Source organism: Burkholderia sp. BCC0398 (assembly GCF_902833245.1).
GTDB lineage: Bacteria > Pseudomonadota > Gammaproteobacteria > Burkholderiales > Burkholderiaceae > Burkholderia > Burkholderia sola.
On record NZ_CADFEM010000020.1, the window covers coordinates 1 to 56,410 of the forward strand.

General features: G+C 67.9%; 51 protein-coding genes. 23 read left to right on the forward strand and 28 right to left on the reverse strand.

What is annotated here, in order from left to right; genetic code table 11:
- Positions 1-261: 261 nt before the first annotated feature.
- From HWX76_RS32015 to HWX76_RS32045, 7 genes are all read right to left on the reverse strand, one after another.
- Entirely contained in the window at positions 262-681 is a 420-nt protein-coding gene (locus tag HWX76_RS32015) for a cupin domain-containing protein (RefSeq protein WP_124630287.1), read from the reverse strand.
- A gap of 10 nt (positions 682-691) precedes the next feature.
- Positions 692-1,129, reverse strand: coding sequence for a carboxymuconolactone decarboxylase family protein (locus tag HWX76_RS32020; RefSeq protein WP_050010931.1), 438 nt, complete (start codon positions 1,127-1,129; stop codon positions 692-694).
- 95 nt (positions 1,130-1,224) lie between these two features.
- Positions 1,225-2,709 (reverse strand): PLP-dependent aminotransferase family protein, encoded by a 1,485-nt coding sequence (locus HWX76_RS32025; protein ID WP_050010932.1) that lies wholly within the window; start codon positions 2,707-2,709, stop codon positions 1,225-1,227.
- 103 nt (positions 2,710-2,812) lie between these two features.
- Complete coding sequence (locus HWX76_RS32030) at positions 2,813-4,090, reverse strand: MFS transporter (RefSeq protein ID WP_050010933.1); 1,278 nt, start codon at positions 4,088-4,090, stop codon at positions 2,813-2,815.
- 28 nt (positions 4,091-4,118) lie between these two features.
- Positions 4,119-6,941, reverse strand: coding sequence for a molybdopterin cofactor-binding domain-containing protein (locus HWX76_RS32035; RefSeq protein ID WP_089489319.1), 2,823 nt, complete (start codon positions 6,939-6,941; stop codon positions 4,119-4,121).
- Positions 6,922-7,776, reverse strand: coding sequence for an FAD binding domain-containing protein (locus HWX76_RS32040; protein ID WP_176016871.1), 855 nt, complete (start codon positions 7,774-7,776; stop codon positions 6,922-6,924). Before HWX76_RS32040 ends, HWX76_RS32035 begins: the two co-directional genes overlap by 20 nt.
- A gap of 56 nt (positions 7,777-7,832) precedes the next feature.
- Positions 7,833-8,510 (reverse strand): TetR family transcriptional regulator, encoded by a 678-nt coding sequence (locus tag HWX76_RS32045; protein ID WP_050010936.1) that lies wholly within the window; start codon positions 8,508-8,510, stop codon positions 7,833-7,835.
- Positions 8,511-8,842: 332 nt separating this feature from the next.
- Between HWX76_RS32045 and HWX76_RS32050 the strand changes: the two genes are divergently transcribed.
- From HWX76_RS32050 to HWX76_RS32060, 3 genes are all read left to right on the forward strand, one after another.
- A complete protein-coding gene (locus tag HWX76_RS32050; RefSeq protein ID WP_050010937.1) occupies positions 8,843-10,225 on the forward strand; it encodes an ATP-binding protein in 1,383 nt (460 codons plus the stop codon).
- A 339-nt stretch (positions 10,226-10,564) separates the two neighbouring features.
- The gene (locus HWX76_RS32055; protein WP_050010938.1) at positions 10,565-10,954 is read left to right on the forward strand and encodes a BON domain-containing protein; all 390 of its coding nucleotides are present in this window, start codon (positions 10,565-10,567) and stop codon (positions 10,952-10,954) included.
- Between the two features lie 90 nt (positions 10,955-11,044).
- Entirely contained in the window at positions 11,045-11,503 is a 459-nt protein-coding gene (locus HWX76_RS32060) for a DUF3331 domain-containing protein (RefSeq protein ID WP_050010939.1), read from the forward strand.
- A gap of 23 nt (positions 11,504-11,526) precedes the next feature.
- On the opposite strand, the gene HWX76_RS32065 is transcribed toward HWX76_RS32060, so the two are convergent.
- The 3 genes from HWX76_RS32065 to HWX76_RS32075 all read right to left on the reverse strand — a co-directional run bounded on the left by HWX76_RS32065 (position 11,527) and on the right by HWX76_RS32075 (position 13,030).
- Positions 11,527-11,958 (reverse strand): universal stress protein, encoded by a 432-nt coding sequence (locus tag HWX76_RS32065; RefSeq protein WP_050010940.1) that lies wholly within the window; start codon positions 11,956-11,958, stop codon positions 11,527-11,529.
- Between the two features lie 185 nt (positions 11,959-12,143).
- Positions 12,144-12,689, reverse strand: a complete 546-nt coding sequence (locus tag HWX76_RS32070; RefSeq protein ID WP_050010941.1) for an RNA polymerase sigma factor — start codon at positions 12,687-12,689, stop codon at positions 12,144-12,146.
- Positions 12,690-12,799: 110 nt separating this feature from the next.
- On the reverse strand, positions 12,800-13,030 hold the full coding sequence (locus tag HWX76_RS32075; RefSeq protein WP_050010942.1) for a DUF4148 domain-containing protein: 231 nt from the start codon (positions 13,028-13,030) through the stop codon (positions 12,800-12,802).
- A 584-nt stretch (positions 13,031-13,614) separates the two neighbouring features.
- On the opposite strand from HWX76_RS32075, the gene HWX76_RS32080 reads away from it, so the two are divergent.
- From HWX76_RS32080 to HWX76_RS32095, 4 genes are all read left to right on the forward strand, one after another.
- Positions 13,615-14,283, forward strand: coding sequence for a response regulator (locus HWX76_RS32080; RefSeq protein WP_050010943.1), 669 nt, complete (start codon positions 13,615-13,617; stop codon positions 14,281-14,283).
- Positions 14,284-14,411: 128 nt separating this feature from the next.
- Positions 14,412-14,795 (forward strand): response regulator, encoded by a 384-nt coding sequence (locus tag HWX76_RS32085; protein ID WP_050010944.1) that lies wholly within the window; start codon positions 14,412-14,414, stop codon positions 14,793-14,795.
- 142 nt (positions 14,796-14,937) lie between these two features.
- Entirely contained in the window at positions 14,938-16,014 is a 1,077-nt protein-coding gene (locus HWX76_RS32090) for a HAMP domain-containing sensor histidine kinase (protein WP_089489321.1), read from the forward strand.
- 172 nt (positions 16,015-16,186) lie between these two features.
- Positions 16,187-17,377, forward strand: a complete 1,191-nt coding sequence (locus tag HWX76_RS32095; RefSeq protein WP_089489322.1) for an MFS transporter — start codon at positions 16,187-16,189, stop codon at positions 17,375-17,377.
- Positions 17,378-17,408: 31 nt separating this feature from the next.
- On the opposite strand, the gene HWX76_RS32100 is transcribed toward HWX76_RS32095, so the two are convergent.
- Positions 17,409-18,674 carry a condensation domain-containing protein gene (locus HWX76_RS32100; RefSeq protein ID WP_244138049.1) on the reverse strand — a complete coding sequence of 422 codons (1,266 nt, stop codon included), beginning with the start codon at positions 18,672-18,674 and terminating at the stop codon, positions 17,409-17,411.
- 252 nt (positions 18,675-18,926) lie between these two features.
- Between HWX76_RS32100 and HWX76_RS32105 the strand changes: the two genes are divergently transcribed.
- The 4 genes from HWX76_RS32105 (at position 18,927) to HWX76_RS32120 (ending at position 22,645) form a co-directional block, all read left to right on the forward strand.
- Entirely contained in the window at positions 18,927-19,343 is a 417-nt protein-coding gene (locus HWX76_RS32105; RefSeq protein WP_124554201.1) for an organic hydroperoxide resistance protein, read from the forward strand.
- A gap of 216 nt (positions 19,344-19,559) precedes the next feature.
- On the forward strand, positions 19,560-20,108 hold the full coding sequence (locus tag HWX76_RS32110; protein ID WP_176016872.1) for an RNA polymerase sigma factor: 549 nt from the start codon (positions 19,560-19,562) through the stop codon (positions 20,106-20,108).
- 20 nt (positions 20,109-20,128) lie between these two features.
- Positions 20,129-20,971, forward strand: coding sequence for an anti-sigma factor (locus HWX76_RS32115; protein WP_235356117.1), 843 nt, complete (start codon positions 20,129-20,131; stop codon positions 20,969-20,971).
- Positions 20,972-21,181: 210 nt separating this feature from the next.
- On the forward strand, positions 21,182-22,645 hold the full coding sequence (locus tag HWX76_RS32120) for a catalase (RefSeq protein WP_050010950.1): 1,464 nt from the start codon (positions 21,182-21,184) through the stop codon (positions 22,643-22,645).
- Positions 22,646-22,814: 169 nt separating this feature from the next.
- Here HWX76_RS32120 and HWX76_RS32125 read toward each other — a convergent pair whose 3' ends face one another.
- A complete protein-coding gene (locus HWX76_RS32125) occupies positions 22,815-23,720 on the reverse strand; it encodes a ketopantoate reductase family protein (protein ID WP_050010951.1) in 906 nt (301 codons plus the stop codon).
- A 308-nt stretch (positions 23,721-24,028) separates the two neighbouring features.
- On the opposite strand from HWX76_RS32125, the gene HWX76_RS32130 reads away from it, so the two are divergent.
- The 3 genes from HWX76_RS32130 to HWX76_RS32140 all read left to right on the forward strand — a co-directional run bounded on the left by HWX76_RS32130 (position 24,029) and on the right by HWX76_RS32140 (position 27,255).
- Positions 24,029-25,321, forward strand: a complete 1,293-nt coding sequence (locus HWX76_RS32130) for an MFS transporter (RefSeq protein ID WP_124630280.1) — start codon at positions 24,029-24,031, stop codon at positions 25,319-25,321.
- Between the two features lie 144 nt (positions 25,322-25,465).
- On the forward strand, positions 25,466-26,383 hold the full coding sequence (locus tag HWX76_RS32135; protein ID WP_089489325.1) for a LysR family transcriptional regulator: 918 nt from the start codon (positions 25,466-25,468) through the stop codon (positions 26,381-26,383).
- Between the two features lie 122 nt (positions 26,384-26,505).
- The gene (locus HWX76_RS32140) at positions 26,506-27,255 is read left to right on the forward strand and encodes an SDR family oxidoreductase (protein WP_050010954.1); all 750 of its coding nucleotides are present in this window, start codon (positions 26,506-26,508) and stop codon (positions 27,253-27,255) included.
- A 45-nt stretch (positions 27,256-27,300) separates the two neighbouring features.
- On the opposite strand, the gene HWX76_RS32145 is transcribed toward HWX76_RS32140, so the two are convergent.
- On the reverse strand, positions 27,301-28,938 hold the full coding sequence (locus HWX76_RS32145; protein ID WP_050010955.1) for a glycoside hydrolase family 32 protein: 1,638 nt from the start codon (positions 28,936-28,938) through the stop codon (positions 27,301-27,303).
- Positions 28,939-29,115: 177 nt separating this feature from the next.
- A complete protein-coding gene (locus HWX76_RS32150; protein WP_176016873.1) occupies positions 29,116-30,699 on the reverse strand; it encodes a glycoside hydrolase family 68 protein in 1,584 nt (527 codons plus the stop codon).
- A 187-nt stretch (positions 30,700-30,886) separates the two neighbouring features.
- On the opposite strand from HWX76_RS32150, the gene HWX76_RS32155 reads away from it, so the two are divergent.
- From HWX76_RS32155 to HWX76_RS32180, 6 genes are all read left to right on the forward strand, one after another.
- Positions 30,887-31,915, forward strand: coding sequence for a substrate-binding domain-containing protein (locus HWX76_RS32155; protein WP_176016874.1), 1,029 nt, complete (start codon positions 30,887-30,889; stop codon positions 31,913-31,915).
- Positions 31,916-32,289: 374 nt separating this feature from the next.
- Positions 32,290-32,976 carry a type 1 glutamine amidotransferase domain-containing protein gene (locus HWX76_RS32160; protein WP_089489327.1) on the forward strand — a complete coding sequence of 229 codons (687 nt, stop codon included), beginning with the start codon at positions 32,290-32,292 and terminating at the stop codon, positions 32,974-32,976.
- 138 nt (positions 32,977-33,114) lie between these two features.
- The gene (locus HWX76_RS32165; RefSeq protein ID WP_050010959.1) at positions 33,115-34,224 is read left to right on the forward strand and encodes an NADH:flavin oxidoreductase/NADH oxidase; all 1,110 of its coding nucleotides are present in this window, start codon (positions 33,115-33,117) and stop codon (positions 34,222-34,224) included.
- A gap of 139 nt (positions 34,225-34,363) precedes the next feature.
- Positions 34,364-35,434: an AI-2E family transporter gene (locus tag HWX76_RS32170; RefSeq protein ID WP_089489328.1), complete on the forward strand. Its 1,071-nt coding sequence runs from the start codon at positions 34,364-34,366 to the stop codon at positions 35,432-35,434.
- A complete protein-coding gene (locus HWX76_RS32175) occupies positions 35,422-35,607 on the forward strand; it encodes a hypothetical protein (protein ID WP_176016875.1) in 186 nt (61 codons plus the stop codon). The genes HWX76_RS32170 and HWX76_RS32175 overlap by 13 nt, the downstream gene beginning before the upstream one ends.
- A 47-nt stretch (positions 35,608-35,654) precedes the next feature.
- Positions 35,655-36,029 carry a hypothetical protein gene (locus HWX76_RS32180; RefSeq protein WP_089489329.1) on the forward strand — a complete coding sequence of 125 codons (375 nt, stop codon included), beginning with the start codon at positions 35,655-35,657 and terminating at the stop codon, positions 36,027-36,029.
- A gap of 39 nt (positions 36,030-36,068) precedes the next feature.
- On the opposite strand, the gene HWX76_RS32185 is transcribed toward HWX76_RS32180, so the two are convergent.
- A complete protein-coding gene (locus HWX76_RS32185) occupies positions 36,069-36,863 on the reverse strand; it encodes an SDR family oxidoreductase (RefSeq protein WP_050010962.1) in 795 nt (264 codons plus the stop codon).
- 160 nt (positions 36,864-37,023) lie between these two features.
- Here HWX76_RS32185 and HWX76_RS32190 point away from each other — a divergent pair, with 160 nt between their 5' ends.
- A complete protein-coding gene (locus HWX76_RS32190) occupies positions 37,024-37,869 on the forward strand; it encodes an AraC family transcriptional regulator (protein ID WP_176016876.1) in 846 nt (281 codons plus the stop codon).
- Between the two features lie 128 nt (positions 37,870-37,997).
- On the opposite strand, the gene HWX76_RS32195 is transcribed toward HWX76_RS32190, so the two are convergent.
- The 9 genes from HWX76_RS32195 to HWX76_RS32235 all read right to left on the reverse strand — a co-directional run bounded on the left by HWX76_RS32195 (position 37,998) and on the right by HWX76_RS32235 (position 49,721).
- A complete protein-coding gene (locus tag HWX76_RS32195) occupies positions 37,998-39,230 on the reverse strand; it encodes a cytochrome P450 (protein WP_176016877.1) in 1,233 nt (410 codons plus the stop codon).
- Positions 39,217-39,636, reverse strand: coding sequence for a VOC family protein (locus HWX76_RS32200; RefSeq protein WP_176016878.1), 420 nt, complete (start codon positions 39,634-39,636; stop codon positions 39,217-39,219). The genes HWX76_RS32195 and HWX76_RS32200 overlap by 14 nt, the downstream gene beginning before the upstream one ends.
- Before the next feature lie 234 nt (positions 39,637-39,870).
- On the reverse strand, positions 39,871-40,458 hold the full coding sequence (locus HWX76_RS32205) for a LysE family translocator (protein ID WP_050010964.1): 588 nt from the start codon (positions 40,456-40,458) through the stop codon (positions 39,871-39,873).
- 98 nt (positions 40,459-40,556) lie between these two features.
- The gene (locus tag HWX76_RS32210; RefSeq protein ID WP_176016879.1) at positions 40,557-42,044 is read right to left on the reverse strand and encodes a heavy metal sensor histidine kinase; all 1,488 of its coding nucleotides are present in this window, start codon (positions 42,042-42,044) and stop codon (positions 40,557-40,559) included.
- Positions 42,041-42,736, reverse strand: coding sequence for a heavy metal response regulator transcription factor (locus HWX76_RS32215; protein ID WP_050010973.1), 696 nt, complete (start codon positions 42,734-42,736; stop codon positions 42,041-42,043). Before HWX76_RS32215 ends, HWX76_RS32210 begins: the two co-directional genes overlap by 4 nt.
- Positions 42,737-42,769: 33 nt before the next feature.
- A complete protein-coding gene (locus tag HWX76_RS32220; protein WP_176016898.1) occupies positions 42,770-44,281 on the reverse strand; it encodes an efflux transporter outer membrane subunit in 1,512 nt (503 codons plus the stop codon).
- A 5-nt stretch (positions 44,282-44,286) separates the two neighbouring features.
- Complete coding sequence (locus tag HWX76_RS32225) at positions 44,287-45,507, reverse strand: efflux RND transporter periplasmic adaptor subunit (protein ID WP_176016880.1); 1,221 nt, start codon at positions 45,505-45,507, stop codon at positions 44,287-44,289.
- A gap of 36 nt (positions 45,508-45,543) precedes the next feature.
- Positions 45,544-48,792, reverse strand: a complete 3,249-nt coding sequence (locus HWX76_RS32230; protein ID WP_176016881.1) for an efflux RND transporter permease subunit — start codon at positions 48,790-48,792, stop codon at positions 45,544-45,546.
- A gap of 185 nt (positions 48,793-48,977) precedes the next feature.
- Positions 48,978-49,721, reverse strand: coding sequence for a Crp/Fnr family transcriptional regulator (locus tag HWX76_RS32235; RefSeq protein WP_050010976.1), 744 nt, complete (start codon positions 49,719-49,721; stop codon positions 48,978-48,980).
- Between the two features lie 168 nt (positions 49,722-49,889).
- Here HWX76_RS32235 and HWX76_RS32240 point away from each other — a divergent pair, with 168 nt between their 5' ends.
- Entirely contained in the window at positions 49,890-51,542 is a 1,653-nt protein-coding gene (locus HWX76_RS32240) for an acyl-CoA synthetase (protein WP_050010977.1), read from the forward strand.
- A gap of 37 nt (positions 51,543-51,579) precedes the next feature.
- On the opposite strand, the gene HWX76_RS32245 is transcribed toward HWX76_RS32240, so the two are convergent.
- From HWX76_RS32245 to HWX76_RS32255, 3 genes are all read right to left on the reverse strand, one after another.
- Positions 51,580-53,568, reverse strand: coding sequence for a methyl-accepting chemotaxis protein (locus tag HWX76_RS32245; protein WP_176016882.1), 1,989 nt, complete (start codon positions 53,566-53,568; stop codon positions 51,580-51,582).
- A 138-nt stretch (positions 53,569-53,706) separates the two neighbouring features.
- Positions 53,707-54,138 carry a YqaA family protein gene (locus HWX76_RS32250; protein WP_050010979.1) on the reverse strand — a complete coding sequence of 144 codons (432 nt, stop codon included), beginning with the start codon at positions 54,136-54,138 and terminating at the stop codon, positions 53,707-53,709.
- A gap of 82 nt (positions 54,139-54,220) precedes the next feature.
- Entirely contained in the window at positions 54,221-54,886 is a 666-nt protein-coding gene (locus HWX76_RS32255; RefSeq protein ID WP_124650839.1) for a LysE family translocator, read from the reverse strand.
- Between the two features lie 285 nt (positions 54,887-55,171).
- On the opposite strand from HWX76_RS32255, the gene HWX76_RS32260 reads away from it, so the two are divergent.
- Positions 55,172-55,654, forward strand: coding sequence for an Lrp/AsnC family transcriptional regulator (locus HWX76_RS32260; protein WP_006479115.1), 483 nt, complete (start codon positions 55,172-55,174; stop codon positions 55,652-55,654).
- A gap of 424 nt (positions 55,655-56,078) precedes the next feature.
- Here HWX76_RS32260 and HWX76_RS32265 read toward each other — a convergent pair whose 3' ends face one another.
- A complete protein-coding gene (locus tag HWX76_RS32265; protein WP_226134863.1) occupies positions 56,079-56,222 on the reverse strand; it encodes a hypothetical protein in 144 nt (47 codons plus the stop codon).
- Between the last annotated feature and the right edge of the window lie 188 nt (positions 56,223-56,410).

Sequence of the window (56,410 nt, forward strand, 5' to 3'; positions counted from 1 at the left end):
CCCCCGGATCATGACTGCGACTGGGGGCGAGAATCATGCCGGGCCTGGCTGGCCAAAGCCCCGATTATCGGGACGTGAAGATAGTAACGGGGGCGACGCGACGGCGGGCAGGGCACCCGCGCCGGAATGTAGGAAGCGGCTAACGAGAAAGGGCGGGAAAACAGGCGGAAAACAGCCGGACAGCGAACGCAGGCGGAAAACCGGCGGGCGAGCGCGCGGCACACGGGCGCGGGCCCTGTCGCGCCCGCGCCCGTTCCGGCATCACTGATCGATCGGCGACTTCAGCGGCTGATGCTCGCCCGTCAGCCCGAACACGACGAGTTGCGCGGGCTCGGTCGCGCTCGCGTTGCGCGACACCTGATGGCGCGAGCCGGGCGGTTCGTACCAGCCTTCGCCGGCGCGATAGCGGCGCAGCGGGCCGTCGTTCACCTGCGACAGCACTTCGCCTTTCGACACGACGGCGAACACCGAGCCGAGATGCCGGTGCGGTTCGGACACCTGACCGGGCGCATAGTCGACCGTCGCGACGACAGCGAGCTTGCCGGGCGCTTCGGGCACGGCCTGCTGCATGATCGCGTGCACGGTGTCGTCGGCGTCGTGCGCGTGAGCGGCGGCCGGCAGCGCCGCGGCGAGCACGAGCCCGGCGCACAGCGCGACGCGATGGAGCGGGGAACGGATCATCGTCGGCGCCTTACTCGGGCATCTTGCGGAACGCGATCGCGAAGCGGTTCCACGCGTTGATCGTCGCGATCAGCATCGACAGGTCGAACAGCTCCTCGTCGGTGAAGTGCGGCTTCACGGCTTCCCAGACGGCGTCGGGCACGTGGTTGCTGGCCACCAGCGTCAGCGCCTCGGTCCATTCCAGTGCAGCGCGTTCGCGCTCGGTGAAGAACGGCGTTTCGCGCCACGTGACGACGGTCGCGAGACGGCGGTCGGTTTCGCCGCCCTTGCGCGCGTCGGTCGTGTGCATGTCGACGCAGAACGCGCAGCCGTTGATCTGCGACGCGCGCAGGCGGACGAGTTCGGCGAGCGGCTTCTCGATCGAGCTTTTCGCGAGGAATTCCTCGGCGTTGCGCATCACCTTGATCGCATTCGGGCTGGCGGCATAGAAGTTCAGGCGCGGTTGCATGGCAGGTCCTTTTCGGTTGGGTGCGCCGGAGTGGCGCGACAGGACCCACTTTAAGAGCCGTACTGGCCTGCTTGAATACCCAATTCCACGGAAATTCAGGTAACCAGTGGCGGGCCGCCCGCGATGCCGGCATCGAGCAAGCCGGCCAGCTTCGCGAGCGCCGTGTCGATGCGCAGCGCGTCGATCCCGCCATAGCCGAACAGCAGCCCCGGGCGCACCGGCCCGCCCACGTGAAACGCCGAGATCCCGTACAGGCCGATGTCCTGCGCGCGCGCCGCGCGGACCAGCGCCGCTTCGTCGAGCCCCGGTTTCAGGTGCGCGGCGAGATGGATGCCGGCGGTCGGCACGATCGCGTCGAACCACGGCGCGAGTTCGCCGCGCAGGTGCGCGATCAGCATCTTGCGACGCGCGTCGTAGTGCTTCTGCACGCGCTTCAGGTGCCGCGCGAAATCGCCTTCGAGCATGAAGCGCGCGAGCGCCGCCTGCGTCAGCGTGCACGTGTGCCAGTCGACGATCTGCTTCGCCTTGGCCAGCGCGCCGCGCAGCGCGCGCGGCGGAATCGCGTAGCCGATCCGCAGCTCGGGAAAGATGGTCTTCGAGAACGTGCCGACGTACGCGACGAGGCCCGTGCGGTCGAGGCTCTTCAGCGATTCGACCGGCCGGCCTTCGAAGCGGAATTCGCCGTCGTAGTCGTCCTCGATGATCACCGCGCGGCGGCGCTGCGCCCATTCGAGCAGCGCGACGCGGCGATCGAGCGTCATCGGCATGCCGAGCGGGAACTGATGCGACGGCGTCACGTAGACGAGCCGTGCGTCGTCGGGCAGCCGTTCCGTGACGAGGCCCTGCGCGTCGACCGGCACGCCGATCACCGTCGCGCCGAGCGACGCGAACGCGGCGCGCGCGGGCGGATAGCCGGGATCCTCGACCGCGACGACGTCGCCCGGCCGCACGACGACGCGCGCGAGCAGGTCGAGCGCCTGTTGCGCGCCTTGCGTGACGAGCACGTCGTCCCAGCTGCAGGCGACCGCGCGGCTGAATCCGACGTAGCGCGCGATCGCGCCGCGCAACTGCGGATCGCCGGCCGGGTCGTGGTACTGGCCGGGCCCGCGCGCCTGCTGGCGCAGCGCGTGATGCAGGCAGCGCCGCCAGGCGTCGAACGGGAACAGCGTCTTGTCGGTCACGCCGCCGCGAAAGTCGAAGCCGGGCGCGTCCTGCGGCGCGGGCATCGCGAGCGCGTCGGGCAGGTCGTTCCACAGCGCGCGTGCATCGACCGCGTCGATGCGCGGCATCTCGTCGACGATCGACGGCGCCGACGTCGCCGCGGCATGCGGCACGCGCGCCAAGCCGCGGGCGACGAACGTGCCGTCGCCCGCGCGCGTCGTCAGGTAGCCCTCGGCGACGAGGCGCTCGAACGCGTCGAGCGTCGTCTTGCGCGACACGCCGAGCTGTTTCGCGAGGTCGCGCGTCGACGGCAGCCGCGCGCCGCCTTCGAGCCGCCCGTCGACGATCGCCGTGCGCAGTTGCCGGAAGATTTGCCCCGTCAGGTCGTGACGGCCTTCGATGCGGATCGCGATGTCCATCGCAGTGGTTACCTTGATTCCCGGGATTTCGCGTGGATCAGCATACCGGAAGTCGACCGCGCGGCGGCTGTTCGCGGCTAGCGGCCGCAGCCGCGTCCGGCATTCAAAGCGACGTCGCCTTCGTCTCCGGCAGCAGCAGGACGGCGAGCAGCACCACGCCATAGGCTGCGCCGGAAAAGATCGCGATGGCCAGCGCGAGGCCGAGCGAATGGCTCAGCATCCCGACGAGACTCGGGAACAGCGCGCCGATGCCGCGTCCGAAGTTGTAGGTGAAGCTTTGCGCATTGGCGCGGAAAGTCGACGGATACAGTTCCGTCAGGTACGCGCCGACGCCGCTGAAGATGCCGCATGACGAAAAGCCGAGCGGAAAGCCGAGCCACAGCATCTGTGCATTCGACAGCGGGACGGTCAGGTACGCGCACACCGACACGAGGGAGAGCGCGGAGAACAGCATGAAGTTGCGTCGGCGTCCCCACCAGTCGGAAAGATACGCGCCGACGACATAGCCGCAAAACGACCCGACGATGATCACGAACAGATAGGCGCCCGTATCGAGCACCGACAGGTGTCGCTCGATCTTGAGAAAGGCCGGCAGCCACGTCGACATCGCATAGAAGCCGCCCTGGATGCCGGTGCAGAGCAGCGCGGCCAGCACCGTGCGCCGTGCGTGCGCGCGCGAGAAGATCGCCCACACCGACGGCTGGCCTGCGCCTTGTTTGCGGGCGGCGTCCGCCTGCACGAACACTTCCGGTTCGGGTACGTGCTTGCGTACGTACAGGACGAGCAGGGCGGGCACGATACCCACCCAGAACAGGCTGCGCCAGGCCAGCGACTCGGGAAGGACCGAAAACGCGATGCTGTAGAGAATCGCCGCGCCGCCCCAGCCGATGGCCCAGCCGCTCTGCACGAGGCCGACCGCTTTGCCGCGATGGGCGGGTGCGACGATCTCGCCGATCAGCACGGCGCCGACGGCCCATTCGCCGCCGAAGCCGAGCCCTTGCAGCGCGCGCAGCACGAAGATCTGCTCGAAGTTCTGCGCGAAACCGATTGCCAGCGTGCAGACGGAGAACCACAGGATCGTCCCCTGCAATACCTTGACCCGTCCGTATCGATCCGCGAGGATGCCCGCGATCCAGCCGCCCACGGACGAGAAAATCAGCGTCACGGTGCTCAACAGGCCGGCCTTGCCGCGATCGAGGCCCCACAGGTCGATCAGCGAAGCCAGCACGAAGCTGAACACCATGAAGTCGAACGCATCGGTCGCCCAGCCGGCGAACGCCGCCTTGAACGCGCGCTTGCCCGCGGAATCGAGTTCGGCGTACCACGACGCGCGCGGCACGATTCGCAGCGCGGCTTCGTCGGCATCTCTCGTTGTCGTCATTGTTGTTGTTCGTGAAGTAGGGATGGCGCTATCGAAGTGCGGAAGGGCGTTTGCCGGTCGCGAGTGCGCGCCGCACGACGTCCGGCGTGGCCGGCGCTTCGCGGATGCGTACGCCGGTCGCGTGATGGATCGCGTTCAGGATGGCCGCGGCCGTCGGCACGAGCGCCGGCTCGCCGATGCCTTTCGCGCCGTACGGGCCGACGGCCGTCGGCGCCTCGACGAAGATCGACTGCACGTCGGGCATGTCGTGCACGGTCGGAATCACGTAGTCGTGCAGATTGTTGTATCGGCCGGGGTGGTACTTCTCCATCAGCGCCATGCCGATGCCTTGCGCGACCGCGCCTTCGACCTGTCCTTCGAGCAGCGTCGGATTGACCATCCTGCCGACGTCGTGCGCGGCCACGACCTTGAGTACGCGCACGCGCCCGCTTTCGCGGTCCACCGCGACCTCCGCCATCTGCGCGCCGAACGCGTAGGTTGCATAAGGCGTGCCTTGCCCCGACGCATCGAGCGACGTGGTCGGCGGATCGAAGCGCTCCTCGGCCGCGATCACGTAGCCGTGCGCATCGACGGGCAGCGTCCGCAGATCCACCGGATGGCCGTCGACGGCGATGCCGCGCGCATCGGACGAAATCCGCGCATCGGACGCCGCGCCGGCGAACGCGAGCAGCCGGTGGCGCAGCGCGGAGCCGGCAAGGAAGGCCGCGCGACCGGTGATGAAGGTCTGCCGCGACGCCGACGTGCGGCCGCAATCGGGCGACAGCGCGGTATCCGGGCCGACGAATCGCAGCCGGTCGACCGGTACGCCCAGCGCGTCGGCCGCGATTTGCGGAATGACCGTGTTCGCGCCCTGGCCGGCATCCACCGCACCCTGGTGCAGGACGATCGTGCCGTCGCGCCGGATGCCGAAGCGGACCGTCGACGGATTCGGCAATGCGGTGTTGCCGCAGCCGTAAAAGAACGCCGCGACGCCGACGCCATGACGAATGTGGCCGGGCGCCGCCGCATTCAGCGTCGCGATCCGCGCATGCGCGTCACGCCACGCCGGACGCAGCGCATCGAGGCATGCGACGAGGCCGACGCTGTCGTCGAGCACTTGTCCGGTCGGCAGCGTATCGCCGGGGCGCAACGCATTCAGCGCGCGGAACTCGAGTGGATCGATGCCCGCCGCGAACGCCAGCTCGTCGATCAGCTGTTCCTGCGACATCGTCGTCTGCGGCACGCCGAAGCCGCGGAAAGCGCCGGCCGGCGTGACGTGCGTATGAATCGCGCGCGTGTGCGCCGCGTAGTGCGGAATCACGTACGGGCCGCCCGCATGCACCGGTACGCGATTCGCGACGGCCGTCCCCCAGGACGCGAACGCGCCGGTGTTGTAGTCGCCTTCGAACGTCACCGCGCGCAGCCGCCCATCGGCATCGGCGGCGATGCTGGACGTCATGCGGCCGGGATGGCGCTTGGTCGACGTGGCCATCGATTCCTCGCGCGAGAACGCCATCGCGACGGGCCGGTCGAGATGCCAGGCCGCGATCGCGAGCAGCGGCTGGACCGTCATGTCGAGCTTGCCGCCGAAGCCGCCGCCGACCGCGGTCGCCACGACGCGCACCTGTTCCGGCGCCACGCCGAGAATGCGCGCGAGGTCGGCGCGATGCGGATGCGGCGCCTGCGTCGACGAATGGATTTCGATCACGTTGCCCACGCGTCGCGCCCAGCCGGCTTCCGGCTCGAGGTACGCATGCTCGACGAAACTGGACTGGAACGTTGCGCTGACGACGTGACGGGCATCCTGTATCGCGCGCTCCGGGTCGCCGCGGCGCACCACGCCCTCGATCAGCACGTTGCCGGGGCGATCGGCGTGCAGCTGCGGACTGTCGTCCAGCACGGCGTCGGCGATCGCGAGAACCGGCGTCAGCGGCGCCCACCGCACCGGAAAGCGGTCGAAATCGAGCGCCGCGAGCGCGGCGCGCTCGCCGACCACCAGCGCGACCGCCTCGAGATGGTGGCGTGTCTCGGTATCCGGAAGGACCGGCTGGTCCGCGTACGGCGTCGCGACGCCGTGCAGATTCATGCCCGGCACGTCGGCGTGGGTGAGGACGCGATGCACGCCCGGATGCGCGTCGACGAATGCGGCGAGGTCGCCGAACGCGAAACGTGCGCGGTGATGCGGGCAACGCACCGCGCGCACGAACAGGCTGTCGGCCGGGTAGTCGTCGGCGCCGAATCGCTGGCTGCCGTCGACTTTTTCGGGGCCGTCGAGACGCGTGAGCGGGACGCCGACGGACGGCCCTTCGGCCGGCGCGGGCGTGCGGCACCGTGCGGCGGCGCCGCATCCGACTTCGGTCACCGCGTCGACGATCTTCTGATAGCCGGTGCAGCGACACAGCACGCCGTCGATCGCGGCCCGCGCACCGGCGCGGTCGCTGACTTCGCCGGCGTCGATGGCCGCCGCCGCCGCGGTGAGCATGCCGGGCGTGCAGAAACCGCATTGCACCGCCTGATGGGCGAGAAACGCCTGCTGCAGGCGGCTGCCGCATCGCGTGCCGTCGGCAAGACCTTCGACGGTGACGACACGGCGCCCCGCGATCTGCCCGACCGGGATCAGGCATGCATAGCGTGCGTCGCCGTCGACGATCACCGTGCAACTGCCGCAATCGCCCTGGCGGCAGCCTTCCTTGGTGCCGAACTGGCGCAGGTCCGCACGCAGATGGTCGACGAGGCGCTGCGAGCGGTCCGCCGGCAGGGGGCGCCGCGTGCCGTTGAGGTCGAACCAGTCCGGTTCCGGCGAAATCGCCGGGCCGCCGCCCGCGATCGTTTCGCGAACGTCGGCAAGCGGGTCAGGCTGCGGATGCGCCACGTGCGTTCTCCTCGATGCAGCATGTGAAAGCGCGCGAGATGGCCAGCCGCGCGAGATGAAGGCGATGCAGGGCGGTCGCCCGGCAGTCGTCGGCCGGGGACAGCTCGTCCAGCGGCGACGTTGCAAGCACGTCGGCCAGTTCGTCGCGCCGCCGGCCCGTCAGTGCATTTTCGAGCACCTGCATCCGGCGCGCAACGTCGGAGGCGCCGCCGACGGCAACGGCGGCCGCCTCGATCGTCCCCGCGGCGCACACGCGCAACTGCGCGGCGGCCGACACCACGGCGATCGCCGCGCCGTCGCGATTCGTGCACTTGATGAACGACGTACGCGCGTGCGCGCGGGGTTGCGCAAACCGCAGCGCCACCAGCAATTCGTCGGCGTCCAGCGCGGTCCGGCGGTTGCCCAGCAGGAATTCGGCCAACGGCAAGCGGCGCATGCCGCGCACGCTGGCCAGTTCGACGCTCGCATCGAGCGCCAGCAGCGCGGGGATGCCGTCCGCGACGGCGGACGCATGGCACACGTTCCCGCCGATCGTGCCCTGCACGCGAATCTGCCGGGGGCCGATCGACGCGGCTGCGTCCGTGAGCGCCACGGGCAGCCATGTCGTGCGGGCGATGGCGTCCCACGTGGCGGCCGCACCGATACGGGCGACGCCGTCGTTCAGCTCGATGCCGCGCAGCGCGTCGACGCGGCTGATATCCAGCCATGCCGAGCGCGCCGGCACGAGCCCGATATCGGCAAATGCGTCGGTGGCCCCGCACACGATGCGCGGCCGCGGCTGCGCCGCGAGCGTACCGAGCGCTTCGTCGAGGGTAGTGGCGCGAACGTAGTTCATTTCAAGGTGTCTGCATCGTCATGGTCACGCGGGGCGACATCGGCGCCGGCACACGCTCAATCGCCGATCGGCGGATCCTTGCGAACGACCCGCAGCACGCTGTCGATGACGAACGCTTCCCATCGGCGCACGGCCTCCGGCGCATTCAGTTCCTCGCCGAGGAACGCGGACAACGTGTGGCGGTTCGACGTATAAAAATACGCTGCCGAAATGATCAGCAGGAAAACGTCGCGCGCGTTCAGTTCCGTGCGGAACAATCCTTGTTCGGCGCCGTTTTCGAGAATCCTGGCCACGATCTGCACCGCATGCGACGAATATTCGCCCCGGCGTTCGAGCCTGGCCAAATGCTTGCCCTGGTGCAGGTTCTCGGTGTTGAGCAGCGTGATGAAATCGGGATTGCGCCAATAGTAGTCCAGCTTGAAGCGAATCACGGTCTTGAGCGCTTCCACGGGATTCGACGGATCCGGCGCCATCTTGAGCTCCGCCTCGTCCATGCGCCGATAGATGCCTTCCAGCACCGCGACGAACAGGCCCTCCTTGCTCCCGTAGTAGTAATAGATCATCCGGTCATAGGATTTCGCCAGCCTGGAGATCCGCTCCACGCTGCCGCCTTCGTAGCCGTAGCGCGCGAAGACCTTGGTCGCCGCGCGCAGGATCTTGTCGCGGGTTTCCTGTGCCGCTGCCTCCCGGACACCGGTTCCGCGCACCGTCTTGGCTTTTGTTGCTTGAGTCATACCGCTCCTATGGCGGCCGGCAACCTCGTCCTGCCGCCTGAAAGAAACCTGGAACAGCGGCATTCCTCGAACTTTCGTACAGGGAACGCTACATGAATTCGGGATTCTACGGAACTCTCGACGGGTTCGCAACAAATCATAAATAGGTAATTGATTCAAGGGGTTGTGGGAGTCGTGTCCGACGTATCGGCACGCATGGAGGAGGCGTGAACGCTATCTTCACATTTTTATTTTGAGAAACTGCTGCTACCATTCGTTTGTGGAGTACTCACTACATGAAATGTTGATTTCAGGTTGGCAGAGGCCGATGCCGGCAAGCAGGAGATAGACCCATGAACAACGAACTCGACGATGTCTGCAGCGCGCTCGCTGCGCGGACGCCATGGAAATCGCGCGTCGATCCGGGTGGCGCCGAAGCGGGCCCGGCCTTCGACGAACTCATGCCTCGATCGCTGCTGTCGATCGACGTGCACGTGTTGCACGACGTCTCGCGCGCAATGGCGCACGAGGCTTCGCCCGCGACGCGCGTCGCGACACTGCTCGAGTCGGCGCTGCGGGGGGCGGGGGCAACGTGGGGCGTGATCGCGGTGCTGCGCGACGGCGGCTGGGAGGCAGCCGCCGTCGCGACGGCCGCGAACGGACCGCACACCGAGCGGCGGTCGGTCGACCGGCTGCCCGTGCCGATCATTGCCGCCGCCGTGCACCTGCGCAACGGCCTGGTGCTGCGCGATGCGTGCGCCGCCGACCATTGGCGAACGGACGACTATGTGCGCCGCCGCAAGCCGCGCTCGGTGATCTGCGTGCCGATACGGTGCAATGGTGAACTGATCGGTGCGCTGTATCTCGAGCATGGCGACCTGCCGGGCATGTTTACGCCGGCGAAGGCCGCACTGGTCGAGATCATTGCGCCGCATGCCGGATGCGTGCTGGAGAATCTTCGGCTGCGCGACGAGCTGGACGCGCAGCGCGCACGCGTGGGCAGCGTCGAAGCCGCGATGCGCGAAACCCAGTCCGAAATGGACCGCACCAGTCGGCTGACCGCGTACGGAGAGCTTGCGGCGTCGATCGTGCACGAGGTCGCCCAGCCCGTCACGGCGATCGACACGTCCGCGCGTGCCGGGCTGAAATGGCTCGACCGCGGCGCGCCGAACATCGAAGCCGCCCGCGAGATGCTTGCGCACATCTGTGCGTGCACGGTGCGGGCGCGGACCATCATCGGTGCGCTGCGCGCCAGGGCACGGCGCACGGCGCCCGTGTTCGCCGTGTTCGACCTCGCCGATGCGCTGCGCGAGGCGGCGGAGATACTCGAAAGCACGCTGGACGCGATGAAGGTGAACCTGCGCGTCGACGGATGTGCGTCGGCGATACCGATGCGCGGCGAACGCGTGCCGCTGCAGCAGGCCATCATCAGCCTGCTGATGAACGGCGCGGAATCGATGATTGGTACACCTGAAGGAAAGCGTGTCATCGTGCTGACATGCGAATTGGAGCGGAACCTCGTGCGCATCCGGATCGACGACAACGGCGACGGCTTCGATCCGCAGGTGGCCGCGCGCCTGTTCGAACCGCTGTTCACCACCAAGCCGCACGGAATGGGCATGGGGCTGTCCATCTGCAAGTCCATCGTTGAAGCGCACAACGGGCAGCTGGAACTTGCGCCGCGCGAGCACGGCGGCACGCGGGCCACGGTGACACTGCCGGTTTCTTCGATGTGAGCGGGCACGGGCGCGATGTGTCGGGGCGTGAATCGGTGCGCGACCGGTGCACGTCGCGGGAAGGGGCAGGGGGGAAACGGACCGGCTGCCTATACGAACGTATGCGGCGACTCATGCCGACGCGTCAGGCGGCTAGCTGCAGATGCTATGGAGCACGCCGACGCGTCACCTTATGCTCGCTTCACCGGTACACGATTCACGTTGACGACGGCTCGACCGACCCGTCAGCGAGTCGGAATCGCGACGCGGCGCGGACGTGATGCGTGCGCATCGTGACGACGCAGGTCGCCGGAACACACGTGCTTGTCGATCCGATACCAGACATCCAAGGAACCCATCATGAAACTCCGACACATCGTCGTCACCGGCGGCCTCGCCGTCGCCCTGATCGCCGGCATGAACCTGCGCGCGTTCGCGGACGAACGACCCGATACGGCCGGCGCGGATGCCGCGCTCACGACGACGCCGGCGGCCGGCACGTCGAAGAAGGCGGTCCGTGCGGCCAATCGCACGTTCTCGCGGTCGGTGCAGAAGGCACTGTCCCATACGAAGGGGCTTGAAGGGAAGCCGATCGTCGTGTTCGGCAACGCGTCGACCGGACGCGTGACGCTGACGGGCCAGGTCGAAAGCGAAGACCTCGATCATCTGGCGGTCGAGGCGGCGCGGAAGGTACGCGGCGTCACGGCGGTGAACAGCCGGATCACGCTGCGCTCGGAAGGCGGCGCCTGAGCGACGGCCGGACGCACCGCCGTGGCCGCTTGCGTGCGTCCGCTTTCACACGACCGATACGACCGACACGACCGGATGGGAGAAACGATGATGGCGACCCTGCCTGAAGCGGACATCATGATTCGCACGTTGATCAATGTCCTCGATCCTTCGCTGGAGCAACGCGATGTTTGCCGGCAAGCGCAGCGCACGCGATACAAGTCGCGCCGCTTCGGCCGGCGCCGGTGCGACGACGACGACACGCGCGCACGTGAAGCCCCGCTTGACGCGATCGAGGTGATCGAGTGCCTGTCGTCGTCCATGATCACCGTTTCATGGAGCGACTCGCGTTCGGGACGGTATACCGAGCAGATCTGGTGCCGCAGCCGCGCACGCGAACCGGCGGTCTGCGCGTTGACGGGAAGCGCGATCGCGCGCGGCGATCGCGTGTTCCGTCCGCGCTCGAGCGACGTTTGCCTGCCCGCCAACCGGCAACGCATGATTCTCGCGGCGACCATTCAGTCATGCACCGGCGTATCGGTGCCCGACGCGACCGAGCCGGACGCGTGATGCGCGCGGCGCGAGCGGCGGCCCTACGCGGACGGCACCGTCACGACGATCAGCGCCGCACCGCGAAGGCGCTCGGCGAGATCGAAGTGAACCGGGCGCTCGCGCCACCAGCGCGCGAACCCGCTGCTCGCGCGATGGCCGACGACGATCATGTCCGGACGGGTGGTCAGCGCGTGGGCGGCGACGGCGTCGGCCGCGCGTCCGAATCGCACGAAGCCGCGCGCGTCGATGCCGTCGTCCGCGAGTTTGACGATCGCGCGCTGAAGTGCGTCGCGCGCGAATTCCTCGAGGCGGTGGTGGGCGAGACCGGTGAGCAGTCCGGCCGTCTGCGCGTTCGCGGTCACGGGATCCACGACGGTGACGACGTCGACCGCCGCGGACAGCGCGTGCGACAGCGCCGCACATCGCGCGAGCGCGGCCTGTGCCTCGTCGGTTCCGTCATAGACGAGTAGCATTCTGGAAAGTGCTGACATATTTCGTGTCGAGTAGTAGGTGCCTGGTCGCATCCCCCGCGGCGGATGCGATTGCCTACACTGAACACGCCACGCACGGCGTTTATTCCGTCGCCGTTCGTGCATGGCCGCGACGCGCCGCGAGCGAGGCGGACCCGCGGCGATCGACTTGCCCGCGGCAACGTGCATCAGCCGCCGGCCGCCGAACCCGTGAAGTTGTCCCGCGACGTGCGCGCTGCGCCGCCGCCGAGCGCGATGCGGATTGCCTTGCGCGCACGCGATATCCGGCTCATGACGGTGCCGATCGGGATGTCGAGTGTGTACGCGGCTTCCCTGTAGCTCAGCCCGTCGACGCTGACGAGCAGCAACGCGATGCGCTGCGGTTCGGGCAACCGTTCGACGGCGTCGACGATCTGGCGGACGGCCACGGCGGTCTCCGACGCTGCGCGCGGATCGGCGACCGTTTCCAGCAGCGCGTCGCTGCACTCGAGCAGCAGGCGGTCGCGCCGATTGCGTCGCCGCAACTCGTTGAGCCAGATCGAATGGACGATCGAGAAGACCCAGCTGACCGGCGCCGTATCGGACCGCAGTTGATGAACCCGCTCGAGCGCGCGAATGCATGCGCGCTGCACGAGCTCGTCGGCGTCGTGTCGATTCCCGCTCAGACGCAGCGCGAACGACCGCAGACGCGGCAGCATGTCGGGAAGCATCGTTGAAAATTCGGTTGGCTTCATGGGCGGACGGGCGTGCCCCCTACCTGGGGCGAAATGCAGTGACGGCCCGGGCGCAGGCGAGGACGCCGGCGGTGTCCCGCCCGTGCCGGGCTCGACACGAGGGCTGCCGTTCAATGCCCGGAATAGAGTTTCCTCAGCGCGTCGAGCTCGCCGTTCTGTCGCGCCGCCACGAGCTCCTGGCGGACTTCCGAGCGGGTCTTCGCCATCGGTGCGAGCGGCGCCCACTGGGTGGCGGCCTGCACGTCGGAATGTCCGGCGACCGTGTCGGCCGGGGACGCCGCGTAGGCCGATGCAGTCAGCGCGAGCGCGGCGAATGCGAGCGTGATTTTCGAAGTGTTCATGCGGGGCTCCTGAAGAAGGATGGATCGGAACGTATTCGCGTCACCTGATGGCGTCGGGAGCCTGCATGGGCCCGCGGCGTCGTGTTCGTATCAGGTTCCGCCGTGTGTGTATTGAGCCTCCGGGAGGTATCGCGCATGTGTCCGGCGCGCAGCGTTTTGCAATGTCATGTATCCGCCCCGAAGCCCGATACATTCGGATACCCATGGGTGCGTCGGCGCGTAGCGGCAACCGACGGACGCGGTCGGCGCGGTCGATATGCAGCGTCGTTTCCGCGCGGACGCCGATGCACGACCGGCGGTCATGCGCTGTGACGAGGCCGCGCAAGCCGATGAACTGCCGAGCGCGATGCGCACGCAGTTGCATCGGTGAATTGCGACTGGAATAATTGGCGCGTTCGCGTGTTTTCATTGATGCCGGCAGAGTGGGCGATCGTTGGGGCATCGTCCGCATGCGTCGCGGCAACGTGCCCGGCCGCACCATGCGAACGGGGCATCCCGCTTCGAGCGACGGCCGCACCGCATGCGTCGAGATGCCTTCGCGCCGTCACGCGGCCGTCCCAGCAAATTCACCAGCGAATATTTCAATGCCCGAGATCAGAATGCCGAACGTGGCGACTTCATCCGACGATCGGAGCGGCCGTGTCGTCTACGTCGTCGACGACGACGAATTCGTGCGTGCCGCGCTCGTCAGCCTGTTGCGCTCGATCGATCTGGCGGTATGCGCGTTTGCGTCGACCGAAGCGTTTCTCGCGGCGCCGAAGGGGACGGGGCCGTCTTGCCTCGTGCTCGACGTGCGATTGCGCGGGCAGAGCGGGATCGCGTTCCAGAAGTCGCTGGTCGAGAATGGCGGCCCGCAGATGCCGATCATCTTCATGACCGGGCACGGCGACATCGCGATGACGGTGAAGGCGATGAAGGCCGGCGCGATGGATTTCCTGACGAAGCCGTTTCATGACCAGGAAATGATCGATGCGGTCGTCGCGGCGCTCGACCGCGACGCGCAGCGGCTGGAGGCCAGCCAGTCGCTGCTCGATCTGCGCGAATGCTGGGAATCGCTGACGCCGCGGGAGCGGGAGGTGCTGCAACACGTCGCGACGGGCCTGATGAACAAGCAGGTCGCCGGCAACATGGGCATCGCCGAGATCACGGCCAAGATCCATCGCGGCCAGGCGATGCGAAAGATGAAGTGTCGTTCCGTCGCGGAACTGGTGCGCAAGATGACCGCGCTCGGCATCGAATTGCCGTCGCGGTAGCGATGGCGCCGTCGGGAGCAAGCCGACCCATACGTAGATATGGTGGCGGTTCGGCGGCGTGACGGTATGCTGGCGACTTGTGTAGCAGTATGGGGCGAGCGTGCTCGTTCCCCAGGCCATAAGCGCGGATGTCTCTTTCACTCTCAGTCACCGATCTCGTAGCGATTGTCGACGACGATCCGTTCGTGCGCGCCGCCGTGAGAAGCTTCGTGCGCGCGCTGGGCGGCGACGCGTGCGAGTTCGCGTCGGCGCCGGCATTCCTCGTGTCCGACCGGGTGGCGCGCACGCGCTGCCTGATCTGCGACATCCAGATGCCCGGGATGGACGGCATCGACGTGCTGTCGCGGATCGAAGCCGCCGGCGCGCGCATTCCGACCATATTCGTCACGGCGTTCGCCACCGTCCGCCAGCGCGAGCGCGTGCGCGCGAGCGCCGCGCTGTGTCTCCTCGAAAAACCGATCGACGCGCGGGAACTCGAAGGGTGGCTCGCCCGCGCGCTCCGGCGCGGCTGACCGTCTGGCGGTTTAGGTTGCCGCGGCGGCAACCTAAACCTTCGTAGGGGGTGAATGGCCGCTCGTTTGATGGTGCACGCCCCCGTGCGCGTGTTTTCATCTGTCCTGTACCGTCCGCCGCGACGGCGACAGGAGAACGAAGATGGCGCACATTCCTACCTTATCGTCAGCGACTGTGTTTGAATCGCGGGCCACGCGCAGCTTGCGCGGCGTCGCCCGCGCAGTGTTCCCGCATCCACGCGAATTCGTCGTGTGGTCGGTGCGCCTCCTGCTCGTCGCTGGCGTGCCACTGGTCGCGGCCGGCATATACGACGCACGCGCGACGTTCGCGAACGCATTGCGCGCGGTGGCCAGCGAGGGTCTGCTGATCGCCGCCGTCGTGGCGATCCTGTTCGCGCTGGTCGCGACCGTGCTGTGGTCGTGGCTGCGGATGCTCAGGCTGGATGCGACCGTGCGCGAGCTTGCCGATGCCATCGACAAGCAAGGTATCGAGGCGCTCCCCGATACGTGGGCCGAACGCGGCGCGCTATCGATCTCGACGCTCGCACGCGCGATCAACGGCGCGCACCGCCAGCATGCGGAACGCATGACGGAATTGCTGCACGTGCTGGCCGCCTATGCGCACGACCTGCGCACGCCGCTCACGCGAATGATGCTGCGCAGCGAGATGCTGGATGACGGTGCGCTGCGCGATGCGATCGAGCGCGATCTTGCCGAGATGAGCGAACTGGTCGACGCGAGCCTGGCGTGCGCCCGGCTTCAATGCAGTGTGCCGGAGCCGCCGCGCCGTGTCGACGCGGACGAGATGCTCGGTGTGCTGGTCGACAGCTATCGCGACGCGGGCCTCACCGTCGATCTCGACGGACGGGTCGGGCATCCTCTCGTGACGTTCCCGCACGCGCTGCGCCGCGTGCTTGTCAACCTGATCGACAATGCGTTGCGTTACGGAGGCGACGTCCGCCTGTGTGTATGCGTCGACGCGCGGCACGTGATGCTGACCGTGCTGGATTCGGGGCCGGGTATCGTGCCGACGGAGCTCGAGGCGGTGTTCAAGCCCTGGTACCGCGCGCCGCAGACGGCGGCGCGCGCGCCGGGGTCGGGGCTGGGGCTCGCGATCGCCCGCCGGCTCACGCGGGCGATGCAGGGGGACCTGCAACTGAACAATCGCAGCACCGGCGGCCTCGAGGCGACGGTGATACTGCCGCTCGCGCCTGCATGAACGCATCGCCGCGGGCCGTTCATTTCCTCCGATACATTTCGATACGCGAGCGACATACGCCGGATACATGGCGGGCGCCCAATGGGGAAGGCGGGCGCGGCATTCCGCTGGATGGCGCGGTCAACTGAAGGACCGGCAGGCCGGCCGGAATTTCGAGACGACAGGAGGCACGATGGCCGATCCCCACACGATGTCCGCGCGCGGCGCATCGTTCGTGCTGCTGGGCGCGCTGTTGACGGCATGCGGATACGGCGCGACGTTCCTGTTGTCGATGCATTTTCGTTCGGCGGGCGGAGGCGACGTCGATACCGGCGTCGCGCTGGTCGAAGCGATGGTCGGCGCGTTGATCGGCCTGCCGCTGGTCGCATGGCTGGCCCATTCGATCGGCACAGCCCGTACCGCTGCGCTGGCCGCACTCGTCGTCGGCGCGGGCGTCGTCGGGTTTGCGCTGATCGACCGCACCGGCTCACTGAGCGTCGTGCCCGGACTGCTGGTCGGCGTCGGCTGGGGCGCGTTCTACCTCGCGGCGCCGATGATGCTAGCCGAGCGCACCGCGGATACCGAACGCGAGCGCTGGTTCCTGCGGTTCGGGTCGTTTCAGATGGCGGGCGTCGGCGGCGGCCCGGCCGTCGCGTCGCTCGCGATACGCAACTGGCACTGGACGACGGGGACGGTGTTCTGCACCGTCGGCGGATTGTGCGCGATGGCCGCCGTCATGCTGGAATGCTTCGGCCGGCTGTCGCCGGCGTCGCTGCCCGCCGCGCGGCCGATGCGGCCACGATGGGGCCGCGAGATGGCGGCGATCGCCCGCACGCACGCGATCTATCCGATCGCGATCATCGCGCTCGGCTCGAGCGTCTTCTCGGGGCTGATGACGTTCCAGATGTCGATGGCGCAGGAAACCGGCGTGAAGGCCGGAACGTTCTTCGGGCTGTATTCGGCCACGGTGGTCGTCATCCGCTGGCTGCTCGGCGCGCTCGTGATCCGGATGCGCGTCGATGCGACCACGCAGATCCTGCTCGGCTTCATGATCCTGAGCGTCGCGGTGACGTTCGCCGTGCCGCACCATGCGCTCCTTCATTCGGCCAGCGCCGTGCTGCTCGGCACGGGCTACGGCCTCATCTATCCGATCGTCCAGGCGCAGGCCGTCAACAGCGCCGATGCGCGGCATCGGCACGCGGTGCTCACGTGGTTCGTCGCATCGTACTTCGTCGGCGCGTTCGGATTCCCGGCGCTCGGCAGCCTGGTGCTGGTCACCCTGGGCAGGACGATGCTGCTGACGCTCATCGCCGCATGCGGGCTGGCGGCGCTGCTGCTGTCGGTCGTCGAGCACCGCAAGCGAGTGTCGCTCGCGGCGTTCTGAAATCGGCGCAACCGGCGCGCCGCGCCGCCGTTCAGCCGGCGGCGTGCTCGAGAATCGTGCGGACCTCGCCGAGCAGTCCCGGGATCGCGCGATGGCTCGTATGCACGAGCCGCAGGACGCCGTCGATCGTGCAGGCACCGATGACCTGATCGTCGGCGAATCCGGATGTCACGAACGGACCCCACAGCGCGTCGAGCGATACGCCGTCGTACGTGGCGGCGATGGGTTGATTGCCGAGATTCGACAGCAGGACGTCGAAGGCCAGCACGTTCGACAGGAAGCCGGCCGCGTGTTCGACGCTCGGTCGCGCCGCCATCGCGGTATCCAGCGCCTTCAGCTCCGCCGCGACGCTCGCGCGCGTTTGCGACGGCGCGAGGTCCTGCTTGATCTTGCGGGCCGCTGCCCACAAGTCGACCCCGCGCGGGTGATCGTCGATCGTGACGGTCTGCGTGATGTACACGCCGTTGGCGACACCGGCTTCGCTGGCGAGCGCGCGTACGTCGATCGGCGTGACGGTCCTCAACGCGCGCGCGGCCCAGTCGCTCGACAGGCGCCGGCCCGCTTCATGAACGGCTGCGGCAATCGCGCCATGCACGGTCGTGCACGCTTGCCGGGCGCGCGCGGCGAGGCGGCGCGTGGCTTCGGCTGAAAGCGCGACGGCGTCGATGTGCGGCAGCGCCGTCGTATTCGCACGGAACGGCTTCGGCTCCGGCGCCGGAACGGGCGCGGGCAGGGTGGCCGCGTCGTTCAGGTCGGCCGCGAGCAGCGTCTCGAGCGACTGCACGAGCGGCAGCGGCGCCGCGGGCTTGCCCGTCAGCGTGCGCAGCAGTTCGTCGATCAGATACGCGGCGCCCATGCCGTCGAGTACGGAGTGATGCGCGACCAGGATCAGCGTCGACGTCGATTCGCGCTGCAACAGTGTCGCGCGCACCAGCGGCGCGGTCGCCCAGTCGAAGCGCGTCGCGATTTCGCGGGCCGTTTCGGTTTGCCACGACGTCGCGTGGTGCTCGATCACGTGCAACGGCACCACGGCACCGGGTACCGAATGGAACGCCGAATTGTGCTGCGCGTCGGTGGCGATACAGGTGGACAGCAGCGGATGTCTGCGCTGCAGCGCCTGAAAGGCAGCGTGCCATGCGCTGGGCGCAAAGCGCAGGTCGATCTCCGCGACCATCGCGAAATGCGTCGGCCGATTCTGGTCCAGCAACCAGAACAGATGTTCCGTGCTGCCGAGTGCCCGCACGCGCGTGTGCGCGGGCGCCGGACGATCGTCGATTTCCTGCTGCGGGTTCTGCACCGTTTCACTCCCGAAAGGTTGTCTGCCTCAACAGAACACCGCAGGGCGAAGCGTTATTCCCGCTTCGTTTCGGCAATGGCTTTGCCCGGAGCGGCGGATGTGTTTCTCAATGTGTACGCGTCGCGAATGGATACATGACGTTGCAATAGCCCGGCGTCGGGACACATGACCGATACGTGGGCGCGCTCTAATGCATCCCGGCGACGCAATACGTTCTCCGTTCATTCACCCCCATCCAGCACGGTACCGATCATGAGCCAGCAAACCAAAGTCCTGTACACCGGCAAGACTCGCACCACCGGCGGGCGCGACGGCGCGGCCCGCAGTGCCGACGGTCGCCTCGACGTGAAGCTCGCCGGGCCCGGCTCGGCCGCGCCCGGCACGAATCCCGAGCAACTGCTGGCGGCGGGCTGGTCGGCATGCTTCATCGGTGCGATGGGGCTGGCCGCGCAACGGCTGAAGGTTGCGCTGCCGCGCGATACGCACGTCGATGCGGAAATCGATCTGGCCATGGCCGACGGCGCGTACTTCCTGCAGGCCCGGCTGAACGTCAGCGTGCCGGGCGTCGACGCGGACGTCGCGCAGGCGCTGGTCGATGCCGCGCACCAGACGTGCCCGTATTCGAAGGCGACGCGCGGCAACGTCGACGTGGTCGTCACGGTGATCTGACGCGCATCGCGCGCCACGCCGCCGACGCACGGCCGGCGCCCCGTGATCCGGCCTGTCGGGCGACACGCGACCGCGGATGGAATATCTGCGCCGTCCAGCTGTTTACGTGGGCTGTAGGGGTGTTGCCCGTTCAATTTCGCCTAAACCCATGGATACACATCAGATACGGCCGTTCGTCCGCGTCGGCCGGCTTGCACGTTGCGGAGATCGACGTCGATGACCGCGGCCGAACTGTCCGCCATGCTGCCCGCGATGCTTCCGCGCCTGTGGACGTTCGCGCTGCGCCTCTCCGGCGATCGGCACGACGCGGAGGATCTCGTGCAGTGCGCGTGCGTGCGTGCACTCGAACGCGCGCATCAGTTGCGGCCCGGAACGGCACCGCTCAGCTGGATGTTCTCGATCGTGCAGTCCACCTGGCTCAACGAGCTTCGCGCGCGCAGCGTGCGCCGGCGCTCGAGCATGGACTGGGACGACGACCTGCTCGAAACCATCTCCGATCCCGCCGCGCCGACACTGGAGCAGCAGGCGCTGGATGCGCAGATCGTCAGGGCCGTGCAGCAACTGCCCGAAGCGCAGCGCGCGGTGATGTTGCTGGTGAGCGTGGAAGGACTCAGTTATAGCGAAGCGGCCGACGTGCTCGACGTGCCCATCGGTACGATCATGAGCCGGCTGTCGCGTGCTCGCCAGGCGATCGGTGCGCTGTTCGCCGATCGACACGAACGACCCGTGAAAAGCGCGGCGAACAGTGAGGATCAGGGGGCTTGAAAATGGACGACGTCCTGCTCATGGCATACGTGGACGGAGCGCTCACGTCGCACCAGCGCGCGGAAGTCGACCGGGCGATCCGAACGTCGGTCGAGATCGCGACGCGGGTGGCCTTGCTCGAAGCATCGGTGTTGCCCTATCAGCGCGCGTTTCAGCGTCACCCATGGCTGCCGGTGCCGCAGAGTCTGATCCGGACGGTCGCCGACATCGCGCACGCGCATGCGCCGCCGTCGGCGCGGCCGGTCGGCGGCGGCGATCATCGGCAAATCTCGGGTCCAGCGCAGCCCGGCATACGTGGGCGGCCGTCCACGCCGGTTCGCTCGCGCGTTCGCATGATGGCGCCGTGGCTCGCGGTCGCATTCGTCGCGGGCGCGTTCTGCAGCGCCGCCGTACTGCGCTTCGCGCCGCCACCCGCATCGGTGGTCGCGCAGGCGCGGATGTCGCCGTGGATCATGGCGGCCGTCAATTATCAGCGGCTCTATACGCGCGACACCGTTGCATTCGATTCGGCGAACTTCGCGGCCGCCGCGCAGACGATCGACACGATTCGCCGGGACGACGGACTGGGGATTCGGATTCCGGACCTGCGCTCGGCCGGGCTGACGTTCAAGCGCATCCAGCGCCTGAATTTCAATCGCAAACCACTGGTGCAGATCGTCTATCTGCCCGACCAAGGCGCGCCCGTCGCGCTATGCGTGATGAAGGACGAGCGGCCGGACACCGTGCCCGACCGTCAGCAGGTCGGCAACATGGACGTCGTGACGTGGCGGCGCTCGGGAGTCGCGTATGCGCTGATCGCCGCCCCCGGCGACGCGGACCTCGGCGCGCTCGGCGACCGGATCGCCGACAGCGAACCATCGTGACGGCCGGCGCGACGCGCGTGGTGCAACCGGCTGCCGACGGAGCCCGGTACAAACCGATACAAACCGGACAAACGCCGGATACGTCGTCCATTTCCAATCTATCCGTGGACGGCCTGACGGATGGCCGTCTGCACGACGCGCGATGCCCGCACCGACGGCGGATCGCGCGACCCATGAACTGAAATCACATACCGTTGGGGGAACCAGGACATGTCAGAGGATTCGATTCCGCGCGAAATTGCCCATGCGAACGGCGCGCCGGTCAGCAACAACGTCAACATCCAGACGGCCGGCGCGCGCGGTCCCGCGCTGCTGCAGGACGTGTGGCTGATCGAAAAGCTCGCGCATTTCGATCGCGAGGTGATCCCGGAGCGCCGCATGCATGCGAAGGGCGCCGGCGCATACGGGACCTTCACCGTGACGCACGACATTTCGCGGTACACGAAGGCGAAGCTCTTCTCCGAAATCGGCAAGCAGACGCCGATGTTCGTGCGCTTCTCGACGGTGGCCGGCGAGCGCGGCGCGGCCGATGCGGAGCGCGACATCCGCGGCTTCGCGCTGAAGTTCTATACCGAGGAAGGGAACTGGGATCTGGTCGGCAACAATACGCCGGTGTTCTTCTTTCGCGATCCATTGCGCTTTCCCGACCTCAATCATGCGGTCAAGCGCGACCCGCGCACCGGCATGCGCAGCGCGGAAAACAACTGGGATTTCTGGTCGCTGCTGCCCGAGGCGCTGCACCAGGTGACGATCGTCATGAGCGAGCGCGGCATTCCGCGATCGTACCGGCACATGCACGGGTTCGGCAGCCATACGTACAGCATGATCAATGCGCAGAACGAGCGGACCTGGGTGAAGTTCCATTACCGCTCGCAACAGGGCATCGAGAACCTGACCGACGCGCAGGCGCAAGCGCTGATCGCCCGGGACCGCGAAACCCATCAGCGTGACCTGTTCGACAGCATCGAGGCCGGCAATTTTCCGCGCTGGACGCTGTACATTCAGGTGATGACCGACGCGCAGGCGAAAGCGTTTCGGTTCAACCCGTTCGATCTCACGAAGGTCTGGCCGAAGGCTGAATTTCCGCTGATCGAAGTCGGCGAATTCGAGCTCAACCGCAATCCCGACAATTTCTTCGCCGAGACGGAGCAGGCCGCGTTTTCGCCGGCGAACGTCGTGCCGGGCATCGGCTACTCGCCGGACCGGATGTTGCAGGCGCGCCTGTTTTCCTACGGCGATGCGCAGCGATATCGGCTGGGCGTCAACTTCGCCCAGATCCCGGTGAACGCGCCGCAGTGCCCGTTCCACAGTTATCACCGCGATGGTGCGATGCGCACCGACGGCAATCTCGGCGCGGCGCCGTCGTACTGGCCCAACAGCAAGGGCGCGTGGTCGGACCGGCCGCAGCTCGACGAACCGCCGCTCGAGCTGAACGGCGCGGCCGCGCATTGGGATCATCGCGTCGACGATGATCACTATCAGCAGCCGGGCGACCTGTTCCGGCTGATGGATGCGCGGCAACGCCAGTGCCTGTTCGATACCACCGCACGGCAGCTTGCCGGCGTGTCGGCGGACATCCGGCAGCGCCACATCGACAACTGCTCGCGGGCCGACCCGGCCTATGGCGCGGGGATCGCCGCGGCGCTCGCTCGACTGGCTGGCGAACGCGAATAGCGGCGGGGATCGGCGCTGCGCGTTCGGCCGCGGCCGGCGCGCGGCAGCGCGGCTGGCGGGCCGGTTCGACGCCCCGACAGCCGACGTCATGTCGCCGGTGGGCGCGCCGGCCGCGCGGCGCCGCTCGACCCGCCGCGGCGGTCGGCGACGCACGCGCGAGCGCCGCCCGTCACGAACGCGCGGCCGTCTTTGCTTCCAGCATCTTCACGAGCAGATGGAGCGTCCGATTGACCGGCGTGTCGATGCCTGCCGCGCGCCCGCGCCGCACGACCGCGCCGTTCAGGTGATCGATCTCGCCGGGTCTGCCGCGCGCCAGATCCTGCGCCGTCGACGAATACTGGCCGGGCGGAATCGTCGCTTCGATGCGCTCGACGATCGCGGCCGGCCCGTCGGCGAAATGGATGCCTTCGGCCGCCGCGACCGCGATGCACTCGGCGACGGCCGCACGCATCGTTTCGCGCAACGCATCGCGATGCGACATCTCGCCCAAGGGCAACTGGACGATCGCGGAAATCGCGTTGTACGCGCAATTGAGGATGAACTTGTGCCAGAGCGCCGCGCGCACGTCGTCGGCGATCCGGGTCGGAATGGCCGCTGTCCGCAGCACCTGCGCCAGCCGTTCGCTCGACGGCGACGCTTCGATCGCGAGATCGCCGCGGCCATGGTGCAGCAGATGCCCTGGGCCCGCCATCTCGCTGGCGACATAGACCGCCGCGCAAATGACCGGGCCGGCGATCTCCGCGCGCAGCACGGCCGCGTTGTCGACGCCGTTCTGCAGACTGACCACGAGCGCTTGCGGCGCCAGCACGCGGCTCAACGTGCGCGCGGCTTGCGCGGTATCGCCGGACTTCACGCACACGAACACCACGTCGGCCGATGCCGCGGCGTCGATATCGGTCGACGCGTCGGCCGGCACGCGACGGTCGAACGTGCGCGTCTGGACGCGCAGACCCCGGTCGCGAATCGCGTCGACGTGCAACGGACGGCCAATGAAAACCACCTCGTGGCCGTGCAGCGCCAGCATGCCGCCGAAGTAGCAGCCGACCGCGCCGGCGCCCAGAACCGCAAAACGCATGATTGCTCCAGGAGAAGGCGTGAACGTGTCACGCACGGGCGAGGCGCGCGCAAGCGGCAGGCTCGTGCGCCCTCCATCCTCATGGAACACGCGACGGCGGCCGTTTATTCCCGGCGTCGCACCGGATTCGCGACACGGCGTGCCGACATTGCTCCGCCTGCAGTCCAAATGGAGGTTGCCGAGCGCGGCCTTGAACAGTCGCCGCGGAAAATCGACGCGCAATGGAATGACATGGGGTGCCCGGGTGTTGTCCATCCGTAGCGCGTCATCGGGTTGGCGCGCGGTTCCCGATTCCTGACTTTTTCGAGATGAACTTTCCAGACTCGCTTCAGATTCCGGCTGTATCCCATCGCCCGCTGACCGGCCGCGATCACCGGACGCTCGCGCTCGCCGCGCTCGGTGGCGCGCTCGAATTTTACGATTTCGTGATTTACGTGTTTTTCGCGACGGTCATCGGTCAATTGTTCTTTCCGCCATCGATTCCCGACTGGCTGCGGCAGTTGCAGACGTTCGGCATTTTCGCGGCGGGTTATCTCGCGCGCCCGCTCGGCGGCGTGGTGCTCGCGCATTTCGGCGATCTCGTCGGCCGCAAACGCATGTTCACGTTGAGCGTGATGATGATGGCGCTGCCGACGTTGGCGATGGGGCTGCTGCCGACCTATGCGTCCATCGGCATTGCCGCGCCCGTGCTGCTGCTCCTGTGCCGGTTGTTGCAAGGGGCGGCGGTAGGCGGCGAGGTGCCGGGCGCGTGGGTGTTCGTGGCCGAACACGTGCCGCCGCGCCATGTCGGCTATGCGTGCGGCCTGCTGACCGGCGGCCTGACGCTCGGCATCCTGCTTGGCTCGCTGATCGCGTCGACGATCAATCGTCATTATTCGCCGGCGGAGATCGGCGCGTATGCGTGGCGACTGCCTTTCGTCGTCGGCGGCCTGTTCGGGATCGTGTCGGCGTTGCTGCGACGCTGGCTCGACGAGACGCCCGTATTCGTCGAAATGAAGCGGAGCCGGTCGCTGACCCGCGAAGTGCCGCTGAAAGCCGTGCTGCGCGATCACGGGCGAGCCGTGCTGGTATCGATGATCCTCACGTGGACGCTCACCGCCGCGATCGTCGTCGTGATCCTGATGACGCCGACCCTCGTCGCCAGGCAATTTCACATCGCGCCCGCGCTTGCGTTGCAGGCCAATTCGGCCGCGACGTTCTGCCTGACGATCGGATGCATCGTCGCCGGTTCGATCGCGGGACGGTTCGGCACCGGCCGCACGATCTTCGTCGGCTGCCTGATGCTCGGTGCGTCGTACTGGCTGATGGCGTCGCGACTCGCCGTCGATCCGTCGCTGCTGTTGCCGCTTTACGCGCTATGCGGCTTCTGCGTCGGGGCGGTCGCGGCGATTCCGGTCGCGATGGTCCACGCGTTTCCGGCGGCCGTGCGCTTTTCCGGGATCTCGTTCTCGTACAACGTCGCCTATGCGGTGTTCGGCGGTCTCACGCCGGTGTTCGTCTCGGTACTGCTGAAGTCGCATCCGCACGCGCCGGAACTGTACGTGGGCGCGCTGTGCGTGGCGGGTGCGCTGACGGGCATCATGCTGCGGCCTGCACGGTAAGCGGTGCGCTGAAGCCATAGGGACAGGGAGATCCGGCGGTGACGACCGTTCGCGGCAAGCGGGCGGCGCAGCCGCGATCGCCCGATTGGACCGCGGCGCGCCAGTACCTTACGATCCACGACATCCTCACCGTGGAGCGACCTCATGCTGTCCGAAGACGAACTGGCGCTGCTCGACGCGATCCGCGCCACCGGCAGCCTGTCGCGGGCCGCCGCGCAGCTCGGCAAGGCGCCGTCGACGGTGTCGCACGCGGCGCGCCAGCTCGAAACGCGCTTCGACGCGCTGCTGTTCGACCGCCGCGGCTACCGGCTGCAGCTCACGCCGGCCGGACAATTGCTGGCCGACGAGGCGGCGCGGCTGGCGCTCGACGTCGCCCGGCTGACGCAGCGCGTGCGGCAGGTCGCGAGCGGCTGGGAGGACCGGCTGTGGATCGTCAGCGACGAGGTGCTGGAGTTCGATACGCTGCTGCCGGTCGTCCGCGCGTTCGATGCGCTCGATTCGGGCGTGTCGCTGCGCTTCACGCACGAGGTGCTCGGCGGCACCTGGGAAGCGTTGCGCGACGGCCGCGCGGATCTGGTCGTCGGCGCGACGAACGAGCCGCCGGCGATTCCGGGCCTCAAGTGGTTCGAACTCGGCGCGATGGAGTGGGTGTTCGCGGTGTCGCCGCGCCATCCGCTGGCGTCCGTGGGCGGGGTGCTGACGCGCGACGCGATCGGTGCGCACCGATCGGTCGTCGTCGCCGATTCGTCGCGGCGCGCGGCCGGCCGCGCGTACGGGCTGCTCGGCGGGCAGGCGGTGCTCGCGGTGCCGTCGATGCGCGCGAAGATCCTCGCGCAGCGCGATGCGCTCGGCGTCGGCTGGGTGCCGCGCCGGCGCGTCGCGTCGCTGCTCGCGCGCGGCGAACTGGTCGAGAAGCAGACAGCCGACCCGCGGGAGCCGAACCTGCTGTATGTCGCATGGCACGACGACCGCGACGGCCGCGCGCTGCAATGGTGGCTGGAGCAATTGCGCGAGCCGCGGCTCGCGCAGCGGCTGCTCGACGGGATCGACGTCGTCGGCTGAACCTGCTCGCGCCAACATGTTCGACGTTTTCGAACATGTTCGTCGCGCCGGTCGTACGGCAAGGCCCGGCGCCGCGCGCATCCTGTGTTCACGGTCAACTCACCGGTTCACAGGAGAACATCATGCAACGCTTCGAAGGAAAGACGGTCCTCGTCACGGGCGGCAACAGCGGCATCGGCCTGGCGGCCGCCCGCGCATTCGCGGCCGAAGGCGCGCGGGTCATCATCACCGGGCGCGACGCCGACACGCTGGAAGCGGCCCGCCAAACGCTCGGCGAAGGCGCGCTCGCGATTCGCAACGAAGCCGGCAGCGTCGCGTCGGCCCGCGCGCTGGCCGACGCGCTCGCCGCCGCCGGCGTGCGGCTCGACGCCGTGTTCGTCAACGCGGGCGTCGCGAAACTCGCGCCGTTCGCCGACAGCGACGAAGCGATGTGGGATCTCGTGTTCGACACCAACGTGAAGGGCGCGTATTTCCAGATCCAGTCGCTGGTGCCGCTGCTGAACCGCGGTGCATCGATCGTGATCAACGGCTCGATCAACGCGCACATCGGGATGCCCGGCTCGTCGGTGTACGCGGCCAGCAAGGCGGCCGTCAATTCGTTCGCGAAGACGCTGTCGACGGAACTGCTGCCGCACGGCGTGCGCGTGAACGTGGTGAGCCCCGGGCCGGTGCAGACGCCGCTGTACGGCAAGCTCGGGCTCGATGCGGCGACGCTCGACGCGACGGCCGACAAGATCAAGGGCCTCGTGCCGATCGGCCGGTTCGGCACGCCGGACGAAATCGCGTCGACGGTGCTGCACCTGAGCGCGCCGGAATCCGCGTTCATCGTCGGCGCGGAAATCATCGCGTCGGGCGGGATGGGGTTGCTCTGAGCGGTGAGGCGGGCGGGGACCGTAACCGGCCCCCGTCACCTGCACCTATCGGGACGCACAGGCGCCGCGTGTATCGTCGCCGGTTCCCAGTTGCGTCACCGTCAACCCCGAAAACGTCGCGCGGCCCTGTTCGGCAAACACGGCCACGCGATCCGCGTCGAGCGGCGGAAAGACCAGGTCCGTCAGCGCGACGCGGCCGCCGTTCGCGAACACTTCGACCGAGCCGCGATCGACGACGATGTCGAGCCGCAGTTGCCCGCGTTCGAGCGGCAGATCGACGATATGCTCGCGGCTGAACGTGCCGGCGAAATTCGCTTCGCCGGATCGCGAGCGGTCGAGCGTCAGCGTGCGCTTCGCGGTGTCGTACACGATCCGGGTGCCGATCGACCCGTCGGCCGAACGCCGCACGATCAGCCCCGCGCGCGCGGCACGCTGCGGCGAGAGCGTCACCGTGATGCGCTGGACGATGCCGCGTGTGGCGGCCGACAGCGGGCGGGTAGCGGAGTCGACCGTGACGTCGCCTTCATGCACGGCCGGCCGGCCGTCGGCCCATGCGTCGAACGCGGCGGCCGGCGCGACGATCAGGGTCGGCTCGCCGTCGATCGCCTTCAGCGACAGTTCGCGCGGCAGCGTGGTCGCGCCACGCCACGGGGTGGTCGGCACTTTTGCCGCGTAATCCCAGTTGCTCATCCAGGCGATCGCGACCGGCCGGGCGCCGGGTGCGCCGGAGAACGTGCCGGCCGCGTAGAAGTCGGCGCCGTGATCGACCCAGCGGAAGTGCGCGGGATCGGAGCCGGCGGGCGCGACGCGGTCCGGCGTGAACGTGCGGCCGTCGAAATCGCCGACGAAATACATGGCCCCGGAGCCGCCCGCGATCGACCACGGATTCACGTTGACGATCATTACCCATTTGATTCGCTTCGGATCGCCGTCGAGCGGTAGCGGTATGAGGTCCGGCATTTCCCACAGCGCGCCCGCATGCGGCACGTCCGGCAGCGTGAAGTCGCTGAGGAACGACCAGTGGATCAGGTCGTCGGAACGATAGAGCTTCACGACGTGCGCATCGGCGACGACCGTCGTCATCAACCAGTAGCCGCCCGCCGCATACCACGACACTTTCGGGTCGCGAAATTGCTTCGATTCCGGATCGAGCGTCAGCACCGGGTTGTGCGCATACGGCTGCCAGGTCGTGCCCTGGTCGAGGCTGTACGCGAGCGACTGCGCCTGTATGCCCGGTGCGTGACCCGAGCCGGGCTTGTAGACGCTCGTATAGAGCGCGACGAGCGGCGTGTGGCCCGGTGTGCCGAGACCGGACGTGTTCAGCGTATCGGCGACGATCGAGCCGGAGAAGATTTCCTCGGTGGCGTTCGCGCGCATCGCGACCGGCTGCTCGCGCCAGTGGACGAGGTCGGTGCTGGTTGCGTGGCCCCACGACATGTTGCCCCAGTCGTTGCCGAGCGGGTTGTACTGATAGAACAGGTGATAGCGGCCGTTCGCGTAGACGAGCCCGTTCGGGTCGTTCATCCAGTTGCGCTGCGGCGTGTAGTGGAGGGCGGGCCGCCACTGCGGCGTGCCGTTGTCGGCCGGCGTATGGCAGGACGCGGCGACGGCCTGCGTGGACGCCATGCAGACGAGCAGCAGCCGGATGAGGCGGACGGAAAAGCGGAAAGACGTCGATTTCATGCGGTGCCGGAGGCGCTTCGTCGGACGAAGCGGGAAAGGAGGGCGCAGGCCGCCTGCAACGGCGGCATGCGCAACGGTCAAAAGAAAGTCGAAAAAAAGCGGAGGCGCGCACGCGGCACGCGCGATACGCGACTCCTGAACCTCGTGCCTTTGTCGACGATGGTTATTTTCGGTTGCTTAATTGGCTTGGCCGTTCCCGTCGTTGTGGCCGGCCCCCGTCGCCGGCAGGTTCGACGGGATGTCGCCGTAGCCGCCGAGGCCGCCGCGTCCATACGTGCGGTCGACCGCCGTCGACGTGCCGTTGATGTTCACCTTCACCGTCGGCGCGAGCGTGCCGCCGCGGCGCGGGCCGATCGCGTCGATGAACGACTCGACGAGCCCGCCCGGCATCACGTAGTGCGAATACGACTGGAATTCGCGCGGGTTCTGGTTCGGGTCCTGCGCATACGGTGCGCCGGCCGGTGCGGAGAAGTCGGTCGGGTTGCCCAGCACGAGGCCGCTGCCGCCGTTCAGCGGCAGGTAATCGCTGCGGATGCCGTTGCCGACGAAGCCGTACACGCCGTCCGGGCCGTCGACGCCGGCCGCCATCGTCGTGCGGTGGCTGATCGTGAACAGGTAGTACTTGCCGTCCTTCAGGTAGATCTGCGGGCGCTCGGTCTGGTCGTCGACGCAGTTCGCCGACAGGATCGGCGGCAGGAACTTCCACTCGGTCAGTTGCGGGTTCGTCGCGACCGCGAGGCCGACGTTGGCCTTTTGATACACTGCGCCCGAATTCATCACCGCGTTGAGATCTTCGCGGTTCGGATCGTTCGGCGCATAGCCGAGATCGGCCTCGGTGCAGGTGCGTGCGCCGCGCGGGCCGCCGGTGTTGCCTTCGAACACCATGTAGGTCTTGCCCGGATGCGCGGGGTCGGTGAACACGAACGGATCGCGGAACGAGAAGTAGGTGTTCTGCTGGCCGGTCTGGTAGTAGTTGCCGTCCGGCTGCAGCAGCGCCTTGTGATCGCCGAAGCCGGTGAACCACACATGCTTGTCGTCGGCGTGGATGTTGCCGTCGGCGCGCGTGATGATCGCCTGCGGCGGCGTGATGTCGGCGCCGCCGGGGGCCGAGCGGTTGAACGACGTCGCGGTGTAGTACAGGCTGACGTTGCTGCCGTTCGTGAGGCGCGCGGAGCCCGACCATTCGGCGTTGTTGGTCATCGGCGCGGTGCCGAACACCCGGGCGCTCGCGCCGTCCGGGAACAGGTGGCCACCCCAGGTCCAGCCGCCGTTCGCGGGGCGTTGCGACGCGGGGATGCCGGCGCGGCGATAGAAGAAGCCGATGCGGGCGTGGACGTGACGGTCGTCGAACGTGTAGCCCGCGTGCGGATCGGCGGTGAGCGAGAAGATCACCTCCCAGCCCTTGTAGCTGAGCTGGTTCGCACGCAGGTCGGCCAGCGGCCACGTGTCCCACACCCACACGTTCGAGTTGATCAGCGGGAAGTCCTGCGGGATGTCCGGCATCGTCAGCGCTTGCGGCAGCGAGTTCTTGTCGGCGCCGGCGGTGTGCGACTGGGCGACGATCTGGCGGATGTCCGCGCGCGTCCAGCGCATCGTGAAGTTGCCTTCGGGATCGTAGGCTTGCTGCGTATGGGGCGTGGGCACGGGCGCGCCCGTGCCGCCGGACTGCGCGTCCGCGACGGACGCGAAGGCGGCGAGTGCGCCGCCAGCGAGCAGCAAACGTTTGGCCGCGATCGGGCGGAAAAGGGGAAAGTATGTCATCTCGTCGTTGTTTCCTTGGCAGGTGAAAATGAACGGCTGAGTGGGCATCGATGTCCAAACCGGTTTGGATGCTATTTCAAACCGGTTTGGAACGCAAAAGATATTTATTTGACGGTAATGATTACTCAATGGAAATAATTACCCGGTCGGCGCATCCCGGACCTCGGGCGGCCGGGCGGATCGGCGAATGCGAGGAATGACGGTGAAGGTGAATCTGAAGGCGCTGTCGGACGCGCTGGGTCTGTCGCGGACGACGGTCAGCCGCGCGTTGAACGGTTACGACGACGTCAGCGAGGCGACGCGCGAGCGCGTGGCGAAGGCCGCGCGCGAAATGGGCTACGTGGCCGATCCGACCGCGCGCCGGCTGGCGACCGGCCGGGCCGACATGATCGGCATCGTCTATCCGTTCGGCGCCGGCGATCTCGGCGATCCGCGTTTCGGCGAGGTCGTCGCGGGCATCACCGAGCGGCTCGCCGAGCGCAATCTCGATTTCATCATCGCGTCGGCGCGACCGAACGCGGAACTGGACACCTATCGGCGGATCGTCGACGGCAAGCTCGTCGACGGGCTGATCGTCGCGCGCACGCAGGTGGACGATCCGCGTCTCGCGTACCTGCAAGCGAGCGCGTTTCCGTATGTCGCGTACGGTCGCACGCAGGCGGCCGGCCCGTATGCGTGGTTCGACTTCGACAACGAGGCGGGCGCGCGCGACGCGGCGCGCCGGCTGATCGGCTTCGGGCATCGGCGCATCGCGATGATCAGCGCGCCGCTGACGCTGAATTTCGCCGCGCAGCGGCGCGCCGGTTATCTGTCTGCATTGCGCGAAGCCGGTATCCAGGCCGATCCGGCGCTGCTCGTCGAGTGCGCGTTTACGCACGACGGCGGCCAGCAGGCGGCGCGGGCGCTGCTTGAGCGCGCCGAGCCGCCGACCGCGCTGCTGGTCGACAACAACATCGCGGGCGGCGGCGCGTTTCGCGCGCTGGTCGACAGCGGGCTGCGCCTGGGCGCCGATATGTCGCTGATCGTCTACGACGGCGTGCCGCCCGATATCGCGCACCCGTATCGTGTCACGGCGGTCGTGCAGCCGACCGGGCACACCTCGGGCCGCGCGCTGGCGGAGCTGATGCTGCGGCTGCTGGACGACGGCGTGCGCGATCACCGGCTCGAAGCGCCAGTCATCGAAGCGGGGGACACGGACGGGCCTGTGCGCGGGTAGCCGTCGGGAGCCGGCGCGGCTGCAGCGGCCGGCTGCTGCGGGCAAACGGCGAAGGGCGGCGACGGCGATGCCGGACTCCGCCCCCCGTCGAAAAGGCCATGACGACGGCAGGGGCGAATACGCGTTCCTCTAGACGACCGGTCTAATTCGAGGCTATCATCCGTCCTTGTGAATGCGGCGACGTCCCCGGCAGCTTCATGTCGCGAGACGCCGTCGTTTTATTTCGGCTACTTCTAGACGACTGGTCTAATAGGTGTATATCGCATGCGGATGAATGAATCGCACGTTGCCGCGCGCGGGCGGACTAACCATCAGGCGCGCCGCGCCGACGTGCGGCTCCGTTCCCCCGTTCATTTTCGAAGGAGTGTCCGATCATGAAGATTCTGGTTGTCCTGACCTCGCACGACACGCTCGGCGACACCGGCAAGAAAACCGGCTTCTGGCTCGAGGAACTGGCCGCGCCGTACTACGCGTTCAAGGATGCGGGCGTCGAGCTGACGCTCGCGTCGCCGAAGGGCGGCCAGCCGCCGCTCGACCCGAAGAGCAGCGACCCGACGGCCCAGACCGACGCGACGCGCCGCTTCGACGCCGATGCGGCGGCCCAGGCCGAACTCGCGTCGACGCGCAAGCTGGCCGACGTGTCGGCGGACGACTACGACGCGGTGTTCTACCCGGGCGGCCATGGCCCGCTGTGGGATCTCGCCGAGGATCTGCATTCGATCGGCCTGATCGAGCGCACGCTCGCGGCCGGCAAGCCGGTCGCGGCGGTCTGCCACGCGCCGGGCGTGCTGCGCCATGTGAAGAACCCGCAGACCGGCGAGTCGGTCGTGCGCGGCAAGCGCGCGACGGGTTTCACCAATAGCGAGGAAGCGGCGGTCGAGCTGACCGAAGTCGTGCCGTTCCTCGTCGAGGACATGCTGAAGACCAACGGCGCTGAATTCGAGCGCAGCGCCGACTGGGCGCCGCATGTCGTCACCGACGGGCTGCTGATCACCGGGCAGAACCCGGCGTCGTCGGCGCCCGCGGCCGAGGCGCTGCTCGCGAAGCTCGGCCACCGCTGAACACATGGCGCCGGCCCGGCCGGCGCCGCGTCCTCGCCGTCGCCGGGCGCAGCCGGCCCGCCGACGGCCCGCATCGTTGCGCCGTGCGCCCCGCACGACGCATTCCCCGTTTTGCAGGACCCAATAAAGGAGTCGTGGATGTCTGCCCTGTTCGAACCGTTCAAACTCAAGGATGTCACGCTGCGCAACCGCATCGCGGTGCCGCCGATGTGCCAGTACGTCGCCGAAGACGGCGTCGTCAACGACTGGCATCACGTGCATCTGGCCGGCATCGCGCGCGGCGGCGCGGGCCTCGTGATCGCGGAGGCGACGGCCGTGTCGCCGGAAGGCCGCATCACGCCGGGCTGCGCGGGGTTGTGGAACGACGCGCAGGCCGAAGCCTTCGCGCCGTCGGTCGCGGCGATCAAGGCGGCCGGCGCGGTGCCCGGCATCCAGATCGCGCACGCGGGCCGCAAGGCCAGCGCGAACCGCCCGTGGGAAGGCGACGACCATATCGCCGACGGCGATCCGCGCGGCTGGCAGACCATCGCCCCGTCGGCCGTGCCGTTCGGCGCGCACCTGCCGAAGGTGCCGCGCGAAATGACGCACGACGACATCGCCCGCGTGCAGGCCGATTTCGTCGCGTCCGCGCAGCGTGCGCGCGACCTCGGTTTCGAATGGCTGGAACTGCACTTCGCGCACGGCTATCTCGGCCAGAGCTTCTTCTCGGTGCACTCGAACCGGCGCACCGACGAATACGGCGGTTCGGCCGACAACCGCGGCCGCTTCCTCGTCGACACGCTCGCGGCCGTTCGCAAGGTCTGGCCCGAGCATTTGCCGCTGACCGCGCGCCTCGGCGTGATCGAATACGACGGCCGCGACGAAGAGACGCTCGCCGAGTCGATCGCGCTCACGCAGCGGATGAAGCTCGAAGGGCTCGACATGCTGAGCGTGTCGGTCGGCTTCTCGACGCCCGACGCGCAGATTCCGTGGGGGCCGGCGTTCCTGGCGCCGGTCGCCGAACGCGTGCGCCGCGAGGCCGGCTTGCCGGTGTCGTCCGCATGGGGAATCGATACGCCGCAACTGGCGAACCGCGTGGTGGCGCAGGAACAGCTCGATCTCGTGATGGTCGGCCGCGCGCACCTGGCCGACCCGCACTGGCCGTACTACGCGGCCAAGCAGCTCGGCGTCGAGCGTCCGTCGTGGACGCTGCCCGCGCCGTACGCGCACTGGCTCGAGCGCTACCGGATCGCCGACAAGGTGGCCTGAGCGGCGCGCGTCCGCGCGGCGCCGGGTGGTCCGCGCATCGAGCGCGCGTGCCGCCGATCCGGCGCCGATGGATAGAATGGCGGTTCGTCCGGGCGATTGCCTGGGCGAGCCGCCATTTTTTCATTTCGACAGAGGTGCCATGGGCGCACATGTCCCGTCGTCTTCCGATTCCGCCGCGCGGCCGCGTGCCCAGCAGGTCGCCCGCATCGCGCTGTATGCGGCGCTGCTGGTGCTCGCGCTGTGGGTGATCCGCGACTTCCTTCCCGCCATCGCATGGGCGTGCGTGATCGCCATCGCGATGTGGCCGCTGCTGAAGTGCTTCGAATCGCACCGGCTGTTCCGCAATCGGCCGACGCTGATCGCGACCGTCATCACGGCGGCGATCTCGCTGCTCGTCGTGCTGCCGGTGGCGGTCGCGACGACCCAGGCGATCGCGCAGGCGCACGACCTGCGCGAGTGGCTGCACACGATCCAGGACAACGGCATCCCGCTGCCGGACGTGATCGGCCGGTTGCCGTACGGCGCCGCGCAGATCACCGAATGGTGGCAGGCCAATCTCGGCCATCCGCTGCATGCGGCCACCGCGATGCACGGCGTCAATAGCGAGAAATTCATCGCGTTCGGCCGGCAATTCGGCACGAAGCTCGCGCACGTGCTGCTCGAATTCGGTTTCATGCTCGTCACGCTGTTCGTGATCCTGCGCGCCGGCCACAAGCTGTCGGGCGCGTTGCTGCAGGGCGCGCGACGTGCGTTCGGGCGTAACGGTGCGGAACTGATCGAGCGCATGGTCGCGGCCGTGTACGGCACGGTGACGGGGCTCGTCGTCGTCGGGCTCGGCGAGGGCGCGCTGCTCGGCATCGCCTACGCGCTCGCGGGCGTGCCGCACGCGGCGCTGCTCGGGCTCGTCACGGCCGTCGCCGCGATGCTGCCGTTCTGCGCGCCGGTCGTGTTCTGCGGCGCGGCGCTCTGGCTGTTCGTGCAGGGGGCGACCATGTGGGCCGTCGCGATCGCGGCGCTCGGGTTCATCGTCGTGTTCGTCGCCGAGCATTTCGTGCGGCCGGTGCTGATCGGCGGTTCGACGCGGCTACCGTTCCTGCTCGTGCTGTTCGGCATCCTCGGCGGCGCCGAGACGTTCGGCCTGATCGGGCTGTTCGTCGGCCCCGCGCTGATGACGGTGCTGACGATGCTGTGGGCCGAATGGATCGCCTGATCGCGCATGCCGTTGCACCGGTTCGATACGACGGTGCGGCGGTGCGGATGCGCATGCGCGCGCGCTGGCTGCAACGATTGATGACGATTCAGCCGGCACGAAGGCCCGCAAACGCGGGGATTCGGATAAAGATCTCTACATTTCTTTTCGATCCGGACCCAAAGGTCGCGTAGCATGGGGTTTTCGATCACGCCGGTATGGCGCAGCAGATTTCCCGAGCATGCGATTGATTCCGATGGCCCGTCCCGCAGCGACGCTGTCCCTGGCCGCCAGTTGCCTGATGTTGCATGGCTGTGCGTGGTTCGACTCGTGGCTGCCGTTCTCGTATTCGCGCACGCCGCTTGCACGGGCCGCGTCGCGGCACGGCGCGACGCGCGCCGACGTCGTCCGCGTCGCCGGCAACCCGCGCAGCGTCTGGATGGTCCGTAACGGCGGTGGCGTCTGCTACAACTACTTTATCGAGCACGGCAACGATCACCGCGCGTACTTCGTCGTGTTCGACAAGGCCGGCGTCGTCACGCAGTCCGGCTTCGATACCTGCATGGACGCCGATCGCAAGGGCACGCTCCAGTCCGGCAAGCGCGCGTCGCGCTAGGGCGGCGGCCACGCGCGGCGCGAGCGCGTCATCCGGCCGTCACGCTATCGTGTCGACCACGCCGCCGTCGACGCGCAATGCCGCGCCGGTCGTGGCCGACGCCTGCGGCGAGCATACGTACACGACCAGGTTCGCGACTTCCTCCGTCGTCGCCGGCCGCTGGATGATCGAGCTCGCGCGTTCGCTGCGCACGAACTCCACGGCAATGTCGTCGATGCTGCGGCCCGTTTCGTCGGCCTGCGCCTTCAGCATCTCGCGCACGCCTTCCGACATCGTCGGCCCCGGCAGCACCGAATTGACGGTCACGCGGGTGCCGGCCGCGAGCTTCGCGAGGCCGCGCGCGATCGACAACTGCGCGGTTTTCGTGAACCCGTAATGAATCATGTCGACGGGGATGTTCAGGCCCGATTCCGACGAAATGAACACGATGCGCCCGGCATTGCGTTCGATCATCCCTTTGAGGTAATGCCGCGCGAGCCGCACGCCGGACATCACGTTGATCTGGAAAAAATGTTCCCATTCGGCGTCGTCGATGTCGAAGAACGCCTTCAGGCCGTAGATGCCCGCGTTGTTGACGAGGATGTCGGCGTTCGGCGTGTGCTGCGTGACGCGCGCGACGCCGGCCGCGTCGGACAGGTCGGCGGCGACGCCGTCGAAGCTTGCGCCGGGCACGGCGTCGCGCAGTTTCCCGAGCGCGGACTGCACCGACGTGTCGCTGCGGCCGTTGACGACGACGTGCGCGCCGGCGCGCGCGAGGCCTTCGGCGATCGCGAAGCCGATGCCGGCGGTGGAAGCGGTGACGACCGCGGTCTTGCCTTTCAGATCGATCTGCATGTGTGTACCGGTGGGAAGAGGACGCGGAACCCGCCGCGTCTGCCGCGGCGGCCGAATTCAAAGCTTAGGCGATCCAGCCGCGAAGCGTCGGCTCGCTGTTGCGCGGCGCCGCACAGTCTTGTACGGTGAGCGTTCACCGTTCGAACCGGGAGCCCGCCGCGTGAGCCGTACCGCCAACCGATCCGCCGTACCGTCGCCGTTCTGGCGCGATACCGCGCTGCCGTTCATCGAGGCGCGTACCGTCGAAGACGGGCGCGCGATCTGCTACGCGAAGCACACGCACGACACGTTTTCGGTGGGCGCGATCGTCGGCGGCACGAGCACGTACGTGAACGGCGCGACGCACGCACACGTCGGGCGCGGCGTGCTCGTGATCATCGATCCGGAGCAGGTGCACGCATGCAATCCGTACGGTGCCGATGCGTGGGCGTACCGGATGGTCTATGTCGACGTGCCGTGGCTCGCGCGGCTGCAACATTCGCTGGGCCGCGATCCGAACCGCGATTTTCACGGGTTTTCGCCGAAGTTGACCGAGCGCGGCGATCTGTTCGCGCAATTTGGCGGCTTCTACCGCACGCTGGTGTCGCCCGGCATCGATGCGCTCGGCAAGGAGAGCGCGGCGGTCGAATTCTTCACGGCGCTGCACGGCGCGCTCGACCGCGAACTGCCCGACCCGCGGCCCGGAGACGACAACGCCAAGCTCGCGCGCGCGGCCGACTACATCGCCGCCCATTGCCGCGAGGCCATCACGCTCGATGCGATCTGCGCGGCGGCCGACCTGTCGCCGTCGTACCTGATCCGCGCGTTCAATGCGCGTTACGGGATGACGCCACATGCGTTCCTGATCGATCGCCGCGTGCAGTACGGCCGCACCGAGTTGCGCCGCGGCCGGCCGATCGCCGAAGTCGCACTCGACGCCGGCTTTGCGGACCAGGCGCATTTCCAGCGTGCATTTCGGCGAATCGCGGCCGCGACGCCGGGGCAGTACCGCGGCGCGTCGAACTGAGCGCGGCTGAATTCGATGCCGTGCGTGAGCCCGACGAGAGCGGCTGATCCGTTGACTTATGCTGCGCTCAAACGTGCTGCCCTGTCGGGCCTTTCGGTCAAACTGAAACCGAATCAAGCGCCATGCTTTCAACCGCCGCGCTCAATAGCGAGAGAGGTGCGTCCTCGAAAACCAAGATTGGTGTTGAACGATATGGACGTATCCGGGGCGGGGGCCAGTGACGGAAAATTCTGCACGATCGCCTGGAGTGCTTCTTCGGCGATGACACGAACGGTGGGAGCGCCGAGGCAATAATGGGCACCGCAGCCAAAAGCGAGGTTGCGGGCGTCGCTGCGTGCGAGATCGAATCGATTGGGGGCGCGATAATGCTCGGGATCGCGGTGGGCCGACGCGACATAACTCAGTACGACCTGCCCCTCGCGCATCCGGCAGCCGTTCCACAGGAAATCTTTGCGTACGAGTCGTCCAACGAATTGAACCGGCGTATCGTAGCGGAGCGTTTCCGTGACAAGCGCACCCGCAAGGCCCGGACTCCGATGCAGACGCGCCAGCTGTTCGGGATGATTTTGCAGTGCGGCGACGGCGTTGCCTACAAGATAGGACGTTGGCTCGATCGCTGCGAACAGGAGCATCACAGTCTGGGCAATTGCTTCGCGACGGCCGGGGCGGTAACCGTCGACTTCGATGCTCATCAACGCACCTAGCAGTGAATCGCTGGGGGCGCAACGGATGGCAAGGTCGTCGAGGTAGGCAATCAGCTCCAGTGCGCTGATCCGAATGCGTCGGATTTCGTCCAGCGGTAGATTGGTCGATCCGTAAAGCCGGGCGATATCGTCCGACCAGGTCTTTATTCTACCGGCGTCGACGTACGGCACACCGAGCAATTCGGCCAGTACGAGTACCGGCAATGGAGTTGCCAGCTCCGTCATGACATCGAGCCGGTTCGGATCTTCGCGCTCGCGCAACAACGCATCGGTAATGCGGCGCACGCGGGGCCGCAGTTGCCCGGGCATGAGCGGGGCCATTGCCTTTTGCGCTTGCCGGCGCATTTGCGCGTGCCGATGAAATTCGTTGAACGCAATCCAGTCGTCGAATAGGGAAAAGATATCGTCGAACTCGTCCTGAGCTGATTTCGCAAGACCTACAACGGGCAATCTTGCCCGGGACGTCGACAATCGCTGGTCATGCAGCAGTTCGAGGATATCGTGGTACCTGAACATGAGCCACGCCCCGCCAAACAAGTGATCGGCCTGGTAGCAGCCCATATGTTGTCGCATGTATGCGTAAAACGGATACGGGTCGGCAATGAATGCATCGTCGTTGTGCTCGAATACCCGCGGATCGAATTCAACGACGCGCATGAGCGTTGGGTCGGTTGGCGGGCGTCGTGATGTGCAGCGGGTTTCCATCGGGGTCTTCGACGACGGACATCACTTTTCCCCACGGCTGCGGCTGGACTTCCTTGATGATCTTGACGCCAGCATTGCGCAGTTTTTCGATCGCCGCCTCGGTGTCTTCCACATAGAGGCACAATTCTCCGCGGGGCCCAGCAGGTAGCGGCAGCATGCGCTGCTGGAAATAGCTGGCGGCCACGAATGTCCAGAGGCCCAGCCGTTTGCCGGCCAACTCGAGGGTGACATATTCGGGCTCGCTGCCATCCTCTTCCGGAAACCTGTAAGTCTCTCGAAATTCCAGCAATCCCGTATAGAACGCCAACGAACGCTTAAGATCGGCAACGTAGAGGATTGGAAACATATCGAAGTACATGAGCGTCTCCGGTGCCGGTGGTTAATTTACTTTAATTAAAATTAATAAACACCATCAATCAAGAATTTTCAAGCCGATATTTATTTACGTTTCCGGATTGCCGGGCGATCAACGAGTGTCAACGTGCCGCGTGGATTCCCGGCATGCGTCGATGCTCAAGTCAGCAGGTCGCGATAGATTGATGCGACGGCTTTGCGGCCTGTCGCGTGAAACGAGCCGTTATCGGTCAGAACCCTACACGTCGAGCAGGAACAGCGCGCTGCCCGCCAGCAGCAACGCCATCAACCGGTTGAACACGCGCATGCGCCGCGCGTTCGCGAGCCGGTGCCGCAGCGACGCGCCCGCATAACCCCAGCATGCGATCGACGCGAAGCAGATCACCAGATACAGCGCGGCGAACTGCCAGACCTGCGCGCGGTCGCCGTCGGCCGCATACGCGCCCATCGCGGCCACGCACGCGAGCCACGCCTTCGGATTGAGCCACTGCATCGCCGCGCCGGCCGCCGCCGACGGGCCGGCCACGTCCGGATCGGCCGCGAGCCGGCCGTCGTCGAGCGCGAGCCGCAGCGCCAGGTAAAGCAGGAACGCGATCCCCGACCACTGCGTGGCCGTCGTCAGTGCGGGCCAGCGCGCGAGCGCCGCGTGCAGGCCGAGGCCGATCAGCAGGAACAGCGCGACGAAGCCTAGCGTGGCGCCGGCCGCGTAGCGCAGGCTCGCGCCGAGGCCGTGGCGCGCGCCCGCGCTGAGCGCGACGATGTTGACGGGACCGGGGGTGATGGACGAAGCGAGCGCGAACGCGGCCATCGAAACCAGCATGCTCATCAGGTGTCTCCATGCGACATGTTGAAAGTCGCATCGAGACTACGGGCGCGGCGTCGGCCCGTATTGAAGAAAACTGCCCTCGGCGGTGCGCGCCGCCGTCAGTGCAACGCGCGCGGCACGTGCGCCGGTCGCACGCCGTGCGGATCGGTGGAATCGGTGGAATCGGTGGAATCGGCCGGGGCGGCGGCGGCGTCGGCCGCGCGCAGCGGCCCGCCCGACCACGGTTGCGTCGACACCGAAAAACCGAACGTATTGACGCCGCCCGAGCACGCGACGAACACGCCGCCGCCGTGCATCTCGGCCACGGCCTTGACGATCGACAGCCCGAGCCCGTGGTTTTCCTTGCTGTTCGCGCGCGCTTCCTCGAGCCGGTAGAAGCGCTCGAACACGTGCGCGCGCTGCACCGGATCGATCGGCTCGCCGGGGTTCGACACGGCCATCTCGACGAGCGCGTCGCGGCGCGCGATCGTCACGTTCAGCGTCGCGCCCGGCGCCGAATGCTGGATCGCGTTGATCAGCAGGTTCGTCATCGCGCGGCGGAACAGCGACGGATCGACGGCCGCGCGCGCATCGCCGTGCAGTTCGGCGCGCAACTGCGCCTCGTCGAGCGGGATTTCGAGGAAGTCGAGCATGCGCCGCACCTCGTCGGCGAGCGACACGTCCTTCAGGTCGGTCGCGCGTTCGCCGCGGTCGCTGCGTGACAGGAACAGCATGTCGTTGATGATCACGCGCAGCCGCTCGAATTCCTCGAGGTTCGACTGCAGCGTCTGGCGCATCCGGTCGACCGAGCGGTCGCGGCTCGTCAGCGCGACCTGGGTCTGGCCGATCAGGATGCTGATCGGCGTGCGCAGCTCGTGCGCGACGTCCGCGTTGAACGCTTCGAGCCGCGCGTAGGTTTGCTGGATGCGTTCGAGCGCGCCGTTGAACGACGTCGCGAGATCGCGCAGCTCGGTCGGCAGCGCGTCGGTGTGCAACCGCTGGCGGCGGTTGGTCGCGCTCACGCTCGCCGCGTCCTGCGACAGCCGGTCGAGCGGCGCGAGCCCGAAGCGCGCGACCGCGCGGCTCAGCAGCAGCGTGATGACGGTGGCCGTCGCGATCAGCGCGGCCAGCGTCCACACGAAACGGCGCAGCATCCGCTGCGTGCGCTCGCACGACGACGCGACGATCAGCTTCACGTCCGGGCGCTCGCCGCTGCCCGCGATCGCGACGGTCTTCGTCATCACGTTGTAGCTGCTGTTGTTGAGCGCGTACTGCTGGAACGCACCGAATGGCTTGCCGTCGGGCACGCCGTCGACGGGATGGCCGAAGCGGAAAGCGGCGTCGGGGCTGTCGACCTGATAGCGCGTCGACCCGTCGGGCGGTTCGAGGTCGGCGAGCTTTTCCTGCATCACGCGGCCGCGCGCGGCCGTGGTCGCATGCGACACGATCATCTGCGCGACCTTCGCGCGCGTGTCGATCGTCGCGCGCAGCTCGGCGAGCAACTGGCGCTCCATCATCACGAACAGCCCGCAGCCGACCAGCGTGAACACGAGCAGCGACACGATGCCGAACATCGCCGACAGGCGCAGGGCGATCGAGCGTTTCATGCGTGTCGCTCCACGTCGCCGTCCTCGCGCGCCTCGAGCACGTAGCCCATCCCGCGGATCGTGTGCAGCAGCTTGTCCGCGAACGGGCCGTCGAGCTTCGCGCGCAGGCGCTTGATGGCCGTCTCGACGACGTTCGCGTTGCTGTCGAAGTTCACGTCCCACACGAGTTCGGCGATGGTCGTTTTCGACAGCACCTCGCCGCTGCGCCGCGCGAGCACGCCGAGCAGCTGGAATTCCTGCGCGGTCAGGTCGAGCCGCGCGCCGTCGCGAGTCGCGCGGCGGCCGATCAGGTCGACGCGCAGGTCGCCGATCGAGATCAGCGTCGATTCCTGCACGCGTGCGCGGCGCGTCAGCGCGCGCAGCCGTTCGATCAGTTCGAGGAACGAGAACGGCTTGGTCAGGTAGTCGTCGGCGCCGCCGCGCAAGCCCCGCACGCGGTCGTCGACACGATCGCGCGCGGTCAGCATGATCACCGGCGTCTGCTTCTGCGCGCGCAACGCGCGCAGCACGCCGAAGCCGTCGAGCTTCGGCAGCATCACGTCGAGCACGACCACGTCGTAGTCGAATTCGACAGCTTTCCACGCACCGTCCTCGCCGTCGAGCGCGGTGTCGACGACCCAGCCTTCCTCGGTCAGACCGCTTTTCAGGTATTCGACGACTTTCGGTTCGTCCTCGACGATCAGCACTTTCATGTTCGTTGTCCGCGTAACCGGGTTAAGGGCGGCTCAAGGCCCGACGCTCGCGCCGCGCGGCGGGGCCGCCGACGCGACGTCGGACGGCGCGGGGCCGTTAGACGCATCGCCGTCCCAGCCGCCGCCGAGCGCCTTCGCGAGAAACACGACGAGCGCCGCGCGCTGGCCCTGGATCTGCACGGCCTGGCGCTCGCTCGTCAGCAGTTGCTGCTGGGCCGTCAGCACGTCGATGAACGGCGTCAGGCCGCCCGCGTAGCGGTCCTGCGCGAGCGACACGAGCTTGCGCGCGTCGTCGACGGCCGCCGACGCCTGCTGCGCGGCGTCGGCAAGGACCGACAGGCCCGTGACCGCATTTTGCACCTCCTGGAACGCGGTGAGCAGGGTCTGCCGGTAGCTGGCCTGCGCGGCGACGTAGCCGGCCTGCGCGAAATCGACGCCGGCCTTCAGCTTGCCGCCCTCGAACAGCGGCTGGCTGAGCGACCCGCCGACCGACCACAGCAGCGCCGGCACGGTGAACAGGCCCGCGAAGCGCGTCGCGTCCCAGCCGATGTCCGGCGACAGCGTGATGCGCGGGAAATACGCGGCGCGCGCGACGCCGATCTGCGCGTTCGCGGCGGCCATCGCGCGCTCGGCCGACGCGACGTCGGGGCGCCGCTGCAGCAGGTCGCTCGGCATGCCGGTCGGCAGCGCGGGCGCGTTGATCGGCACCACGCGCGGCGGCAGCGAGAACGCGGGGGCCGGCGTGCCGACCAGCGTCGCGATCGCGGTTTCGACCTGCGCGCGCTGCTGAATCAGCAACTGCGCCTGCGTGCGCGTCGCGTCGAGCTGCGCGCGCTGCTGCAACAGGTCGAGACCCGACACCGCGCCGAGGTCGTGGCGCGCGCTCACGTAGTCGAGCGCCTTTTGTTGCAGTTCGATCGAACGCCTGACGACGTCGATCTCGGTGTCGAGCTCGCGCAGCGCGAAATAGCTCGACGCCAGATCGGCGCCGAGTACGAGGCGCGCGTTCGCGAAATCGTCGCGCGCCTGCTCGGAGCTGGCCTGCGCGGCTTCGACGTTGCGCCGCACGCGGCCGAACAGGTCGAGTTCGTAGCTGACCGCCGCGCCGACCTGGATCTCGTTCTGCACGGTCGACATGCTCTTCGTCGCGTAGTTGGTCTGCGGCCGGTCGGCGGAGATCTTGAAGCGCTGGCCGCTCGCGTTCAGCCCGACGGCCGGATACTGTGCGGATGCGACCGACGCGAGCGTCGCCTTCGCCTGGTCGTAGCGCGCGGCGACCGCCTTCAGGTTCTGGTTATTGCGCAGCGCATCGGCTTCCAGCGCGTCGAGCTGGGCGTCGCCGAACGCGGTCCACCAGGCCGGATCGAGCGGCGCGCGGGCCGGCGCGGCCGGCTGCCAGTATGCGTCGGCCGGATCGAGCCGCCACGCGGCCGGCGTGTCGACGGCCGGGCGCCGGTAATCCGGGCCGACCGTGCAGCCGGCGAGCACCGCCGCCGCGACGATCGCGACGGCGCCGATCGCGGCCGGGTGCACGCGCGTGCGTATCGCACTCAAGACTTCGCTCCCGCGACGGCCGAGGCCGGCTGCGCCGCCGGCGCCTGCACGACGACCGCGTCGCCGGTCGCGAGCGCGTCGCTCGGGTTCGCGACGAGGCGATCGTTCGGCGTGATCGGCCCGTCGACTTCGAGCGTCTGCCCGATCGTGCGCACGACCGTCACCTGTTTCAGCCGGACCTTGCCGTTCGCATCGACGGTCGCGACCGTCGGGCCTTCGGCGCGGAACAGCAGCGTATTGGCCGGCACCTGCAGGCGGCCGACCGGCGTCATCGGCAGCGTCGCCTGCACGTACGCGCCGGGCAGCAGCCGCCCGTCCGGGTTCGGCAGCGTGATCTCGATCTGCAGCGAACGCGTGGCGACGTCGATCGCCTGCGACGTGCGCGTGATCGTGCCGTCGAAGGTCCGCCCCGGCAGCTCGGCCTGCGCGACGCTCACGTGCTGGCCGACCTTGATCTGCTGTGCATACGCCTGCGGCACCTGCACGTACAGGCGCAGCCGGTCGGCCTGCACGACCGTGAACAGCGAGCGGCCGGCGTTGCCGGAATTGACGAGATCGCCGACGTCGACGTTGCGCTGCGTGACGATCCCGTCGATCGGCGCGACGATCCGCTGGAAGCCCTTCAACTCGGTGAGGCGGCGCATGTTCGCGTCGGCCGCGGCGAGATTCGCGGTGCCCTGGTTGAACGCGCCTTGCCGGTCGTCGAGTTCCTGCTGAGACACGGCATCGCGCTGGCGCAGCTGCTGCGCGCGGTCGAACGACGTCTTCGCGAGCGCGAGCGACGCTTGCGCCTGCTGGCGTTGCGCGGTGGCCTGCGCGAGTTCCTGGTTCAGCTCCGGCGTGTCGAGTTCGGCGAGCGTTTGCCCCTGCTTCACGTGCGCGCCGATGTCGGCCTGCCAGCGCAGCACGTAGCCGCTGGCACGCGCATAGATCGGCGCCTCGACGAAGCCGCGCAGCGTGAGCTTGCCGCCGGTGGCCGCGTCTACCGGATGCACGACGCTCACGTACTGGCGCGTGTTCTGCTCGGCGACCGCGTCGAGGCGATGCCGGTTCAGCACGTTGACGACGAGGGTGCGCGCGGCGCCGGCGGCCAGCAGCACGCCGATCACGATCACGACGATCCGGCCGCGTCGCGACACCGACGCGCGCGCCGGCAGGTGCATGCCGTGTTCGTCCACCTGGATGCCGACGGCGCTGTGATGATGTTTCTCTTCCATGAATTCAACCAGTTCAACCGGGTAGTGGGGCGAAAGTCAGTGACCGGCCTGGCGCGCGCGTCGCCGGGCCAGTCGCGCATGCACGCCGCCGAACACGAGCGGCACGAACAGCAACGTCGAAACGGTCGCGAACAGCAGCCCGCCGATCACCGCGCGGCCGAGCGGCGCGTTCTGCTCGGCGCCTTCGCCGAGACCGAGCGCCATCGGCACCATCCCGATGATCATCGCGAGCGCCGTCATCAGCACCGGACGGATCCGTGTCGCGCCGGCTTCGAGCGCGGCCGTGAGCGGCGGCGCGCCGGCCGCGAGGCGCTGGCGCGCGAACGACACGACGAGAATGCTGTTCGCGGTCGCGACGCCGACCGTCATGATCGCGCCCGTCAGCGCGGGCACGCTCAGGTGCGTGCCGGTGACGAACAGCATCCAAGCGATGCCGGCGAGCGCGGCCGGCATCGCGCTGATGATGATCAGCGGGTCGAGCCACGACTGGAAATTGACGACGATCAGCAGGTAGACGAGCACGATCGCCATCGCGACGCCCGCGCCGAGGCCGACATACGACGTGCGCATCGTCTCGATCTGGCCGCGCATCGTGAGGTCGGTGCCGCGCGGCAGCGTCGCGCGCGCGTCGGCCACGATGCGGTCGATCTTGCCCGCGACCGCGCCGAGATCGCGGCCCTCGACGCTCACGTACACGTCGATCGCCGGGCGAATGTTGTAGTGCGTGATCACGGCCGGGTTCACGGTGCTGCGCACCTGCACCAGGTTGCCGAGCAGTTGCAGCGGCATGCCCGTGCGGCCGCTGGCGGAGATCGGCGTGCCGAGCAGGTCGTCGACCGACGACAGGTTGTATTGCGGGGTCTGGATCTGCAGCGGGTACTGGACGCCGGTGCGCGGGTTGATCCAGAACGACGGCGTCGTCTGCGAACTCCCCGACAGCGAGATCAGCATGTTCTGCGCGACGTTCTGCGCGGAGAGATTGAGCTGCTGCATGCGCGTACGGTCCATGTCGGCCAGCAGGGTCGGTTCGTCGTTGCGTTGCAGCACGTGTACGTCGACGGCGCCGGGGATTTGCCTGATCTTTTTCATCAGGCTGCTCGCAATGGTCATGTTACTCGCGAGATCGTTGCCGAGCACCTGCACGTCGATCGCGGCCGGCTGCCCGAAGTTGAGGATCTGCGTGATGATGTCCGACGGCTGGAAGAAGAACTCGACGCCCGGGAAGCGTTGCGGCAGCAGCGTGCGCAGCGTCTCGACGTAGTGCGCGGTCGCGCGGTGGCCGGGCTTCAGCGCGATCAGCAGCTCGCCGTCGAGCGTGCCGATCGTGCCGGCGTTGCTGTACGACAGGTTGATGCCGCTCACCGGCAGCCCGAGGTTGTCGACGATCGCGCCGAGCTCGTCGGGCGGCACGGTTTCGCGGATCACGCGCTCGACCTGGTCGGCGAGCCGCGCGGTTTCCTCGATCCGGTAACCGGTCGGCGCACGCACGTGCAGCCGGAGGTTGCCGGAATCGGCGTTCGGGAAGAAGTCGCGGCCGAGCACGAACACGAGGCCCGTCGACAGCACGCAGAAGGCGAGGAAGCACAGCGCGTAGAAGCGGCGGCGCACGAGCAGGATGCTGAGCAGCACGATGTACCACGCGCGCAGCCGTTCGAACGCATGGTTGAACGCGTGATGGATGCGCGCGAAGCGCGACGTCGAAGCGGCGGGGCCGGTGCTCGCCTGCTGCGGGCGGAACAGCAGCATCGCGAGCGTCGGCACCAGCGTGCGCGACAGCACGTACGACGCGAGCATCGCGAACACGACGGCTTCCGCGAGCGGCACGAACAGGAAGCGCGCGACGCCGGTCAGGAAGAACATCGGCACGAACACGATGCAGATGCACAGCGTCGACACGAGCGCGGGCACCGCGATTTCGCCTGCGCCTTCGAGAATCGCTTCGTGCAGGTCGGTACTGAACGACGACCCCCACGCTCCCTCCGGTCGCTGCCCCCCGAGGGGGCTGCTCGGCACGCTTGGGGCGGCCCGGCGCGTACCGAGATGCAGGTGCCGCTCGATGTTCTCGATCGTGACGGTCGCATCGTCGACGAGAATGCCGACCGCGAGCGCAAGCCCGCCCAGCGTCATGATGTTGATGGTCTCGCCGAGCGCGGACAGCGCGATCAGCGACGTGAAGATCGACAGCGGGATCGAGATCGCGATGATCAGCGTGCTGCGCCAGTTGCCGAGGAACAGCAGGATCATCATCGCGGTCAGCACGGCGGCGATCAGCGCCTCGTGGATCACGCCCTGGACGGCCGCGTTGACGAACACCGACTGGTCGAACAGCGGCGTGATCGTGAGCCCCTCGGGCAGCGTCGGGATCACCTTCGGCAGCAGCGACTTCAGGTCCGACACGACCTTGAGCGTCGACGCGTCGCCGCTTTTCAGGATCGAGATCAGCACGCCGCGCTGGCCGTTCTGGCGCACGACGTTGGTCTGCGGCGCGAAGCCGTCGCGCACCGCCGCGACCTCGCGCAGGTAGGTCGTCGCGCCGTTGATCGTCTGGACCGGCAGGTTGCTGATGTCGGCGACCGTATCGGCCGACGCGTTCGTGTCGATCCGGTATTCGGTCTGTCCCATCTTCGCTGTGCCGGTCGGCAGCACGAGGTTCTGCGCATTGACCGCGTTGACGATGTCGGCCGGCGTGAGGCCCTTCGCTTGCAGCGCCTGCGGATCGAGGTCGATCGCGACCACGCGCGTGCGGCCACCGTACGGAAACGGAATCTGCACGCCCGGCACCGTGATCAGCTGCGGGCGCAGGAAGTTGAGCGCGATGTCGGCGAGCGACTGTTCGCTGAGCGTCTTGCTCGACAGCCCGAGCTGGATCACCGGAATGCTCGACGCGGAATAGGTGATCACGAGCGGCGGCGTCGCGCCCTGCGGCATCTGCCGCACGATCGCCTGCGCGGACGACACCGTCTGCGCGATCGCCGTCTGCACGTTCGCGCCCGGTTGCAGGAACACCTTCACGACCGCGATGCCGGGCAGCGACGTCGATTCGACGTGCTGGATGTTGTTGACGGTCGTCGTCAGGATTCGTTCATGGACGGACGTGATGCGATTCGTCATCTCCGTCGCGGAGAAGCCGCTGTAATTCCAGATCACGCTGATCACGGGGATGTTGATCGCGGGCAGCACGTCGACCGGTGTGCGCATCAGCGCAAGCGGGGTGGCCAGCACGATCATGATGGCCATCACGATGAACGTGTAGGGGCGCCTGAGCGCGAGATTGACGATCCACATGGAGGCAGCGGGGCAGGCGGTGATCGGGCGTCGGTGAAGGGAACCCGAATGATAGGCGTCGGCCCGCAACGGGTTACTGTCGCGAAACTGGCGGAATGGTCAGGTTGGGGCACGCCGGCCTTCGGCCGATTCCGCAGACGGAATGCGCGGCCGCGATGGCGACGGTTTCGTGCAGCGGGCGGCGCTCACAGCTGCTCCATGCCGAAGCGCGCGAGCGCGTCGAGATCGACGACCTCGATCTGGTTGTACGCGAGCCGCAGTGCGCCGAGCTTCTCGAGCTGCTGCAGCGCCTGGTTGATCCGCTGGCGCGACACGCCGACGAGCATCCCCAGTTCCTCCTGCGAGATCGACAGCGACGGGCCGGTATCCGGATACAGCGCGGGGTTGAAGAGCTGCGCGAGCGCCTGCGCGACGCGCGCGTCGACGTCGAGCAGCCGGCTGTTCTGGATCGACGCGATGAATTCGCCCATCCGGTTGTTCAGCTGATGAATCACGAAGCGCGTGAACGGCAGGCTCGTGTCGAGCAGCGCATGGAACGTGTCGACCGGCACGAACAGCACGGTCGAGCGCTGGATCGCGACGACCTCGTACTTGCGCAGCTCGCGCTTGATCACGCTGCCTTCGCCGAACCAGCCGCCCGACGGCACGCCGGAAAACGTGCAACCGCGCCCCGACACGTTGAAGATCGCGAGCTTCAGCAGCCCTTGATGGACGCCGATCCAGTATGCGGACGGCGCGAGCCGGCGCGCGATCACGTCGCCGGCGTCGCACTGCACGACGTGCGACTGGGCGAGCACGAGCGCCTGGTGTTCGGGCGCCAGCGTGCGGAACCACGCGCACTGGCCGAACAGCGTCGCGAGCGGCGGCAGCGGGCCCGGTTCGGGGAGCGTATCGGCTGGCCGGGCGGCCGCGTCGGGATGGTCGTGCATGGGTGCGGGTTTGCGAGGATAGGGATAACGCGCAGCGCCTGAGCGGCACTCTGTCGTTTCGACGACAGACGGCTCACAATAGCGCCCGTTAGGCTGTCGGCCATTGAACCACATCAAGACGATCCGGGGTGCACGCATCCCGGTCGACAGAACACGGGAGACAGGATCATGACGCAGATGTTCGAGGCCGGGCTCGGCCGCCGCGATGCCAACTACGTACCGCTCACGCCGATCGATTTCCTGATCCGCGCGGCCGAAGTCTATGGCGAGCGCCTCGCGATCGTGCACGGCGACGTGCGGCGCACGTGGGGCGAGACCTGCACGCGCGCGAAGCAGCTGGCGAGCGCGCTCGCGCAGGCCGGTGTCGGTCGCGGCGACACGGTCGCGGCGCTGCTGCCGAACATCCCGGCGATGGTCGAGGCGCACTTCGGCGTGCCGATGGCCGGCGCCGTGCTGAACACGATCAACACGCGGCTCGACGTGTCGTCGGTGCTGTTCATGCTGCGTCACGGCGAGGCGAAGGTGCTGATCGTCGACACCGAATACGCGGAGCTCGCACATCGCGCGGCGCTCGAGGTGCCGGGCCTGAAGATCGTCAGCGTGGCCGACGCGATGCCGGCCGACCCCGACCGTTTCGCGGGCGCGACCGACTACGAGGCATTCGTGGCGGGCGGCGACGCCGGCTACGCATGGACGCCGCCCGCCGACGAATGGGAGGCGATCGCGCTGAACTACACGTCGGGCACGACCGGCGATCCGAAGGGCGTCGTCTACCACCATCGCGGCGCGTATCTCGCGGCGATCAGCAACATCCTCGAATGGGACATGCCGAAGCACGCGGTGTATCTGTGGACGCTGCCGATGTTTCACTGCAACGGCTGGTGTTTCCCGTGGGCCGTCGCGGCGCGCGGGGGCGTGAACGTGTGCCTGCGCAAGTTCGACGCGAAGACCGTGTTCGACCTGATCCGCCGCGAGCGCGTCACGCATTACTGCGGCGCGCCGATCGTGCAGAGCGCGATCGCGAACGCGCCGGCCGAGTTGCGCGCGGGGATCGACCATACGGTGCACGCGATGGTCGCCGGCGCGGCGCCCGCGCCGGCCGTGATCGCGAAAATGAAGGAAATCGGCTTCGACCTGCTGCACGTGTACGGGCTGACCGAGGTCTACGGCCCGGCGACCGTCTGCGCGAAGCAGGCGCACTGGGACGCCGTCTCCGACGAGGAACGCGCGCGGCTCAATGCGCGCCAGGGCGTGCGCTACCACCTCGAAGCGGGCGCGACGGTGCTCGATCCCGACACGATGACGCCGGTGCCGGCCGACGGCGAGACGCTCGGCGAGATCATGTTCCGCGGCAACATCTGCATGAAGGGCTACCTGAAGAACCCGAAGGCGACCGACGAGGCGTTCCACGGCGGCTGGTTCCATACCGGCGATCTCGCGGTGCTGATGCCGGACGGCTATATCCGGATCAAGGATCGCAAGAAGGACATCATCATCTCGGGCGGCGAGAACATCTCGAGCATCGAGGTCGAGGACGCGCTGTACCGGCATCCGGCGGTGGCGGTCGCGGCCGTCGTCGCGATGCCCGACCCGAAGTGGGGCGAGGTGCCGTGCGCGTTCGTCGAGCTGCGCGAAGGCGCGAGCGCGACCGAGGCGGAGATCGTCGCGCACTGCCGGCAACTGCTCGCGGGCTTCAAGGTGCCGAAGGTCGTGCGCTTCGGCGAGCTGCCGAAGACATCGACCGGCAAGATCCAGAAGTTCCAGCTGCGCCATGCGGTCGGCTCGGACAAGGCGATCGACCTGGCGGGCGACAAGAAGTAAGCCAGCCGCCCGGCCCAGGTCGATCATCGGTCGCCCGTCACGCGTTGCGTTCGAGCCGGAACACGCTGACCGCGTCCGACAACTGCGCGGCCTGGTCGCGCAACGCGACGGCCGCGCGCTCGGCATCGGAGATCAGCGTCGCATTCTGCTGTGTCGCTTCGCCGATCTGCGTGACGGCCAGGTTCACCTGCTCGATCCCGGTCGATTGTTCGCGCGACGCCGCGCTGATCTCGCCGATCAGCGTGCGGACCTGGTCGACCCGCGCGACGATGTCGCGCATCGTGCCGCGCGCGGCGTCCGCGATCCGGTAACCCTGTTCGACGGTCGTCGACGATTCGGCGCTCAGGGCGTCGATCTCCTTGACCGCGGCCGCGCTGCGCTGCGCCAACGCGCGCACCTCGGCCGCGACCACCGCGAAGCCCTTGCCGTGTTCGCCCGCGCGGGCGGCCTCGACGGCCGCGTTCAGCGCGAGGATGTTGGTCTGGAACGCGATGCCTTCGATCGCGCCGGTGATCTCCGCGATCCGGCGCGTCGCGCGGCCGATGTCGTCCATCGTCGCGACCACGCGCTGCACCGCGGCGTCGCCGTTCGTCGCGGCGGCCGATGCGTCCGCGACCAGCGCGTTGGCTTGCGCCGCGTGCTCGGCGCTTTGCTGCACGGCGGCGGTGATCTGCTCCATGCTCGCGGCCGTCTGCTCGACGCTGCTCGCCTGCGTCGCGATCCGCGCGGCGATGTCGCCGCTGCCGGCCGCGATGCCGACCGTGCCGTGCGCGATGTCGGCCGCGCTGTTGCGCACCTGTGCGACGATGCGCGCGAGGCCGTCGCCGATCCCGTCGACCGCCTGCACGAGCCGGCCGATCTCGTCGTTGCCCGCGCTGCCTTGCTCGACCGCGCCCGCGCTGTCGCGAATGCGCACGCTGAGATCGCCTGCCGCGTAGCGCTCGGAGGCGCGGGCGGCGGCTTCCAGCGGCCGGCTCACGACGCGACGCACGACGATCACGAACAGCGTCGCGAACGCCGCGACCAGCACGGCGCCGATCATCAGGAAGCGGTTGCGGGTGGCGCGCATCGTGGCGAGCAGTTCGTCGTCGAGCGCGATGCCGCCGACGAGCCATTGCCACTGCGGAATCGTCGTGAAGGACACGACTTTCGCGGTCGGGCCAGCGTCGTGCGCGGCCGGGTCGGTCGACGTGTATGCGAGCCGGCCTTGGGCCGTCGCGAGCATCTGCGCGTAGGGCGCGCGCGTGTTGTCGGCCGGTTGGCCCGCCGCGTCGGGATGCACGACGAAGGCGCCGCGCGACGGGCCCTGCGATGCATCGAGCACGAAGTAGTAGCCGTTGTCGCCGATCTTCAGCGAGCGGATGCCGTCCTCGACCAGCTTGAGCTCGGCGCCGATGTCGAGGCCGACGAACAGCGCGCCGATCACGCGGCCGGTCGCGTCGGTCACCGGCTTGTACTGCGTGATGTACGACCGGCCGAACAGCTTCGCGAGGCCCGTATAGCTGCGCCCCGCGACCAGCGGCGCATACGCGGGGCCCGCGCGGTCGAGCTTGGTGCCGACGGCGCGCGCGCCGTCCTGCTTCTTCAGTGACGTCGTGATGCGCACGAAGTCGTCGCCGTCGCGCGCGAAGATCGTCGCGATCGCGCCGCTTTTCTTCAGGAACTGGTCGGGAATCGAGTAATCGAGGTCGAGCGGCTGGCCGCCCGCGAAGAGGGTCGGCGCGGCGACGCCGCCGATATCGACCGTGCGTGCCGGGTCGAGCGAGAAGTCGGCCGGCAGGAAGCTCGCGAACAGCGACATCGAACGGCTGGCTTCGGCGGTCAGCGCCTTGTCGAACAGGTCGACCATCGCGCGGATCGACTGCTCCCTGTCGTCGATCCGCAGGTGCGCTTCTTCGGCGAGCTGCTGGCCGGCGAAATGGGCGAGCGTCCACGCGAACACGGTAAACAGCAGGGCGACGAGCGTGCACGCGAGCGCGGCCAGACGCGCGCCGACGCTCACCCGGCCCAATTGGGTCAGTCTCATGGAACATCCTGAGTGGAGTGAGAGGGGGCGGAACGCACGCGTCACCGCTCGTGGACCCGTTAATACGGCAACTTTCGCGAAATCTTTAGCGGCTGTCGCGCATCGCGGACCGGCAGGCGGGCGAAGGGAGGGCGGAGGTCAGTGCGTGACGAGCCACGCGACGGCCAGATAGCGGCCGACCTTTGCGATCGTCACGATGACGAGAAAGGTCGGCAGCGGCTCGCGCAGCACGCCGGCGATCATCGTCAGCGGATCGCCGATCACCGGCGCCCAGCTCAGCAGCAGCGACCAGCGGCCGTAGCGCGCATACCAGCCCTCGGCGCGCGCCAGCGCCGACGGCTTGACCGGAAACCAGCGGCGCTCGCGAAAGTGCTCGATGCCGCGCCCGAGCGCCCAATTGATCGCCGAGCCGGCGACATTGCCGACGCTCGCGACGAGCACCAGCGCCCACACGGGTTCGCGGCCGGCGAGCAGCAGGCCGGCGAGCACGGCTTCGGACTGGAGCGGAAACAGGGTCGCGGCGACCATCGACACGGCGAACAGGCCGCCGTAAGTGAGCAATTCGGACATCGCGCGATTGTACTGGCGGCGTCGCCGCCGGTGCGGGGCGTGCGGTCGTGCGGCCGCGTGGAAAGAAACGCGTCGGCGGTGCTCAGTTCCAGCCGACCATGATCGCGCCCATTCCGACGAGCAGCCCGCCCGTCACGCGGTTCATCGCACGCATCCGCGCCGGCCGCTGCAACGCGCGGCTCAGCCGGTGCGAGAACAGCGCCATCGACGCGACGCCGCCCGCGAACAGCAGCGCGAACGTCGCGGCGAGCAGCAGGTATTGAAGGTTCAGGCTCCAGTCGGCAGTCGGGCTGATGAACTGCGGAAAGAACGACGGAAAGAACAGCAGCGTCTTCGGATTCAGACCGGAAGTCGCGACGCCGCGCCAGAATAGCGTGCGTCCGGTGTCGGCGTCCGGCGCGGCGATTGCCGTTCCGGTGCCGGTGATGCCGGCCTCGGCCGGCGCCGCGGCTGCGCCGGCCGGCGTGCGGCTCAGCCATTGCTTGCCGCCGAGCCACACGAGATACGCGGCGCCGGCCCAGCGCAGCACGGTGAGCGCGTGTTCGTCGAGGTGGACCAGCGAATTCAGGCACAGCGCGGTCAGCGCGAGTTGCAGCAGCACGGCGAGCGTGCCGCCCCAGACGCACGGCAGCGCGCGGCGCCAGCCGGTGCGCAGCGCCTGGTTCATCGTGAGCAGGTTGACGGGGCCGGGTGCGTAGATGAGGACGACGGAAGCAGCGAGGAACGACAGATAAAGCTTGAACGACATGACGGACGGGCAGGAACGGGGAAGCAGGCACCGGCCCCGCACGCGGTCGGATAGGCGTGCGGGCGGCGGGGAATCGCATGCCTGCCGGCCGGCACCGCAACTCGTGATTGCGGCCGTGCGTCCCGTTGCGAGGGGGTGATCGCGGGGAGCGTGCCGGGCAGCAGGCATGGAGAAAATGTATCAAGCGGCCCGGTTAAAAGGCTTCCTGTTTTCCAGCAAAACAGACCTGAAACCGGAATGTCGTTCAGATAGAATGCCCATTTTTAGTAGAAGATTCTTCTCATCATGGCTACCCGCGAACGCACGCCGAAAACGCTCGACAATCAGGACCGCAAGATCCTCGGTGCATTGCAGAAAAATGCGCGTCTGTCGAACGCCGAACTGGCCGAACAGATCGGCATGTCGACCACCGCCTGCTGGAACCGCACGCGGCAACTCGAACTCGACGGCTACATCGACGGCTATGTCGCGCTGGTCAACCAGCGCAAGCTCGGCTATGCGGACATCGTGATTCTCGAAGTCACGCTCGATCGCCATGAAGACGACGCGCTGGCGCGCTTCGGCGCCGAACTGGCGGCGCTGCCCGAGGTGCTCGAGGCGTATCTGGTGTCGGGCGAGTACGACTACTGGATCAAGGTCGCGGTGGACGGCACGGCCGGCTACGAGCGCTTCCTGCGCGAAAAGCTGTACCGGATTTCGAGCATCCGCCACAGCCGTTCGATGTTCGCGCTGCGGTGCATGAAGGACGTGCCTTCGATTCAGGTGTGACGGGGAGAGACAGGAGCGCGGCCGTCGCTGTAACGACGGCGGGTGCGATCGGACCCGGGCGCGGAGAAAAGCCGGCGAACGGCTTACAGGAAAGGCACGCCGGGCAGACGGCCCGCGGGAGCACAAAAACGGATGAATCTTCCGTCCGGCATGGCCCGGCGCCAGCGCGCGCAGGAAGGGAAGAATGGCTTCCCGCCCGGACAACCGCCTGACGACGATCCGCGCCGATGCGAATCGGCGCCGGCTTCGGCCTGAAACACGGCCTCGGGACGACCTTGAAACGCTTCCGATGCGGTGAGCGTATCCGGCCGGGAAGGACGACCCCAGCCTCTTTCTACATGACCGGCGCGCCCGTCCAATACGCCGCGCAACAGCTGCGGTCGGCGCGCGTCAGCGCAAGCGAATCAGGCGACCGGCGCTCCGCTCAGCGCGGCAGGCGCGCGTGCGCTTCAGCGATGACTTCGCAGTTCTCGAGGTGCAGTGCCCAGGCTTCCGCCAGCAGCTCGCCAACGCGTGCGAGCCAGCCAGTGGATTGGGTGGAACGATCGGAGACATTAGACGTTTGCATGACGAAGCCCCATATAGGTGGCGAGTTAGGGATAACCCTAATCATAACGAAACGGCCCCGCCTTGTGAAATGCGATTTCGTTATATGAGAATTACTGACAATTCATGTTGCTGCTGCGCAACATGAACATTGGCGGCCCGCGGTTGTCGGGCAGGCGTGACGACGCCGTGCCGGCGCGGCGTCGCGGG

What these genes read in the sequence shown, in the direction of transcription:
- HWX76_RS32130 (WP_124630280.1), top strand. Translation starts at nt 24,029, where the DNA reads ATGAACTTTCCAGACTCGCTTCAGATTCCGGCTGTATCCCATCGCCCG.
- HWX76_RS32015 (WP_124630287.1), bottom strand. Translation starts at nt 681, where the DNA reads ATGATCCGTTCCCCGCTCCATCGCGTCGCGCTGTGCGCCGGGCTCGTG.
- HWX76_RS32060 (WP_050010939.1), top strand. Translation starts at nt 11,045, where the DNA reads ATGGCGACCCTGCCTGAAGCGGACATCATGATTCGCACGTTGATCAAT.
- HWX76_RS32255 (WP_124650839.1), bottom strand. Translation starts at nt 54,886, where the DNA reads ATGTCGTTCAAGCTTTATCTGTCGTTCCTCGCTGCTTCCGTCGTCCTC.
- HWX76_RS32155 (WP_176016874.1), top strand. Translation starts at nt 30,887, where the DNA reads ATGCGAGGAATGACGGTGAAGGTGAATCTGAAGGCGCTGTCGGACGCG.
- HWX76_RS32055 (WP_050010938.1), top strand. Translation starts at nt 10,565, where the DNA reads ATGAAACTCCGACACATCGTCGTCACCGGCGGCCTCGCCGTCGCCCTG.
- HWX76_RS32205 (WP_050010964.1), bottom strand. Translation starts at nt 40,458, where the DNA reads ATGAGCATGCTGGTTTCGATGGCCGCGTTCGCGCTCGCTTCGTCCATC.
- HWX76_RS32170 (WP_089489328.1), top strand. Translation starts at nt 34,364, where the DNA reads ATGGGCGCACATGTCCCGTCGTCTTCCGATTCCGCCGCGCGGCCGCGT.
- HWX76_RS32050 (WP_050010937.1), top strand. Translation starts at nt 8,843, where the DNA reads ATGAACAACGAACTCGACGATGTCTGCAGCGCGCTCGCTGCGCGGACG.
- HWX76_RS32260 (WP_006479115.1), top strand. Translation starts at nt 55,172, where the DNA reads ATGGCTACCCGCGAACGCACGCCGAAAACGCTCGACAATCAGGACCGC.
- HWX76_RS32180 (WP_089489329.1), top strand. Translation starts at nt 35,655, where the DNA reads ATGCGATTGATTCCGATGGCCCGTCCCGCAGCGACGCTGTCCCTGGCC.
- HWX76_RS32070 (WP_050010941.1), bottom strand. Translation starts at nt 12,689, where the DNA reads ATGAAGCCAACCGAATTTTCAACGATGCTTCCCGACATGCTGCCGCGT.
- HWX76_RS32075 (WP_050010942.1), bottom strand. Translation starts at nt 13,030, where the DNA reads ATGAACACTTCGAAAATCACGCTCGCATTCGCCGCGCTCGCGCTGACT.
- HWX76_RS32020 (WP_050010931.1), bottom strand. Translation starts at nt 1,129, where the DNA reads ATGCAACCGCGCCTGAACTTCTATGCCGCCAGCCCGAATGCGATCAAG.
- HWX76_RS32250 (WP_050010979.1), bottom strand. Translation starts at nt 54,138, where the DNA reads ATGTCCGAATTGCTCACTTACGGCGGCCTGTTCGCCGTGTCGATGGTC.
- HWX76_RS32095 (WP_089489322.1), top strand. Translation starts at nt 16,187, where the DNA reads ATGGCCGATCCCCACACGATGTCCGCGCGCGGCGCATCGTTCGTGCTG.
- HWX76_RS32215 (WP_050010973.1), bottom strand. Translation starts at nt 42,736, where the DNA reads ATGAAAGTGCTGATCGTCGAGGACGAACCGAAAGTCGTCGAATACCTG.
- HWX76_RS32025 (WP_050010932.1), bottom strand. Translation starts at nt 2,709, where the DNA reads ATGGACATCGCGATCCGCATCGAAGGCCGTCACGACCTGACGGGGCAA.
- HWX76_RS32150 (WP_176016873.1), bottom strand. Translation starts at nt 30,699, where the DNA reads ATGACATACTTTCCCCTTTTCCGCCCGATCGCGGCCAAACGTTTGCTG.
- HWX76_RS32140 (WP_050010954.1), top strand. Translation starts at nt 26,506, where the DNA reads ATGCAACGCTTCGAAGGAAAGACGGTCCTCGTCACGGGCGGCAACAGC.
- HWX76_RS32030 (WP_050010933.1), bottom strand. Translation starts at nt 4,090, where the DNA reads ATGACGACAACGAGAGATGCCGACGAAGCCGCGCTGCGAATCGTGCCG.
- HWX76_RS32185 (WP_050010962.1), bottom strand. Translation starts at nt 36,863, where the DNA reads ATGCAGATCGATCTGAAAGGCAAGACCGCGGTCGTCACCGCTTCCACC.
- HWX76_RS32195 (WP_176016877.1), bottom strand. Translation starts at nt 39,230, where the DNA reads ATGCGCGTCGTTGAATTCGATCCGCGGGTATTCGAGCACAACGACGAT.
- HWX76_RS32065 (WP_050010940.1), bottom strand. Translation starts at nt 11,958, where the DNA reads ATGCTACTCGTCTATGACGGAACCGACGAGGCACAGGCCGCGCTCGCG.
- HWX76_RS32045 (WP_050010936.1), bottom strand. Translation starts at nt 8,510, where the DNA reads ATGACTCAAGCAACAAAAGCCAAGACGGTGCGCGGAACCGGTGTCCGG.
- HWX76_RS32090 (WP_089489321.1), top strand. Translation starts at nt 14,938, where the DNA reads ATGGCGCACATTCCTACCTTATCGTCAGCGACTGTGTTTGAATCGCGG.
- HWX76_RS32160 (WP_089489327.1), top strand. Translation starts at nt 32,290, where the DNA reads ATGAAGATTCTGGTTGTCCTGACCTCGCACGACACGCTCGGCGACACC.
- HWX76_RS32245 (WP_176016882.1), bottom strand. Translation starts at nt 53,568, where the DNA reads ATGAGACTGACCCAATTGGGCCGGGTGAGCGTCGGCGCGCGTCTGGCC.
- HWX76_RS32235 (WP_050010976.1), bottom strand. Translation starts at nt 49,721, where the DNA reads ATGCACGACCATCCCGACGCGGCCGCCCGGCCAGCCGATACGCTCCCC.
- HWX76_RS32080 (WP_050010943.1), top strand. Translation starts at nt 13,615, where the DNA reads ATGCCCGAGATCAGAATGCCGAACGTGGCGACTTCATCCGACGATCGG.
- HWX76_RS32210 (WP_176016879.1), bottom strand. Translation starts at nt 42,044, where the DNA reads ATGAAACGCTCGATCGCCCTGCGCCTGTCGGCGATGTTCGGCATCGTG.
- HWX76_RS32225 (WP_176016880.1), bottom strand. Translation starts at nt 45,507, where the DNA reads ATGGAAGAGAAACATCATCACAGCGCCGTCGGCATCCAGGTGGACGAA.
- HWX76_RS32240 (WP_050010977.1), top strand. Translation starts at nt 49,890, where the DNA reads ATGACGCAGATGTTCGAGGCCGGGCTCGGCCGCCGCGATGCCAACTAC.
- HWX76_RS32135 (WP_089489325.1), top strand. Translation starts at nt 25,466, where the DNA reads ATGCTGTCCGAAGACGAACTGGCGCTGCTCGACGCGATCCGCGCCACC.
- HWX76_RS32115 (WP_235356117.1), top strand. Translation starts at nt 20,129, where the DNA reads ATGGCATACGTGGACGGAGCGCTCACGTCGCACCAGCGCGCGGAAGTC.
- HWX76_RS32265 (WP_226134863.1), bottom strand. Translation starts at nt 56,222, where the DNA reads ATGCAAACGTCTAATGTCTCCGATCGTTCCACCCAATCCACTGGCTGG.
- HWX76_RS32105 (WP_124554201.1), top strand. Translation starts at nt 18,927, where the DNA reads ATGAGCCAGCAAACCAAAGTCCTGTACACCGGCAAGACTCGCACCACC.
- HWX76_RS32200 (WP_176016878.1), bottom strand. Translation starts at nt 39,636, where the DNA reads ATGTACTTCGATATGTTTCCAATCCTCTACGTTGCCGATCTTAAGCGT.
- HWX76_RS32230 (WP_176016881.1), bottom strand. Translation starts at nt 48,792, where the DNA reads ATGTGGATCGTCAATCTCGCGCTCAGGCGCCCCTACACGTTCATCGTG.
- HWX76_RS32040 (WP_176016871.1), bottom strand. Translation starts at nt 7,776, where the DNA reads ATGAACTACGTTCGCGCCACTACCCTCGACGAAGCGCTCGGTACGCTC.
- HWX76_RS32120 (WP_050010950.1), top strand. Translation starts at nt 21,182, where the DNA reads ATGTCAGAGGATTCGATTCCGCGCGAAATTGCCCATGCGAACGGCGCG.
- HWX76_RS32175 (WP_176016875.1), top strand. Translation starts at nt 35,422, where the DNA reads ATGGATCGCCTGATCGCGCATGCCGTTGCACCGGTTCGATACGACGGT.
- HWX76_RS32145 (WP_050010955.1), bottom strand. Translation starts at nt 28,938, where the DNA reads ATGAAATCGACGTCTTTCCGCTTTTCCGTCCGCCTCATCCGGCTGCTG.
- HWX76_RS32110 (WP_176016872.1), top strand. Translation starts at nt 19,560, where the DNA reads ATGACCGCGGCCGAACTGTCCGCCATGCTGCCCGCGATGCTTCCGCGC.
- HWX76_RS32165 (WP_050010959.1), top strand. Translation starts at nt 33,115, where the DNA reads ATGTCTGCCCTGTTCGAACCGTTCAAACTCAAGGATGTCACGCTGCGC.
- HWX76_RS32085 (WP_050010944.1), top strand. Translation starts at nt 14,412, where the DNA reads ATGTCTCTTTCACTCTCAGTCACCGATCTCGTAGCGATTGTCGACGAC.
- HWX76_RS32125 (WP_050010951.1), bottom strand. Translation starts at nt 23,720, where the DNA reads ATGCGTTTTGCGGTTCTGGGCGCCGGCGCGGTCGGCTGCTACTTCGGC.